The 57671-nt window shown below is 63.4% G+C and carries 41 protein-coding genes and 4 pseudogenes (2 of these 45 running past the window's edge); 24 read left to right on the top strand and 21 right to left on the bottom strand.

The genetic code is table 11. From position 1 onward, the window contains the following. Together NDY25_RS22075 and NDY25_RS22070 are read left to right on the top strand one after the other, a co-directional pair. Positions 1-645, top strand: partial view of a TFIIB-type zinc ribbon-containing protein gene (locus NDY25_RS22075; protein WP_256627682.1) — the final stretch only. The gene continues 711 nt to the left of window position 1, outside the view; only the last 645 of its 1356 coding nucleotides appear in the window; its start codon lies off the left edge, out of view; its stop codon occupies positions 643-645. After that, positions 642-893, top strand: coding sequence for a hypothetical protein (locus tag NDY25_RS22070; protein WP_168957626.1), 252 nt, complete (start codon positions 642-644; stop codon positions 891-893). The genes NDY25_RS22075 and NDY25_RS22070 overlap by 4 nt, the downstream gene beginning before the upstream one ends. Positions 894-911: 18 nt before the next feature. Here NDY25_RS22070 and NDY25_RS22065 read toward each other — a convergent pair whose 3' ends face one another. From NDY25_RS22065 to NDY25_RS22055, 3 genes are all read right to left on the bottom strand, one after another. Continuing rightward, on the bottom strand, positions 912-1955 hold the full coding sequence (locus NDY25_RS22065; RefSeq protein ID WP_168957625.1) for a Gfo/Idh/MocA family protein: 1044 nt from the start codon (positions 1953-1955) through the stop codon (positions 912-914). 69 nt (positions 1956-2024) lie between these two features. Next, the gene (locus NDY25_RS22060) at positions 2025-2669 is read right to left on the bottom strand and encodes a LuxR C-terminal-related transcriptional regulator (RefSeq protein ID WP_006448782.1); all 645 of its coding nucleotides are present in this window, start codon (positions 2667-2669) and stop codon (positions 2025-2027) included. Further along, entirely contained in the window at positions 2662-4101 is a 1440-nt protein-coding gene (locus NDY25_RS22055) for an ATP-binding protein (RefSeq protein WP_168957624.1), read from the bottom strand. The genes NDY25_RS22060 and NDY25_RS22055 overlap by 8 nt, the downstream gene beginning before the upstream one ends. Positions 4102-4301: 200 nt before the next feature. Here NDY25_RS22055 and NDY25_RS22050 point away from each other — a divergent pair, with 200 nt between their 5' ends. Together NDY25_RS22050 and NDY25_RS22045 are read left to right on the top strand one after the other, a co-directional pair. Beyond that, positions 4302-5210 carry a bestrophin family protein gene (locus NDY25_RS22050; protein ID WP_115040020.1) on the top strand — a complete coding sequence of 303 codons (909 nt, stop codon included), beginning with the start codon at positions 4302-4304 and terminating at the stop codon, positions 5208-5210. 14 nt (positions 5211-5224) lie between these two features. Next, the gene (locus NDY25_RS22045; RefSeq protein ID WP_168957622.1) at positions 5225-6163 is read left to right on the top strand and encodes a universal stress protein; all 939 of its coding nucleotides are present in this window, start codon (positions 5225-5227) and stop codon (positions 6161-6163) included. A 98-nt stretch (positions 6164-6261) separates the two neighbouring features. On the opposite strand, the gene NDY25_RS22040 is transcribed toward NDY25_RS22045, so the two are convergent. The 3 genes from NDY25_RS22040 to NDY25_RS22030 form a co-directional block, all read right to left on the bottom strand. Further along, entirely contained in the window at positions 6262-7611 is a 1350-nt protein-coding gene (locus NDY25_RS22040) for a PQQ-dependent sugar dehydrogenase (RefSeq protein ID WP_168957621.1), read from the bottom strand. After that, a complete protein-coding gene (locus tag NDY25_RS22035; protein ID WP_168957620.1) occupies positions 7608-8024 on the bottom strand; it encodes a hypothetical protein in 417 nt (138 codons plus the stop codon). Before NDY25_RS22035 ends, NDY25_RS22040 begins: the two co-directional genes overlap by 4 nt. Before the next feature lie 78 nt (positions 8025-8102). Then, positions 8103-8414: a hypothetical protein gene (locus NDY25_RS22030; protein WP_023904038.1), complete on the bottom strand. Its 312-nt coding sequence runs from the start codon at positions 8412-8414 to the stop codon at positions 8103-8105. Between the two features lie 476 nt (positions 8415-8890). On the opposite strand from NDY25_RS22030, the gene NDY25_RS22025 reads away from it, so the two are divergent. Continuing rightward, the gene (locus NDY25_RS22025) at positions 8891-9178 is read left to right on the top strand and encodes a hypothetical protein (RefSeq protein ID WP_043907281.1); all 288 of its coding nucleotides are present in this window, start codon (positions 8891-8893) and stop codon (positions 9176-9178) included. 113 nt (positions 9179-9291) lie between these two features. On the opposite strand, the gene NDY25_RS22020 is transcribed toward NDY25_RS22025, so the two are convergent. Then, positions 9292-10560 carry a two-component system sensor histidine kinase NtrB gene (locus NDY25_RS22020; protein ID WP_168957619.1) on the bottom strand — a complete coding sequence of 423 codons (1269 nt, stop codon included), beginning with the start codon at positions 10558-10560 and terminating at the stop codon, positions 9292-9294. A gap of 74 nt (positions 10561-10634) precedes the next feature. Here NDY25_RS22020 and NDY25_RS22015 point away from each other — a divergent pair, with 74 nt between their 5' ends. From NDY25_RS22015 to NDY25_RS21990, 6 genes are all read left to right on the top strand, one after another. Then, positions 10635-11003: a response regulator gene (locus NDY25_RS22015; RefSeq protein WP_168957618.1), complete on the top strand. Its 369-nt coding sequence runs from the start codon at positions 10635-10637 to the stop codon at positions 11001-11003. 109 nt (positions 11004-11112) lie between these two features. Further along, complete coding sequence (locus tag NDY25_RS22010; RefSeq protein WP_168957617.1) at positions 11113-12108, top strand: acyl-CoA dehydrogenase; 996 nt, start codon at positions 11113-11115, stop codon at positions 12106-12108. Next, positions 12096-12857: a PIG-L deacetylase family protein gene (locus NDY25_RS22005; RefSeq protein ID WP_168957616.1), complete on the top strand. Its 762-nt coding sequence runs from the start codon at positions 12096-12098 to the stop codon at positions 12855-12857. The genes NDY25_RS22010 and NDY25_RS22005 overlap by 13 nt, the downstream gene beginning before the upstream one ends. After that, entirely contained in the window at positions 12854-13450 is a 597-nt protein-coding gene (locus NDY25_RS22000) for a class I SAM-dependent DNA methyltransferase (RefSeq protein ID WP_168957615.1), read from the top strand. The genes NDY25_RS22005 and NDY25_RS22000 overlap by 4 nt, the downstream gene beginning before the upstream one ends. Beyond that, entirely contained in the window at positions 13447-14133 is a 687-nt protein-coding gene (locus NDY25_RS21995) for a glycosyltransferase family 2 protein (protein ID WP_043889218.1), read from the top strand. Before NDY25_RS22000 ends, NDY25_RS21995 begins: the two co-directional genes overlap by 4 nt. A 54-nt stretch (positions 14134-14187) precedes the next feature. Continuing rightward, positions 14188-14763, top strand: a complete 576-nt coding sequence (locus NDY25_RS21990) for a MarR family winged helix-turn-helix transcriptional regulator (RefSeq protein WP_256627681.1) — start codon at positions 14188-14190, stop codon at positions 14761-14763. Between the two features lie 68 nt (positions 14764-14831). On the opposite strand, the gene NDY25_RS21985 is transcribed toward NDY25_RS21990, so the two are convergent. Together NDY25_RS21985 and NDY25_RS21980 are read right to left on the bottom strand one after the other, a co-directional pair. Further along, positions 14832-16349: an FAD-dependent oxidoreductase gene (locus NDY25_RS21985; protein ID WP_233366373.1), complete on the bottom strand. Its 1518-nt coding sequence runs from the start codon at positions 16347-16349 to the stop codon at positions 14832-14834. A 139-nt stretch (positions 16350-16488) separates the two neighbouring features. Continuing rightward, positions 16489-16650, bottom strand: a complete 162-nt coding sequence (locus NDY25_RS21980; RefSeq protein ID WP_229015252.1) for a hypothetical protein — start codon at positions 16648-16650, stop codon at positions 16489-16491. 305 nt (positions 16651-16955) lie between these two features. Between NDY25_RS21980 and NDY25_RS21975 the strand changes: the two genes are divergently transcribed. The 5 genes and pseudogenes from NDY25_RS21975 to NDY25_RS21950 all read left to right on the top strand — a co-directional run bounded on the left by NDY25_RS21975 (position 16956) and on the right by NDY25_RS21950 (position 25729). Beyond that, positions 16956-17762, top strand: a complete 807-nt coding sequence (locus NDY25_RS21975; RefSeq protein ID WP_168957611.1) for a MipA/OmpV family protein — start codon at positions 16956-16958, stop codon at positions 17760-17762. Positions 17763-17826: 64 nt separating this feature from the next. After that, complete coding sequence (locus NDY25_RS21970) at positions 17827-18798, top strand: aspartyl/asparaginyl beta-hydroxylase domain-containing protein (RefSeq protein WP_168957690.1); 972 nt, start codon at positions 17827-17829, stop codon at positions 18796-18798. Continuing rightward, positions 18791-21052 (top strand): ATP-binding response regulator, encoded by a 2262-nt coding sequence (locus tag NDY25_RS23055; RefSeq protein ID WP_343243415.1) that lies wholly within the window; start codon positions 18791-18793, stop codon positions 21050-21052. Before NDY25_RS21970 ends, NDY25_RS23055 begins: the two co-directional genes overlap by 8 nt. A gap of 361 nt (positions 21053-21413) precedes the next feature. Then, the gene (locus NDY25_RS21955; protein WP_168957609.1) at positions 21414-22088 is read left to right on the top strand and encodes a hypothetical protein; all 675 of its coding nucleotides are present in this window, start codon (positions 21414-21416) and stop codon (positions 22086-22088) included. Positions 22089-22875: 787 nt separating this feature from the next. Then, positions 22876-25729: pseudogene (locus NDY25_RS21950) on the top strand (S8 family serine peptidase). A gap of 1775 nt (positions 25730-27504) precedes the next feature. Here the strand turns inward: NDY25_RS21950 and NDY25_RS23255 are convergent. Together NDY25_RS23255 and NDY25_RS21945 are read right to left on the bottom strand one after the other, a co-directional pair. After that, positions 27505-28095, bottom strand: a pseudogene (locus NDY25_RS23255) (autotransporter-associated beta strand repeat-containing protein); the annotation flags it as partial. A 48-nt stretch (positions 28096-28143) separates the two neighbouring features. Next, a pseudogene (locus NDY25_RS21945) lies at positions 28144-36996 on the bottom strand (autotransporter-associated beta strand repeat-containing protein); the annotation flags it as partial. Positions 36997-37749: 753 nt separating this feature from the next. Here NDY25_RS21945 and NDY25_RS21940 point away from each other — a divergent pair. Further along, a complete protein-coding gene (locus tag NDY25_RS21940) occupies positions 37750-39561 on the top strand; it encodes an EAL domain-containing protein (protein WP_168957606.1) in 1812 nt (603 codons plus the stop codon). A gap of 9 nt (positions 39562-39570) precedes the next feature. On the opposite strand, the gene NDY25_RS21935 is transcribed toward NDY25_RS21940, so the two are convergent. From NDY25_RS21935 to NDY25_RS21915, 5 genes and pseudogenes are all read right to left on the bottom strand, one after another. After that, on the bottom strand, positions 39571-40161 hold the full coding sequence (locus NDY25_RS21935) for a DUF1349 domain-containing protein (protein WP_168957605.1): 591 nt from the start codon (positions 40159-40161) through the stop codon (positions 39571-39573). Between the two features lie 47 nt (positions 40162-40208). Further along, positions 40209-41129: a M14 family metallopeptidase gene (locus NDY25_RS21930; protein ID WP_168957604.1), complete on the bottom strand. Its 921-nt coding sequence runs from the start codon at positions 41127-41129 to the stop codon at positions 40209-40211. 174 nt (positions 41130-41303) lie between these two features. Beyond that, on the bottom strand, positions 41304-41813 hold the full coding sequence (locus NDY25_RS21925) for a ferritin-like domain-containing protein (protein WP_104551946.1): 510 nt from the start codon (positions 41811-41813) through the stop codon (positions 41304-41306). A gap of 483 nt (positions 41814-42296) precedes the next feature. Then, positions 42297-42554, bottom strand: a complete 258-nt coding sequence (locus NDY25_RS21920; protein ID WP_023904015.1) for a KGG domain-containing protein — start codon at positions 42552-42554, stop codon at positions 42297-42299. A 149-nt stretch (positions 42555-42703) separates the two neighbouring features. Beyond that, positions 42704-43246 (bottom strand): annotated as a pseudogene (locus tag NDY25_RS21915) (NAD(P)/FAD-dependent oxidoreductase); the annotation flags it as partial. Positions 43247-43309: 63 nt separating this feature from the next. Between NDY25_RS21915 and NDY25_RS21910 the strand changes: the two are divergent. Next, positions 43310-44289 (top strand): IS5 family transposase gene (locus NDY25_RS21910; protein ID WP_256627476.1). Its coding sequence is split into 2 segments (ribosomal slippage): positions 43310-44021 and positions 44021-44289, totalling 981 coding nucleotides; the frame shifts between segments, so codons are not numbered across the junction. A gap of 103 nt (positions 44290-44392) precedes the next feature. Here NDY25_RS21910 and NDY25_RS21905 read toward each other — a convergent pair. Continuing rightward, positions 44393-45040 (bottom strand): NAD(P)/FAD-dependent oxidoreductase, encoded by a 648-nt coding sequence (locus NDY25_RS21905; protein ID WP_233366661.1) that lies wholly within the window; start codon positions 45038-45040, stop codon positions 44393-44395. Between the two features lie 241 nt (positions 45041-45281). On the opposite strand from NDY25_RS21905, the gene NDY25_RS21900 reads away from it, so the two are divergent. The 6 genes from NDY25_RS21900 to NDY25_RS21875 are packed head-to-tail and all read left to right on the top strand — an operon-like array spanning position 45282 to position 51314. Continuing rightward, positions 45282-46466, top strand: a complete 1185-nt coding sequence (locus NDY25_RS21900; protein ID WP_168960068.1) for a glycosyltransferase family protein — start codon at positions 45282-45284, stop codon at positions 46464-46466. Between the two features lie 56 nt (positions 46467-46522). Beyond that, entirely contained in the window at positions 46523-47296 is a 774-nt protein-coding gene (gene rfbF / locus NDY25_RS21895; protein WP_256627680.1) for a glucose-1-phosphate cytidylyltransferase, read from the top strand. Between the two features lie 4 nt (positions 47297-47300). Further along, positions 47301-48350 carry an NAD-dependent epimerase/dehydratase family protein gene (locus tag NDY25_RS21890; protein WP_168960067.1) on the top strand — a complete coding sequence of 350 codons (1050 nt, stop codon included), beginning with the start codon at positions 47301-47303 and terminating at the stop codon, positions 48348-48350. Further along, a complete protein-coding gene (gene rfbC, locus NDY25_RS21885; protein ID WP_168960066.1) occupies positions 48347-48928 on the top strand; it encodes a dTDP-4-dehydrorhamnose 3,5-epimerase in 582 nt (193 codons plus the stop codon). Before NDY25_RS21890 ends, rfbC begins: the two co-directional genes overlap by 4 nt. Next, positions 48925-50226 (top strand): NAD(P)H-dependent oxidoreductase, encoded by a 1302-nt coding sequence (locus NDY25_RS21880; RefSeq protein WP_168960065.1) that lies wholly within the window; start codon positions 48925-48927, stop codon positions 50224-50226. Before rfbC ends, NDY25_RS21880 begins: the two co-directional genes overlap by 4 nt. A gap of 44 nt (positions 50227-50270) precedes the next feature. Then, a complete protein-coding gene (locus tag NDY25_RS21875; protein WP_168960064.1) occupies positions 50271-51314 on the top strand; it encodes an acyltransferase family protein in 1044 nt (347 codons plus the stop codon). 61 nt (positions 51315-51375) lie between these two features. Here NDY25_RS21875 and cobA read toward each other — a convergent pair whose 3' ends face one another. The 4 genes from cobA to nirB form a co-directional block, all read right to left on the bottom strand. Continuing rightward, complete coding sequence (gene cobA / locus NDY25_RS21870) at positions 51376-52122, bottom strand: uroporphyrinogen-III C-methyltransferase (RefSeq protein ID WP_176340965.1); 747 nt, start codon at positions 52120-52122, stop codon at positions 51376-51378. Between the two features lie 69 nt (positions 52123-52191). Continuing rightward, a complete protein-coding gene (locus tag NDY25_RS21865) occupies positions 52192-54990 on the bottom strand; it encodes a nitrate reductase (RefSeq protein WP_256627679.1) in 2799 nt (932 codons plus the stop codon). Then, entirely contained in the window at positions 54987-55352 is a 366-nt protein-coding gene (nirD, locus tag NDY25_RS21860) for a nitrite reductase small subunit NirD (protein ID WP_168960062.1), read from the bottom strand. The genes NDY25_RS21865 and nirD overlap by 4 nt, the downstream gene beginning before the upstream one ends. Next, positions 55349-57671 carry the 3' portion of a nitrite reductase large subunit NirB gene (gene nirB / locus NDY25_RS21855; protein ID WP_233366662.1) on the bottom strand. Its footprint extends 95 nt past the window's final position, so 2323 of the gene's 2418 nt are visible here — the last part of the coding sequence; its start codon lies beyond the right edge, outside the window; its stop codon occupies positions 55349-55351. Before nirB ends, nirD begins: the two co-directional genes overlap by 4 nt.

Below are 57671 nucleotides of genomic sequence, written 5' to 3'. Positions count from 1 at the left end.
GTGGACGGCAGCGTTAGCACCAGCGTGAGCGGCATAGGCGAGATCAAGACGCGGCAGTACACGCAAGGCACCGAGAAGAACAAGCGCACCTATTACGACGCCGACGTGTACCAGGTGCAGCGGCAGGTGGAATTCACGGTGGACGATCTGCCGCTGGAATCGTCTGCCGAGCGCGGCAACCTGGATAGCCGGGTCAACACCAACAACATCATCAATACGATCCTGCCGTTCGACACCAAGAATGCAGTGAAGTGGAACGCGTCGTATCTGGCGGGGTTCACCTCGGAAAAGCGCGACCGCGATGTCGAGCAGCTAAGGCCACGACTGGAAGACCAGCTGCTGTCGATCGCCCGCGTACAAGTGGAAAGCTCGGTGCGCCGCTACGACCGCGGCGTGCGCTGGGAGGTGGAGCGGCTGGATGTCCATGGCACGCGCTGGGTCTCGATGTATCTGCCGGTGTGGCTGTACTCGTACCACCAGCCCGGACGTAGCGGCGGCATGCTGCACTACATCGCGGTGAACGGCCGTACCGGCGAGACCATGGGCAGCGTGCCGGTGCAGCAGTGGAAACTGTTGCTGGCCGCACTCACCGCCGGCACCGTCATCGAAGCAATTGCCCTATGGATCGTGGCGGTGACCGCATGAGCGACAACAACGGACTGTGGTTACTGCTGGCCGGCCCGGTCGGTGCGTCTGCCCTGTATTGGGTGCTGTACCAGTACTACCGCAATACCGACCAGTCGCATGCCTTCGAGCGGGAAACGACGGTCGATGCCAAGCCAGTGACCGGCTCGGACCGCAAGATCGATACGATCACCGGCACGCAAGCCAAGCACATCGACGGCGCCAATGTGGCGGCCTACCGAACGCGCGTACGCCGGGATACAGATTAAGAGCGGCTGTTTGAGGTCCTAAGCTGCGGTGCCAACGCCCAACTGCGCGCGCGCCACATCCAGGGTGGTCATGATCTGGACCACTTCGTCGAGTGGATGAAGCGGAGACTCCGTGCGCCCTTCGCCGATATAGCGTGCGGCAGCAGTGGCTTGCCAGGACAGCCCGTCGTAGCCGTTGACGCCGGTCGGATCTGCCCATAGCGCCGGTTGGCTGGCGTAATCGTTGCCGACCAGACGCAGGGTTGTGGGGTTATGGAAGTCGCCTGCAAGGTCGATGCGGCCTTCGCTGCCTGTGACATAGGCGACCGAGCTGCTGCGGGCCACGATGGAGCTGATCAGGGTGGATTGCGCGATTCCTGCATGCGAGAGCACAACGGTCGAAAACGCATCCACGCCGGTGTCGGTCAGCGCACCGGCTGCGGTGATGGCGGTGGGTGCAGCCAGGATCATCGACGAGAACTGCACGGTATACACACCCAGATCCAGCAATGCTCCGCCGCCGAGTTCCGGTCGGCGTTGCCGATGCATCGGATCATTGGGGCCGATTTGACTGAGGTCTGCAAAGACATGCCGCACCTCGCCGATCGCGCCATCGGCCAGCAGTTTACGCAGCACCGAGGTGTGCGGCAGATACCGGCTCCACATGGCTTCCATCAGGAATAGGCCGCGCGCGCGTGCTTCCTGCACCAGCACGCGTGCATCGTCCGCGCAGGTGGTGATGGGTTTTTCGATCAACACATGTTTGCCGGCGCGCAACGCCAACAAGCCATGCTCCAGATGCTCGCTGTGGGGCGTGGCAACGTAGACGATGTCGATCTCGGGGTCGTCGACCAGCGCCTGGTAGCTGTCGTACGCACGCTCCATCGCCCAGGTTTTTGCGAAGGTGTCGGCACGCGCGGGATTGCGTGAGGCGACCGCGAACGGCCGCTGCCTGGTGTGCTTGCGTAGCGCGCTGACGAATGCCGAAGCGATCAGCCCTGGACCCAAGATGCCCCATCGCAGCGATGGCTCGCCCTGCCCTGGCAAGAACAGCTCGGGCTCGGGAAATGTGATTGGCGCCATGCTGTTGCCTTCGCAGTTTCAGGTGACTGCATGCTAGCAAACGGCGCATGTCCATCAGGGTGGCAAGGCTCAAACCAGGTCGCGATAGTCCTGCAGGATCACCATCACCAGTTGACTGCGCGAGCGCACGTCCAGTTTGTTGAACAATTGCTGGAACGTGGCCTTGATGGCGCTTTCCGAGCTGCCGAGTTGGCGGGCGATCAACTTGTTGGATTGGCCCCGCAACAGGCCGCGCAGTACTTCGCGCTCGCGTTCGGTAAAGCTGGGGCGGCTTTCCTGGGTGTCCTGGGCGACCAGCGATTGCAGGTAGCGTTGGTCGATCAATACACGGCCCATCGCAACCGCGTGGATGCTGTCGATCAGCTCGTCGGTGGAGACGTCCTTGCGGCAGATGCCCGAGACGCCCAGGCGTATCAACGCCAATGCATCGCGCTCGGGGAGCCCGGCGGTGACCACCAGGGTGGCCGGGCGCTTGGCCTGGTCGGCCTGCCGCCGCATATAGTCCAGCGCGTTGTATTCGCCGATGTCGTAATCGAGGATGACCACGTCCGGTGCCAGCGATGCGATCTGCACGATCGCCTGTGCCAGGTTGCCGGACTGCCCGACCACATCGAACCGCGCGTCGGCGCCGAGCAGGCGCAGCAGGCCTTCTCGGAACAGCGTGTGGTCATCGAGCAGATACAGACGCACCGGATTACGCCGCGACTCATCCATCCAGCGTCTCCGCCAGTGGTGCATGCGCCAGCGGCATGTGCAGCTCGAAGCAGGCGCCCTCGCCTCCCGGTGCGTAGCGCAGCGCGCCCTCCTGATTGCTCATCAAGGCGCGCGAGATGTAGAGCCCCAATCCGGACCCATCGCTATCGCTGCGAAACGGCTGAAACAAGCGGCCGGGCTCGGCGATGCCCGGGCCGGCGTCACGCACGCTCAACACCGCACTGCCCTGCTCCACGCGGGCGCTGACGATCAGCTGGCGCCGCTGCTGCGGCAACGGCTGCACCGCACGCAGCGCGTTGCGTGCCAGATTGAGCAGCACCTGTAACAGCGCATGACGGTCGCCGTGCACCGCCGGGAAGTCCGCCGGGATCTGGATGAGCAGCTGGCCATCGATGTCGTCCCAGTCCGAGCGGATGATCACGTCCAACTCGCTGCACAGGGTCTGCAGGCGGGTCTCGTGCGCCGCATGCGGGGTCTGCCGGCGCAGGTTGAACGAAGCCAGTTCCATCAATGCGGCGACCAGGCTTTGCAATGCGGCCAGGTCCGGATCGGCGCGGATGGCCGGATGACGGGCAAGATTGGAGGTCACCACGCCGGCGGCCGAGCACAGGTTGCGGATCTCATGCGAGACCGCGCCGGCGAGCAGCCGATTGTTCTTGAGCAGGTCGTCGAAGTGCGCCGATTCGCGCGCGCGCACTTCTTCGCTGGTGTCGACCAGGATCGCGGCCACATGGCGCTCCTCGCTGTCTTCGTAGACGGAGAACCAGGTGGTTGCAGGAAAGGTGCTGCCATCGTCGCGCCGGCCCCAGGTGCTGGCCGAGGTGCGCATGCCGTCGAGGTTGGCGCTCATGCTGAGCGCATCGTCGAGCAGGGGCAGGAAATCGCGCACGGCGCGCCCTTGCAGCCAGCCCTCCTCGGCCATGTCGAGAATTTCGTGGGCGGCTCGGTTTGCCGCCACGATACGGCCATCGCCGGCCACGGTCAGCAATGCGGCGGGGCTGCTCTCGGCAAGCAGGCGCAGTTGCCGTTCCAGCCGCCGGCGTAGGCGTTGTTCGGCACGCAACTGCACGTAGTGCGAGAGGATCACCCGGCGGGTGCGGCTGATCTCGGCCACCAGCAGGCCGCAGCCGGCGTAGGCAATGGTCGCCATGAAGAAGCGCAAGGCCTGCTCGACCAACGATTCTTCGGTGACGAACAGACCGCGTAGCGCCGCACAGGCGACGGCGGCAATCACAATATTTCGCCGCGACAGCACGGTGGCTGCCAGCACCACCGGCAGGATGTACAGCAGCCCGAGCGACACGCCCAGGTGTGAGTACCACTCGGCCAGCACCAGCAGCGCGAGCATGGCCAGCGACGCCCACAGCGTGGGAGCGCGATTGAGCCTGACCACCTGCCCGCGCCATTTGAACGGCAATCTCAGTCTGTCCATCGCTTCACCACGTTCCCAATCATCGACCAGCGTTGCGCATGTCACAGCATTGCGGCGGCGCCCGCTTATTGCATCCTATCGAAAGATAGCTGGACGGCATCGTTTGACGGCGCAGTGACCGTCCAACGCTGGCGCAAGGATGGCAGACACATCCGTGGAGGCTGGGTGTAATGGCGGCACCCACGTCGATACCGCCTCCCATGATTCTTCGCGATACGTTTCCGCTGCGCCGTATCTGGCCAAAGACCTACAAGCGCTTGCTGGTGCTGCTGGCCTTCGATTGCGCGGTGGCCGGGCTCTACACCTTTGTCGATTGGCATTGGTTGTCGATCGAAGCACTACCGCTTGCGCAGCTGGGATCGGCGCTGACGATCTTTTTGGCGTTCCGCGCCAATGCCGCGTATGGCCGTTGGTGGGAGGCGCGTCAGCTGTGGGGGTCGCTGGTGAACACCTCGCGTGCGATCGCCCGGCAGGCGCTCACCGCACTGGATGTGGATCCAGCCGATCCAGATCAGGTCACACTGCGCGACGACATCGTGGTGCATCAGGTGGCCTTCGTCCATGCGCTGCGCTGCCATCTGCGCAAGCAGAATCCGTTTCCGGAGCTGGCCGGGCTGCTCGGCGCAGAGCGCGCCGACGCACTGCGCGTCTATGCCAACATCCCAAATGCCCTGACCTTGCGCCTGGGGCAACAGCTGCAGCAGGCCCGTGCCCTGGGCATGCTCGACAGCCTGCGCTGGTCGTCGCTGGATGCGAACCTGACCACGCTTGCCAATATCCAGGGTGCCTGCGAGCGCATCAAGAACACGCCGTTGCCACGCCAGTTTTCGTCGCTGCCGCGCGCCTTGGTGAACCTGTATTGCTGGCTGGTGCCGCTTGGCCTGATCGCCGGCATGGGCCTGGCGATGCCGATCGCCTCGGTGCTGATCAGCTTCACGTTGATCGCGATCGACAGCGCCAGCAGCGCGATCGAGGACCCGTTCGAAAACACCGTGCACGACACCCCGATGACCGCGTTGTCACGCGGGATCGAATTGACCTTGCGCGAAATGCTCGGCCAGCGCGTGCCGCTGCGCGAGGTGCGCGCCATCGACGGTTTCATCTACTGACCAGGGACACAGCCATGCAAACCACGCCCACCCAGCTGATCTTTGCCACCAACTTTTCCGAGACCTGCCATGCCGCGATCCCGACGGTGGCGCAATTGGTCGACCGCCTGCGTGCACGCCTGACCATCCTGCACGTGCATGCCAAGGGCAAGCGTGCGCAGGCGCAACAATCGCTGGACTCCTTCTTTGCCGAAGCGTCCAACTACCCAGGCTGCGAACGTGCGCTCAGCAGCGGCCCGGCGGCGGCCGGTATCGTCTCGTTCTGCCGCAGCCGCAACGATGCGCTGCTGATCATGCCGCCCTCCGAACGCACCGGCCTGCCGCGGCCGCTGCATGTCTCCCTGCGTGCACGGGTGCTGCAGCGCGTGGCCACGCCGATGCTGACCCTGCCCTACGCCGAGGCGCTGCCGCGCGATGGCGCAGTGGGTGGGCATGTCGCCTGCTGGATCACCGGCCGCGAAACCAGCCTGGACTCCTTGCGCGATGCGGCGGCGCTGGCACGTCGTCGCGGCGCAGACCTGCATCTGCTGCATGTGATGCCAGACATCAGCGAGGGCTTGCTGATGGACAGCCTGTTCAACGACCAACCCTTGACCGAATCGGCAGCCAGCCATTGGCTGAGCGAGCTTGCCGCGCAGTTGCAGGACGACGACTTACGCGTGCGCATCCACGTGGCGGTCGGCAACCCACGGCGCGAAATCGCCAGCTTGCTTAAACGTGCCCGCGCCGATGTGCTGGTGGTCGAACACGATGCCGTGGTGCGTCGCGGTGTCTGGCGCTCCTCGCTGCATGCCGCATTGGCGAAGACGCCGTGCGTGTTGATCTGCCTGCCACCCGGCCGGCTGCGCGCTCCGGCATTGCGGGTCCCGATGGGGCCGTCGCTTGAGGGGCAAGAGCCTGGTCTGGCGAGCCGGCTGCTTGCACGCGTGCAGCGTCTTCAGCTGCATGGGTGAGGATCGCAACAGGCCAGCTGTTTTTGTGGTTTCAGACACGTCAATGCCCGGCTCCTTGCGGAACCGGGCATTGGCAGTGAAGTGAGTCGCTGCGCCGCTTAGTTTGGTGAAGCGGGCGCCGCCTCAGGTGCGGGATTCGGCACGGCGTTGGGCGCGGCATCAGGCGTGACCCGCCAGATGGTATTGGCCAGGTCGTCAGCAACGATCAGCGCACCACGTGGGTCGACAGTGACGCCGACCGGACGGCCGCGAGTCAGGCCATCGTCGCCATGGAAGCCGGAGACGAAGTCGATCGCATCGCCTGCCGGGCGACCATCGCGGAACGGCACGAACACCACTTTGTATCCGACCGGTGGGTCGCGGTTCCAGCTGCCGTGTTCGCCAACGAACACACCGTCGGCAAACTGCGTCCCCATCGCTGCAGATGAAAATGCAACGCCGAGTGCAGCGACATGCGAGCCCAACGCGTAGTCAGGAACGATGGCCGATGCGACCTTTTGCGGATCCTGCGGCATCACCCGTGTGTCCACATGCTTGCCCCAATAGCTGTAAGGCCAGCCGTAGAAGCCGCCTTCGCGCACCGAGGTCAGATAATCGGGAACCAGGTTCGGGCCGATTTCATCGCGCTCGTTCACCACGGCCCACAACGCACCGCTGCCAGGCTGGATCGCCAGTGCGGTGGGGTTGCGGATGCCGGTCGCGTAGGGCTTGTGCGCACCGGTTGCCGGATCCACCTGCCAGATCTGCGCGCGATCGATCTCCACCGCCATGCCGCGCTCGGTGATGTTGCTGTTGGAGCCGATCGCCACATACAGGTAGCGCCCGTCGGCACTGGCCGTCAGCGCCTTGGTCCAGTGATGGTTGATGGCCGAGGGCAAGTCGGTGACCTTGGCCGGCGCGCCGCTCGCCTTGGTCTGCCCTTCGCGATAGTCGAAGCGCACCAACGCATCCTGGTTGGCGACATAGAGCGCATTGCCGATCAGTGCGAGCCCGTAAGGTGCGTTAAGTTTGTCGGCGAACACGGTCTTCAGTTCATAGGTGCCGTCGCCATTGGCATCGCGCAACAAGGTCAGCCGGTTGCCGCTCTTGACCGACGTATTGCCCTTGGCCTTGATCGCGCCGGCAATCACGTCCTTGGGCTTGAGATTGGGCGCGCCGCCACCGCGACCCTCGGCCACCAGAATGTCGCCATTGGGCAACACCAGGGTCTGGCGCGGAATGCCCAGGTCGGTGGCGATCGCAGCGATGCGGTAGCCGGCTGGCACGGTCGGACGCCGGTCGCCCCACGCGGTGGGCTTGGCGATGGTCATGTCGGGCATCAGCCCGCGGTCCGGTTCCGGCAGCTCCGGAGTAGCGCCACGCTGATTGAGCTCGGGCGCCTTGTTGCAGGCGGCCAGTGCTGCAGCGAGCACGGACACTGCAATGATCGTGATGGTTTGACGCTTCATCGTGCACCTCCTACGCGCAGGCCGGACAATCCCGCCCAGGTTGCGACCAACGCAAACGCGGCTGCGATCGCCGAAAACACCAGTGCCGCCGGCATCACTGCCCAGGCGTCACGCGCATGATGCAAGGCATCGAAAAAGCCCACGATCCATGCCGCGCCGAGCGCGATGATGTAGATGACGTTGCGGCTTCCACGCGCGAATCCAACGATCGCGCACACCAGCGCAATGCTGGTCAGCACCATCGCCGCGACCAGCAGCCAGGAGGCAAAGTTGCTCCACTGGATCTGGTAAGTGCTCCAGTAAGCGTAGTCGCTCAGTAGCGCGCCGAGAAACAGTGGCCACACGCCACCGAGCACGGCGGCATGGAATGGGTGGATTGCCCAGGACCGGGCGGGAAGCGCAGTTGAATTCATGGCGGACTCATTGGGGGCGAGGTCTGGACGTGGCTTGATGCTGCCAGCGGGCATGTGATGAGAAGCGCAATGTGGATGCTAGCGGCTGGCGTCTTTGTTGGTCTGGGCACGCGCAAGCGCGCTTGCCGCTGCGATGAGCTCTGGCAGTTCCTGCCGGAAGGAATCCGCGTATCCGGGCAACAGCGTGGCCTTGAAGCTCGCGTGGTCGAACACCGGCTTGTCCTGCAGGTACGCGATCTCCCGGCCTTGCAGGACAAAGTTGAAGCAGGCACGCCAGCGCGGATCCGGGCTGCTGGACAGATGCACTTCGATGAGACTGCTGGCATCGCTCGCGGTGTTCTTGGGTGCAGCGGAAAATGCGCGCACCGAGATCTGGCTACTGCTGTTCATGCGCGCAATGATCGTCTGTGGACCGTCGCGGTGTTGTGAGTCGATGGCAGCTCACGCTTTGCGTGCCGGTTGGGTGGCGTCAAGCTTGCACCTAGCTGGCTCTGCAAGTTTCAAGGATTTGATGTCAGCCATCTCACACAACGTGCACACGCCTCGAGTCCGGATTCACGTCAGCAATGATGCGTGGTGAGTAGTTTTTGTTGATCGAGGTCCGCTGTGTGTTGCGATTTTATTTGCGGTGGATTGCTTTCGGAACACCATTTGGTTGATCAATTTCTAATCGCCACCGCTGGCTGTATCGAGTAACAAGCCCGGCAATGAAATCGTTCCGCTGCTTTATGAATCCTTTTATCTAAGAGCGACCTGTGCAGTATGCGATCTGCCGTGTTTAAAGCTTCATTGCAAACAGCAGCAATGAAGCTCGTTGATTCCTTGCAAGTTGCAAAATTAGCGCCCAATCTGGAATCGACAACTTCTTGCTGGGCAAGCCTTACTGGTTCAAGCCGCTCAATGCAGGCACTGAGGTGTGTATGGGGCTCACCATGATCCGGAACATCGGTCACTACCGATTGACGGCGCACACGGCGCCGGCAGGTGCCTTGTACGCTCCGGAAATTCTTGTCTCTTTCGAAGATGGCATCACCCTGCGCGGTTACAAACCGCCGGATGTCAGATTCGATACCCAACTTGCTGCGAGGCATTACGCTAGGCAATGGATGGGCAGATGCAAGCTCTCGGCGTTGGGCATTCTTGAAGACAGCTGACATGGGTGCGCCGTTCGAGGCATCGTGTCGATCGATGAAGACCCACCCAAGCTCGATTCTGTAGATGTACGGGAGTCTTGCCCGGTGGCGATGCCTCAACCTGGCCAGAGCAGTCAAACTGCAGGGAACCCCAACGTGAAGCACGCGCCCTGCCCGGGCTCGGATGTCACATCGATGAACCCATTGGCCTGCCTCACTGCGCCGTCGACTTGCGCCAAGCCCAAGCCGGTGCCCTTCCCCGCCGGCTTCGTTGTGAAGTAGGCGTCGAACAAATGCTCACGTACCTCGGGCGTAATACCGCTGCCGTTGTCGCTGACAGCAATGGTGACGTAGTCGCCACTGCGGCGAGCGCTTACCTCGTCGGTATCGGCAAGCGTGCACTGTGCCACGGCGATACCGACCTTGCCGTGCTCGCCACAGACATCGCGTGCATTGATCACCAGATTCAAAAGCGCGCGTTCCAATGTGTGCGGATCGACCAACACCACGCTCCTGATCGCTGCCGGTGTCCACTCGATAGACACCTTGTTACCCGCTGCCTGTTGCAGCAAGGGCAGCAGCCGTGCGACCAGCTCGTTCAGATCCACCTCTTCGGGTGCGTACGGGTGATTGCGCGCGAACCCCAGCAGCCGCTGCGCCATGATCGAGCCCTGCTGCAAAGCGCCCTCGGCCATGCGCAGAATCTTCCTGTCTTCGGCGATGACAGCGCCGCGAGACTGAACCACTTCGATGGCAGCGCCCGCGGTTTGCAGCACGTTATTGAGGTCGTGGACCACCCCTGCCAGCAATTGCCCAACGGCCTCTCCCTCCTGCGCCCGCTCGGCCACGGTCTCGGCCAGTCGCTGGGCTGCACGTGCGATGTCCAGCTCGTCCTCGACGGCACGCTCGTCGCCCATGTCGCCGTGAAGTTCGTGGCCTATCGCGTCTGCCAGTTCGCTTTGTCTGATCAGCGGGTCGTTGTGGGCGCTCAGCGTCTGGTTGAGCGTGCGTAGCGCTTGCTGCGATTGCCGGCGCTCGGTGATGTCGCGATTGACCGCAAGCACGCCCTCGATACCACCGTGCGCATCGCGCAGTGGGCTGGTGGATACCAGCCAGAACTGGTGTTGGCCATCTGCGCTGGTGCATTCGATCTCGAATTGACGAATCATTCCTTGACCAGCAGCCGCAAGCGCATCTTCCACGCGTGGCCTGAATTCTTCAGGCCACAACGACGACCAAAGCTCGCCCACAATGGACCTGGCATGCTCTGCCGCCACGCGTGCCAGACCATGCGCGTTGACGAATTTGACACGCCCATCCAGCGAAATCTCCTTGATGGAATCCAGCGAGAGTTCGACCACTTGCCGGTAGCGATGATCGGGGAAATCCTGCGTTGTGTTCATCGTGCTCAAATCGATCACATGCCTTTCGCGTCGGGACCGTAATGTGGTGCGGGCATCCTTAGAACACCTGCTTTATGGAATTCAAGAACGAAAAACTGATCCTCGTGGTCGACGACGATGTTGACACCCTTGAGATCGCTTCGCTGTTGCTGTCGGATGTTGGATATGCGGTTGTGACTGCTGTAGACGCCCAGGAAGCGCTCGAACATATCGACAACCATCCGGGCATCGACCTGCTCTTTACCGACCTTCAAATGCCGGGCCTGCTGGACGGCTATGGTCTCATCTCTTACCTGCGCTCCAATGGCAACAATGTGCCAGCCATCCTCACCTCCGGTCTGGGCCGCTCGCCCAACGGGCTGCCCGAGCGCACCATCTTCCTGAGCAAACCCTACACGCGCCGTGGTCTGGTGCAACAGATTGAGGCGTTCGTGGGGCACTAGAAACAGGGCGGCTGCAGCGCGGCCCCCAATTGCATGGTCCGCTTCGCAGCGATGTCATCGGTTGAGCGCCTCACACGCTTTGCACCACTCGCTGCTTAGCTTCCTTGCGATGAGCGCACGCATTACATCCAACGATCCAGCTTTTTTATCGCCTGACAACCACGATGCAAAGAACGGGCTCAACCAATCAATGCTGCAACGTTGGTTGCGCGATCACCCTGTGCTCCCTTTACCAGGGCGCGGCCGAACTACCGAACGCTGGCAGCTGCTCGCCGATATCGCTGCGGAAGACTTGTGTGTCGCCAAATTTCTGGAAGCGCATTACGACGCGCAGGCCATCTGCGCCGATCTGGCTGTCGATGTCATCGAACCTGGGCAACGCTGGGCTGTGTGGGCAGCGGAGCCACCGGGTTCGGATATGCGATTTACCGGCAGCACGCTCGAAGGAACCAAGGCGTGGTGCTCTGGCGCGGCCCAGGTCACGCACGCGTTGGTGACCACGCAGCACGCCGGTGCCAGCTGTCTGTTTGCGGTGGCGTTGAATCAACCCGGTGTGCAGATCGATGCAAGTGGCTGGCAGGCGATCGGCATGCGCGACATCGAGACCGCCAATGTCACCTTCACCAGGGTTCCCGCGCAGCGGGTTGGAGCGAGCGATGCGTATCTGACACGGCCAGGGTTCTGGCATGGTGGTGCAGGCATCGCCGCATGCTGGTTTGGCGCAACCAACGCCGTTGCCAATGTGCTGCGCACAGCGTCTCGGGTACGCCGCGATCCGCACGCCGCCGCGCACCTGGGCGCCATCGACGCAGGCCTGGCCGCTGCTGGTGCGTTGTTGCGTCAGCTCGCGCAACAGATTGACGCACAACCGCAGGATCCGCAGATGCGCGGCGTGCTGCAGGTACGCAGTGTTGTCGAGGCAGTGGCGCGCGACACGCTCGATCGGGTTGGTCGTGCACTGGGCCCCGGCCCGCTTTGCGGCGACCGCGTGCATGCACAGCGCTGCGCCGACTTGTCGGTCTTCATCCGACAACACCATGGCGAACGCGATCTGCAAGCCTTGGGTGAGCTCTGCCATCAACAGGATCTCGCATGGAAGATTTGACCGGCCAGGCAATCGAAGGTGCAGGCACACCCGAGTCGGTGTGGCGCGATGCAGCGTGTCTGAGTGGCATGCCGCGCAGCTCGCTATCGCAACTGCTGCAAGGCAGCCGTCGGCTGGTCGTGGTCGCGCCGCACCCCGACGATGAAGTGCTTGGCTGCGGTGGGCTCATCGCAGCTGCACGCGCGGCTGGTGTACCTGTGCTGATTATTGCGCTCACCGATGGCGAGCTGGCGTATCCCGACGAACCGGGCTGGGCGCCGCATGTGCTTGGCCCTGCGCGTCGGCTGGAGCTGGACGCAGCCGTTCGACATCTGGGTCTGTTGCCAGGCGCGTTGATCCATCTTGCATTGGGTGACGGCGCACTGGCTGCGTGCGAGGCGCGCATTGCAGAGGCCGTGGGCGGCTTGCTGGATGCAAACGATACTGTGCTGGTGACCTGGCAACGCGACGGCCATCCCGATCACGAAGCCGCGTCGCGCGCCACCAAGGCTGCCTGCGACACCCACGGTGCACGCTTGCTGCAATACCCGGTCTGGGCCTGGCATTGGTCGCAACCGGACGACGGCGTCTTTACCGACGAACGTGCGACCCGATTCGATCTGGCTCCCGCAGTGATGGAGGCGAAGCGGCAGGCCATCCAGTGTTTCGCAACGCAGATCGGTCAGTGCACGCCGGCTGTTGCGGCGCCGATCCTGCCATTGCACGTGTTGGAACGGTTCGATCGCTCTTTTGAGGTGTTCATCCGATGACGGCCTTGAGCGTCGCGCATTTCGAGCAGCTGTATGCCGACGACGACCCGTTCGGCTATCGCTCGCGTTGGTACGAGCAGCGCAAACGCGAGATCCTGCTCGGCACCCTGCCCTATCGGCGCTTTGCAAAAGGCTGGGAATTTGGCTGTTCCAACGGAGAACTCACTGCAGCACTCGGGCAACGCTGCGACGCGTTGCTGGCCACCGATCTCTCTCAGCAGGCGGTCGATCTGGCGAGTGCGCGCGTCGACCAGATGCGCCATGTGACCCTGCAACGAGCGGCGCATCCTGCGGATTGGCCGGATGGCAGCTTCGATCTGATCGTGTTCAGTGAGGTCGGTTACTACCTGGAAGATGCCGCATTCGAAAAAACCGCTGCACTGTTTGCGCAATCGCTCAGCGAGCGCGGTTGCCTTGTCGCCTGTCATTGGCGTCACGACTTCCAGGGCGCGCTGCGCAGTGCAGAGCGGGTGCATCAAGGATTGAACGATGCATTGGCGCTGCAGACGCTGTGCACGTATGAAGACCCTGATTTCGTGCTGCAGGCATGGATGGCCGGACCGTCGATTGCGCAACAAGAGCGCCTGCGATGATTGCGGTGACCATTCCGGCGCATAACGAAGCAGCGCTGATTGGGCAGTGTCTACAATCCATCCTGGTGGCGGCCCGGCATCCGCAGTTGTATGGCGAGCGCGTGGAAATCCATGTCGCGCTCGACCGCTGCACCGACCTCACTGGTAGCATTGCCCGTTCGCATGGCGCCATGACGCTCAAGACCAGCGGCGGCGTCGGCATTGCGCGTGCGGCAGCGGCTTCTGCGGCAATCTCCCGCGGTGCGCGCTGGCTTGCCTTCACCGACGCCGACACCCGCGTGCCACCGGACTGGCTGTCGGCACAGCTTGGCTGTGCGGCCGATGTGTTCTGCGGTGTCGTGGAGGTCGGCGATTGGCGCGACTTTCGGCCGGAGACGCGCAAAGCCTTCATGGACACGGAAATCCGCTGTGACGGCCATCCGCATGTGCACGGCGCCAACCTGGGCATGAGCGCAGCCGCCTATCTGGCCGCCGGCGGTTTTTCCACGCGCACCTCCAGCGAAGACGTCGCCCTGGTCTGCGCACTGGAAGACGCCGGCATGCACATCGCGCGCCTGGTCACCCCGGTCGTCAACACCAGCGCCCGCCGCGACGCCCGCGCCACCGGCGGATTCAGCGATTACCTGATCCGTCTGGAAGCCGCCGTCATGGCGATGAGTCCTGTGCCCAGCAAGAACGCGTAGCAAAACAGCCATCGGTTTAACGGCGACACGTGATCAAGCTACGACAGATCGGACATGCACGCGCATGTCCTGCAGTCTGCACGATCGTCATGTATGACAGGCTGCTGCCAGTCATCAGTGAGTGTAAAATGCACCCATTGGACGCAAGGCACTGCCCTGATGAAGAAAACCGAAGACACGCCTGAAGGTGCACGACTGCGTGAGCTGCATGGCGCGCTGCTTGAGATCGTTGGCGTCATGAACCAACCGCAGCGCGATGCAGCGATGATTCTGGAGGCCGGGATCTCCCTGGAGCGCGCGCAATTTCCGCTGCTGGTATTGGTGGAACGGTTCGGGCCGATCGGCGTGGTCGAACTTGCCGATCGCGTGGGGCGCGACTACACCACCGTCAGCCGGCAGATTGCAAAGCTGGAAGAACAAGGCCTGGTCAGCCGGCGCGAGAGCGCTGCCGATCATCGCGTGCGCGAAGCGGTGATCACCAGGAAGGGAAAGACGATGACCGATAAGGTCGATGAAGCGCGCAAGAAGATCGGGTTCGCCATCTTTTCCGAATGGAAAGAGCGCGATCTCGATGCACTGGTGCGGCTCATGCGCAAGTTTGCGGACGATCTCAAACGCGGCGTTCCATAAGAGGCCCAGTCATCTCTGCGACTTGAAGGACAAGTGCGCGGGAGCTTCACACTTGTCGATTCGAATGATCACATCAACTCGAATTCGGCATGCTCTGTCGCAACAACACCTGCCGTGTGCAGGTAGTCGGTGATGCGCTGCGTTGCCTCGATGCGGCCGGTGAGGGCAACGTAGCCGTCCGGTCGCACCAGCACCAGATCGCCCGCTGCTAGCCCATAGGCACGTTCGATCTGCTGGCCCGGATCCTGCAGATCGCCGTCGCTACCGATCGCATAGCTGCGAACACCCGGATAACACGGCAGTACGTGTGCAGCGATCTGGTAAGCCAACAACGTCCAGTGCGGTCCCTTGAACAGCTCGAACAGGCGCGTTGCCTGCCCTGCTGCGCCCAACAAGGGTGCATCCGGTGCGCGCGAACCGGATGCGATTGCGGTCGCAGACAGTGTCGGCCACACCAATGCAGAGGCGTCGTAGTGCAGGTCCAGTTGCTGCGTCTGCCGACCGCGGTGCAAGTCGCCCTGTTTGGCTGCGTCGAGCAGCTTGACCGACAGTCCCAGCATTGCGGCAGCGATTGGCCGGCGTTCCTGCTCGTAGCTGTCGAGCAGGCTCTCGGACGCACCGCGCACTACCGCAGCCAGTTTCCAACCCAGGTTGTAGGCATCCTGCACGCTGGTATTGAGCCCTTGCCCGCCAGTCGGTGGATGGATATGGGCGGCGTCGCCAGCCAGCAAAATACGTCCAACGCGGTAACGGTCGGCCAGTCGCGCGTTCATCGCATATGCCGATGCCCAAAACACCTGCTCGACGCGGATGGCGGTGTCGCCGATGCGCGCGGCGATCATCGCGTTGAGGCCGCCGACCGACAGATCGATGTCGCCTTCCAGCGGCACCGGTGCCTGGATCTGGAACCAATCGGTCCCCGCCAGCGGGCAAAACGAAATCTGGGTTTGCATCGACGCCTGGTTGAAGCGGTGCCAATACGCGCGATCCAGACCACGGATGACCACGTCGGCCACGATTGCGCGCACGCCCAGCGTCTTGCCGGGGAAATCGATCGCGAGTGCCTGCCGCACAAAGCTGCGGCCGCCATCGGTTGCCACCAGGTAGCGGCTGCGGATCACCTGCGGCCCGCTGCCATCGCTTACCTGCACGCTCACGCCGGTTGCGTCCTGCTCCAGGCCGACCAGTTCGCATCCATAGTGCGGGGCATGCCCGAACTCGGCGAGACGCTCGCGTAACACGCGCTCGGTCAGGAATTGCGGGGCCATCAATGGCTGTGCAAACGGCTCGGTCATGGTCTGCTCCGCACGATCGGGTGCGGCGTCCGTGTAGCTGCCGTCCTGAGCATAAGTGCGCTCAGGCGGATACGGGCCGCCCACGGCTGCCAGGCGGTTTGCGATGCCCAGGTCTTCGAAAATCTCCAGCGTTCTCGGTTGGATGCCCTTGCCGCGCGAGCCACCGAACGGCTCGCTGATCTTGTCGATCAAGCGGAACTTCACGCCCCGGCGCGCCAGCTCCAGCGCCAGGGTCAGGCCGGCGGCACCGGCGCCGCAGATCAGCACATCGAGGTCTTTGTCGTCGTTCATGGCCATCCACATATGTGCAATATGCACTTAATTTGGCGGCAGCTTAGGCCCATCGAAAAAAGAGTGCAAGTAGCACATATTCAGCCGGCACTGCCGGCTTGGCCCGGCCGGTGCGCAAGACCCGTGCTCTCCATCCTTTTCAGTCGCGTTCGCCGCGCAGAACCGACTGCAGAAACCTGACGACCTGGGCGGAATGGCCCCGCGCGGCGAGTTCGGCTGCCGTCTTACCTCCCAGCTCGCGAATCGGGTCGTGATGAAACCAGGCGGCCGCTTCGGCAACAGGAACAATCTTCAGCGCCAACGTCAGGATCGTCGCCTCATCTCGCATACGGCGGTATCGGCGATGAAGACGACAGGCAACTACAGAAAGCGGTCATGGCGAACTCCATAGGCGAAGCATCGGGGTGGCAAGCAAGACGGCGTAGGACGCAGTGCGATTGCGCTGCACGTTGCCACGCCGATGTCGGTGGAACGTCGCAAGCGCCGCTGCTGCACTGCCGACATTTGGCCGACATGCATGACGCACGCTGCTGCCGCGCCATCGCTCCCTGCTCGACCGCGGGTCGGCACAGCGGCGGCGCTGCCCTCTCCCAGTGAAGCCTCCCCATGACGCATTCCCGTTTCTTCCTCGCCACCCTGTTGGCACTCCCCTCTCTCGCCGCAGCGCAGACCACACCGCAAGCGGACCCATCGCTGGCCGAACAATCGCCTTATCGCTGGGGCCTGGGCCTGGGCGCGATTGCCTCGGATAGCCCGTTCGCCGGTGAGGGCACGCGGATCAACCCGGTGCCATTGATCCTGTTCGAGGGCGAGCGGGTGTTCTTGCGCGGTATCACCGGCGGATACCACATCGTCAAAGGCGAGACCTTCAGCCTGGATGCGATTGCGGCGCTACGCATGGACGGCGTGGCGGCAGACGATCTGGGTAGCGAGGAATTGGCGCGCAACGGCATCGATCGCGCGTTGCTGGAAGATCGCGATGACAGTCTGGACCTGGGTCTGGTCGGTACATGGGAAGACGCGGCAGGCGAATTCGAATTCACGGCCAAAGCCGACGTGACCGGCACCAGCGAAGGCTACGAATTGACTGCGCGTTACGGCTACCCCATCAGCGTGGGACGCGGCCGATTGACGCCCAGCGTTAGCATCAGCCATCTCTCCAAGGACATGGCCAATTACTACTACGGCACGCTGGACGAGGAAGTCGCGCGCGGTGTGGTGGATTACAAGCCGGATTCGGCCACCGTGCCGACCGTGGGTGTCACTTACGTACGACCGATCGGCAAGCGCTGGCAGTTCATGACGCGCCTGCAATACAGCGTGTTGCCCAGCAAGCTCAGCGACAGCCCGCTGCTCGAACCCGATACCGACGGCGTCGGCACGCTGTTGATCGGTTTTTCCAGGGGCTTTTGATGACACCGGGCCATGCCGCCGCCATGCAGCGGCAATGTAAGCGATGCCTGCGCGCGAGCGCAGCATGATCGCCTGGACCTTGCTGTGCCTGGTGGCGAGCTGGATCGCAGCGATGACCTACGTCTACCGGTATCGCGGTCGAGCGCGCTATGCCAGCTTGAAGCAATACCTGCGCAAGAGCTGGCCGGTGTTCGCCTTGCCCAACGTGATTCTCTACACGTTCACCAAACGCGCAGCGCGTGGCCCGTTCGTCGCGCTGGACGCCTATCCAACGCTGGCATCGCTTGCACAACACTGGGAAGTCATGCGCGACGAGGCATTGGCCATCCAGGCCGGTGGCAGTTTTGAGGAGGCGCGCCGGGAAGGCTCGGTGGCGTCGTTCGATGTGGGATTTCGCACGTTCTACAAATATGGCTGGAGCCGCTACTACCTGCGCTGGTATGGCTACACGCATGCATCGGCGCGTGCCAGCTGCCCGCAGACGCTGCGGATCCTGGCGCAGTATCCGCAGGTCAAGGCCGCCATGTTCGCGATCCTGCCGCCGCATTCGGGGCTCACACCGCATGCCGATCCGCTGGGCTGCTCGTTGCGCTACCACCTGGGCCTGGCTACGCCCAATGCCGCGCAATGCTTCATCGACGTCGATGGCCAGACGCGTGCCTGGCACGACGGCCAGGCGTTCATCTTCGATGAAACCTATCTGCATTTCGTCCGCAACGACACCGATGCTGCGCGCCTGATCCTCATGTGCGACGTCGTCAGGCCGATGTGCTGGCCGGGCAGGCTGTTCAACCTGCTGTACTGCCAGCTCGCACGTGCCGCGATGACGCCCAACGACACGCGCGACAAGCGCGGCCCGGCGAGCGCCTTGTTCACCTGGATCAGCCCGCTGATGGCGCGCGGAAAGCAGCTGCGTGCGCGGCACCGGCCGACCTACAACGCCATCAAGTGGGCGATCAATCTGCTGTTGCTCAGCGTTGCGCTGGCAAGCCTTGCCGGCGTGATCGGTGCCGGGCGCTGGCTACTGCATGTTTGAGCATTCCCCTGCCCTGCTGGCATCGATCGGCCGCCTGTTGCGCGAGCTGGTCGAGTGCATGGAGACGATGCTGCGTATGATGTTTCCCACCCTGAAAAGCACCGATGCGATGACCTCCAGCTCGATCCAGCCTGCGCAGGTATTGCAGGTGCTCATCATCGAAGACAACCGTGCTCTGGCGGCCAATATCTTCGATTATCTGGAGGCATGCGGACATCAACCCGACGCCGCGCCCGACGGCAACTCCGGCCTGAATCTGGCGATCAGCAATCGCTACGACGCCATCATTCTGGATTGGATGCTGCCGCGCATGGATGGCATGAGCGTGCTGCGCACGTTGCGCGAAGACCATGGCTGCCGCACGCCGATCATCATGCTCACCGCCAAGGATCAACTGGAGGGCAAGCTGCTCGGGTTCGAAAACGGCGCCGACGATTATCTGGTCAAACCGGTCGCGCTGCCGGAGCTGGAAATGCGCTTGCGCGTGATGGTGGGCAGAGCCAGCGCGAATGCAGCAACAGCGGGTCACTTGCTGCAGGTCGGCGATTTGCGCTTCGACCTGGACAGTCTGAAGGTCTCGCGCGGCGAGCGCAGCGTGGTGCTCTCCAGCACCTTGCGCAACGTGCTGGAATTGCTGATGCGCGAATCCCCGAGAATCGTGCGTCGCGATCGACTGGAAAGCCTGATCTGGGGCGACGCATTGCCCGAAGGCGATCTGCTGCGTTCCCACATGCATGTGTTGCGGCGTGCCCTGGATCAGAGCGGCGAACACAAACTGCTGCACACCGTCACCGGTGTCGGCTATCCGCCTGGGTGGTGGGACGCGATGAGATTGGGCGGGCGCCTGGGAAGTCTGCAGTGGTTGATCAGCAGCAGCCTGATCGTGTCCGGCGCGATGCTTGCCTTGGGGTTGGCGGTTCAAGGTTTCTTGAGCCAGGAGTTGATCGAAGCTCCGATCTGGAAACAGCTGCTCACCTCGAGCACGCAAAGCATTGCGCACCTGCCTGCGGCCGAGTTGCAAAGCGCGCTTCCCACCGATGGCCCGGTGCAGGGCTGGCTGGTGTCAGACCCTGCGCGACTCCCCGCAGGAATGCCGGCCTTCTTCGCTGCGCTGACGCCTGGCTACTACGGCGAAGGTGATCTTGAAGCCGCCAAGGGAGCCCCCTTCCTGACCAGGAAGTTCATCAACATCCTGCAACCGCATTGGGGGCCGTTCGCCGAACCCCCGGGCCAGACACGGCCCGATCGCAGTTACTCGGTGTTGATCACCACGCTGCCACAAGGGCGATTGGTCATGAGCATCGACATGACCGAGCTCGAAGACAAGCAAAACGAAAGCGTTCAAGTGAGCGTGCTGTTCATGCTGTTGAATCTGGCGATGATCGCGTTGGTGATCTGGTGGCTCTTCATCAGTCTGACCCGGCCGGTCACCGACCTGGCACGGCGCATGCGGCAGCTGGACCCGCTGCAACCCGCGCAACGGCTGCCCACCGACTACCGCAAGAGCGAGCTCAATACGATTGCGCGTGAGGTGAACGCGCACCTGGAACGTGTAGCGCGCGCGATCGAACGCGAGCGCAGTCTGCTGGACCAGGCCAGCCACGAATTCCGCACGCCGCTAGCGGTCATCTCCGGCGCGGCCGATGTGCTGCACAAGCAGCAGTTGCCGGAGCGCGCGCAGCGGCCGTTGCATCGCATCGACGAGGCCGTGGGCAACCTCAAGCAGATCATGGAAGCGCTGCTGTATCTCTCGCGCGAACCAACCCCTGCCGAGCGCGAGGAGATCACCGTCCTGCACGGCCTGCTTCCCGATCTGGTCCAGGACCATCTGTATCTGGTTTCGGCAAAGCCGGTGCAGTTCCACATCGATGCGCTAGAGCCGCTGATCTTGCATGCATCCGAATCGATGGTGCGTATTGCCGTGGGCAACCTGCTGCGCAATGCGGCCGACCATACCTATGCTGGCGACATCCGCGTCTCGCTGGTCGAGCACACGCTCTGCATCCGCGACTCGGGCGAAGGCTTCGATACCGCGCTGGCGGCAGCGTTACACCGCCTCATTGAAACACTCGGTCAAGCAAGGCGGCGGTTCGGGTCTGGGCCTGTTCCTGACCCAGCGTATCTGCGAGCGCTTCGGCTGGCGCCTGCATCTGGAGTCAACCATCGCCGAGGGAACCCTGGCGATGATCGATTTCAATCCGTAACCGAGAGCCGCTGCAGACCTCGCGTTCGTGCGCTGTCAGCGACGCACTGAACTGATGGTCTGCCAGTCGGTGGTGCTACCGCAATTCCCCGATAGCCGGGAAGCCGGTGCAGGCGCTTACCAGAGCGCCACGCGGTCCTTGTCCGATGCGCTCCACCGATTGCGCTCGTCACGGCCTTGCAGGCATCATGCGCCACGTTTTTCGTCCCCCACCCCAGAGGCCTGCTCCTTGGACAGTCATAGTCGATTGCGTCGCGGCACCTGCGCCGACGGATCCTGACCCAAGGTCGGCTCCGTCCGCACAGGGCGGGGCTCATCGCGTGCGCTTGCGCCCACGCATTGCCTGCATTACCCACACAATCCAGCTAGACCCAAAGCGCGGTCTTTGGCGCTCCGACCCAGGAGAGTGCCGATGTCCCTGAAGCTGTTCCCTGCCCTGCTGCTGGCAGCTGCGTCCGTGCTTGCGTTCCGTGCGCAGGCCGCCGCCAGCCTGACTACCGACGATGCCGCCCTGACCCCTGAAGGACGCTGCCAGGTGGAAACCTGGCTACGTGGCTCCCGCCCGGGGCGCGAACTGACCGCCGTGCCTGCCTGCACCTGGGCCGGCAACGAAGTCAGCCTGGGGCTGTCGACATTCAGCGACCAACCCCGGGCCGGTATCGCCGCTCTGGGCGCGAAGCGGCTGTTTCGCGACCTGGACCAGCAGCGCTGGGGCGTGGGTGCCTCGCTGGGGGCGAATTGGGACCTGCGCCGGCAGCGGCTGGATGGGCTGATCCTCAATGTGCCGGTGAGCATCGCGCTGGATGCGGACCGGCGCAGCCTGCTGCATCTGAACGTGGGCGCAAACACGCCCTGCGGCTCGGCGATGGCGCTGACGGCAAGTGTGGGCGTGGAGCACACGCTCGGCCCCGCCTGGACGGTGCTGGCCGAGGCGTTTGGCGACGACCGTGGCGGTTTCGGCCAGCAGGCTGGACTGCGGCGCCTGTTTGGCGACCGTGCCAGCGTGGATCTGCTGGCCGGATATCAGCATGGTGCAGACCACACGCCGTGGGTGACGCTGGGCTTCAACCTTTTATTGCCCGATTGATCGCTGGACTAAAAAAGCGCCTATTTGCTAGCAGCAACGGCGTTTTTCCTGCCTGAAGAGACTCGGCTTTTATCGAGCAACTACTCGAATCACGCTAGTAGCCCATACAGAAATCTAGGCTGATTGGCATGCCAAAACCATTGAATTTTGCACAATCGATTCCATTTGTTGTGGCTGCTTAGTATAAATTCAGATGGATATACTAATTTAAACATTGACCGACGATAAAGATCCCACTGCTTTTATATCGCGGGAAAAATCATTCGCCGCTCATACGGCAGAGTCCGTTAGATTCGCTAACTTACGGTCGAATCCGCTACAGCATGTGAGGGATTCACCGACAGCTTGAGGTATATCCCTGATTCACTGCGATAGCAATCGCATTTAGGATTGCCGCCCCTTGAGAAATGTGATGTTTTACGGTCGCGTTCGCTACGGCTTTCCTCTGTACTAGAGCTCGCTAGTGGCCTTCTAATCCTTTCTCGCTATGGATTAAATTGCAAATGTCTATTGGCTCGGTTTTTCTCTGAATTGCAACTGACCATTCAGGTTTTAGAGTTTCTGGATAGCGCCGTTAAACAATCTCGCAAGCACACGATTGGATGCATCACTGCATTCCCCGTGTTCTAAGCGGCGCTTATCCGAAGGGACGGATCGGCGACGAATAAAGTGAATAACCCGTGAAATTAAATGCCTCCGTCGGCATCAGTGCTGACGTGGGAAACCTTTGCGCCAAATTCAGATATTCAGCAGTAGCGGCGCGCCAAATGACCGGATTAAACAAACTATGAATCGCTCGCTACTCGCAACGACCATCGCATCCTGCCTCGTCCTGACCGCCTGTGGCGGCGGTGGCGGTGGCGGCAACGTCCGCAGTGACCCGCCACAGACCACGGTTGTGGCCCCGACGCCGTCCACGCCTGCACCTGCGACTCCGACGACACCGGCGCCGGCCGGCTCCGACGCCCATGCCGACGGCGCCTGCCACCCCGACGCCCCCCACAACGCCGGCGCCGCCGGAAACCTCCACGGCCGACCCGCTGCCCAAGACCGCTCCCGCTCCGACACCGGTGCCCTCGCCTGCTCCTGCACCGGCCCGTTACCAGGGCCTGGGCAGCAACCTGCTGGTGCCGACCAATGCGGATCTGGCACAGCAGGCCGGTGCCCGCGGCCAGGGCGTGAAGTTGGCCGTGCTGGACGACAACCTGGTGCCGAGCTACGCGCCGATCAGCGGCAAGGTCGACAGCTTCAATGACTACACCGCCAGCCCCGGCACGCCGGAGTCGTCTGCGAACGCGTTGCGCGGCCACGGCACGGTCATCTCGGCGCTGGTGCTGGGGTCGGCGCAGGACGGCTTTGCCGGCGGTATCGCGCCGGATGCAGACCTGTTCTATGCGCGCATCTGCGCCGAAAATTCCTGCGGCACCCAGCAGGCTCGCCGCGCCGCGGTGGATCTGGCGGCTGCCGGCGTGCGGATTGCCAACCTTTCGATCGGTGCCTCGTATGCAGATGCTGCCAGCAGCGCGAACGCCGCGCTGGCCTGGAAGTTCGCACTGGCTCCGCTGGTGCAGGCCGATGCGCTGATCGTGGCATCGACCGGCAACGAAGGTGCGTCCGAAGCGTCCTACCCGGCCGCTACCCCGGTGCAGGAAGCCAGCCTGCGCAACAACTGGCTGGCAGTGGGCGCAATCAATATCGACAGCGCCGGCAATGCCGCCGGCCTGACCAGCTATTCCAACCATTGCGGCGCCGCTGCGCAGTGGTGCCTGGTGGCGCCGGGCAGCTACTTCGCCCCGGCCCTGGCCGGCACCGAGTTGCAGGGCCAGATCGCCGGCACCTCGTTCTCCACCGCTGCCGTCACCGGCGTCGCCGCGCAGGTGCTGGGCGTGTATCCGTGGATGAGCGCCTCCAACCTGCAGCAGACCTTGTTGACCACTGCCACCGATCTGGGCGACCCGGGCGTGGATGCGTTGTACGGCTATGGCCTGGTCAATGCGGCCAAGGCGATCAACGGCCCGGCGCAGTTCGTCAACAACTGGTCCGCGAACGTGACCTCCGGCTACGACAGCACCTTCAGCAACGACATTTCCGGCGCGGGCAACCTGACCAAGAACGGCGCCGGCAAGCTCACGCTCAGCGGCAACAACACCTACACCGGCGGCACCAGCATCAGCGACGGCGTGCTCGCACTGTCCGGCAGCCTGCGCTCGGATGTGATCGTGCTCAACTCGGCCACCTTCGAATCGCACGGCGGTGTGATCAACGGTAACTACAGCCTGGTCAACAACACCGGCACCACCGCACTCGAATTGGGCAAGGGCTTGACCGTCACCGGCCAGGCCAGCCTGAAGGGCAATCTGCTGTTGCTGCCGGAAGCGGCTGGCTACAACGTCGGCAGCAGCGAAAAGATAGTCCAGGCGGGCAACCTGCAGGGCACCTTCGATCGCGTGCAGTACGCCAACAATTTCTTCTGGACCGCCTCACTCGCCTACGACCCCACCACCGTCACCGCCACGCTGACACGGAATGCCTCCGCTGCCAGCGCGCAAGCGGCCGGTGCGCCGCAATCGGTGGTCAACGGTGCTGCGCAAGCCGATACGCTGGTCAAGGTGCTGGATACGCGTGTGGCTTCGGGTGATACCGACAATCTGGGTGGTTTGATCAGCGCTACCGGCTCGCTGCTGGCGGCGACCGATGCGCAGGTTGCCGCATCGCTGCCGACCCTGGCTGGCCAGGTCCACGGCATCGAGCGCACGCTGGGCTTCCAGTCCGCACTCAACGATGCGCGCGTGGCTGCCGATCGCCTTCCCTACCTGGCCGACACCACCACGCTGACCACCTGGATGCAGGGCAGCTATCTGGACGGCAATCTGGGCGGCAACGGTTTCGACTCGGCCGATTACACCCAGCAGTCCACCACCTTCGGTGTGGATCTGCCGATGGGTAGCAACGGCATGGTCGTGGGTGCGGCGGTGAGCTCGGGTCAGGACCGTGCAAACATCGATGCCTCGGCCAGCCGTCTGCGCTCGGACCGTTATGCGATGACGGCGTATCTGTATCAGCCGATCGGCCAGGCCTACCTCTCGGGCATCGGTTCGTATGGCATGAGCAATGTGGAAACCGAGCGTACCGTGCAGGCCGGCAGCATCGGCGAGCGTCTGCAGGATCGTCGCCACGACACCAACTGGTCGCTGCGCGCCGAACTCGGCCTGCTGCCGCACGCGGGTTTGTCGCCGTTCGTCGCCGTCGGTGTGGTCAGCCAGAAGCAGGATGCCTTCAGCGAAGCATCGGCCACCGGCCTGGGCTTGAGTGCCAATAGCGACACGCTGCGCGCGGGCTACGGCGAAGTGGGCGTGCGTGGCCATCTGACGCGCGGCAAGTGGGGCTTCGATGGTCTGGTTGCCTACCGCTCGCTGTTCGGCAACCCGAACTCCGACTTCACCGCATGGTTCACCGATTTGCCGGAAGCGCGTTTCAACGTCGCCGGCGAGCCGGTGTCCAAGCAAGCGCTGCGTGCCTCGGTCGGTGTGCGTTACCAGGTGAACGATGCGTTCTCCATCTACGGCAACGTGGGTGCCGAGCGTGGTCGTTCGGATGCCAACAGCATCAACGCCAATGTCGGCCTGCGCTGGCAGTTCTAAGCGCCGGCTGCAGACCGGCAGTGTGGCCGCAAGGCTGCGTGGCCGGTGTGCGGAGTCGGCCTGCGCTATGCCCACGCAGCGGCTGCTGACGCAGCTGACCAGTGAGTGCGGGTGCGCTGCAAGTGCAAGTGCAAGTGCAAGTGCAAGTGCAAGCATGACGCTGTATGTGCGTGCCTTTGTATCGGCCAAAAAAGCCCCGGCAGTGCCGGGGCTTTTTCGTCTGCAGTGAATCAGAAGTTCCAACCCCAGGTGACCTGGCCGCCGTACGCGGTCTGGCCATCGCCGTTGAGTCCTTGCAACGACAACGACAGGCGACTGGCAGGCGAGGTAATCAGGCTCACGCCCAACTCGCCGACCACCGCATTCTTCGCCAGGGTGACGCTCTGCACCGAGAACTGCGAGCCGGTGCCGATGAAACCGGCCGAACGTTCCACAGTGCGGTCGCCGAACGCGTGCCGCCAACCCACCGACGCATACAACCCGGCCGCCTGGCCCAGCTGCCAACGCCCACGCACACCCACCGTGCTGGTGGTGTACTCGTCCTTGGCGCTGTCCACCGACAGCCCGGCAATGCCGCCGCGCTCGTTGAAACCATCGGTCTTCAGATGCGTGTAGTCGGCTGCGATGAAGGGGCTGTACACCGCGTTGCCGGTGCGCAGATTCCATGCTGCTTCCAGCGACACGGTAATGGCCTTCGCATCGTAATTGCTGCTCAGCCGCTCTTCGAGCACACCGGGCAGCATCACCCGACGCGTGCTGTCCACGCTGTAATCGGCATAGTCGACCGAGGCTTGCAGCGCGAACGCGGACCAATCGGCCTGGCCGTAGATGCCGGCATGTGTGCCATCGATATCGGAGCGATCGAAGGACTCGCGCGAGCGGGTTTCGATGTCCTGATTACCGACCGCGATACCGAGCACGCTGCGCTCGCCGATGCGCCGTTCTGCACCGGCCATGATGCCGTTGTCCTCGCGCCGTACCGAGGCCGCATTGGCATTGCCATCGACACGATTGGGCAGGCTGCGACCGGTGATCCATACCGTGGTGTCTCCCACACGCGCGTCCTGGCTATCGCCACGCAGATGGTTGCCGACGCCACTCAGCAGGAAGCGGCTATCCAGCAACGCTGTGGCCGTGCTGGCATGGCTTTCGCCAGACAGCGAGGCAAACGCGGTGCTGATCGCCTGCGGATCGTCGGGCAAGCGCACCACAGCTTGATAGACCGGGTTGGTGGTCGGCAATCCGTCCACAGCAGCTGCGGCAGCCTGCTGATTTGGCACGGTGACCGCATCGACCATGGCCACGGTGTTGCGACCCAACGAGACCGACAACGCCGTGGCGCTGGTGCTGACGTTCGGCTCGACAAAGGCGTAGTCGGAAACAACGTTGCTGAACTGCCCGCTGAGCCCGCCAGCGGCGTTGATGACCGGAATTTCGGTAAACAACGGCAGATCCGTCGCACGCACCAGTTGCAAAGTGCTGCCAGGTGCCAGCGTGGCCGCACCGCCCACGCTGATGGGTGTGACCGCGCCACCTGCGCCAGGCGTGACCTGCAAGGTGGAGCCATTGCCGAGCGTGGCATTGCCGCCGACACTGATCGTGCCGGCGGTGCCGCCGATAACCACGGTGCCGCCCGAGCTCAGGCTACCGACGCTGCCGCTACCGGTAAGCGTGCCGCCCGGACCTACCGTGACCGGCCCGCCCAACGCAGCGCCCGGATTGGCCGGGTTGCCTACACTCAGGGTGCCGGCAGCGACCGTGGTCGGCCCGGTGAAGCCACTGCTGTTTGCGGTGACCAGCAAGGTACCCACACCATCCTTGAGCAGGCTGCCAGTGCCCGACAACGTCCCTGCGTAGGTGCCATTGCTGGTCTGCTGGAACACCAGCGCGCTGTTATTGGCGATGTTGCCCTGCAGGCTGTCGGTATCGCCGACCAGCGTGCCAGCAGCGATGGTGGTGCCACCGAGATAGGCGTTGACGCCATCCAGCGTGAGTGCACCGGCCCCGGTCTTGATCAACGCACCGCTACCGGTGATGTTGCCGGCAAACGTACCGGCGCCAGCCTGATCGAACACCAGCACCGCGTTGTCGAGGATGTTGCCTTGCAGACTGGTGGTGTTGCCGATCAGGCTGCCGCTGGCAATCGTCGTACCACCGCTATAGGTGTTGGGAGCGACCAGCGTCAACGCGCCCGTACCTTGCTTGATCACGCTCCCGGTGCCACTGACGGCGCCAGCAAACACGCCATCGGTGGCCTGATCGAACACCAGCGTGCCGTTGTCCACCACGTTGCCCTGCAGGCTGGTGGTGTTGCCGATCAACGTGCCGGCACTGACCACCGTGCCACCGGTGTAGCTATTGGGACCGATCAACTGCAACACGCCTGTGCCGGCCTTTTCCAGCGAACCAGTGCCGCTGACCGTGCCTGCATACACGCCGCCGGTGGCCTGGTTGAAGACCAGGGCCGCGTTGTTGGCGATGTCGCCCTGCAGGCTGGTGGTGTCGCCGATCAACGTCCCTGCAGCGATCGTGGTGCCACCGCTGTAACCATTCGCACCATTGAGCAACAGAGCGCCGGCGCCATCCTTGATCACAGTGCCAGTGCCGGTGATCGAGCCGGTGAACACACCATCGGCGACCTGGTTGAATGCCAGGGTCGCGTTGTCGACGATCGCGCCTTGCAAGCTTGCGCTATCGCCTACCAGCGTGCCGGCGTTGAGCGTGGTGCCACCGGTGTAGCTGTTGTTGCCATCGAGCGTCAGCGTGGATGCACCGTTCTTGATCAAACCACCAGCGCCCGTGATCGGGCCGGTCAGCGCGAGATCGTTGCTGCCTGCCAGCGCAAGTGCACCTGCACCTGTCAGATTGACTGCATTGCTCACCGTCAATACCTGATCGGTATCCAAGGTGGTGCCTGCTGCCGCAGTCAAGCTGCCGGTACCCAATGCCTGCGCATCGCCAAGCACCAGCGTGCCGCTGGCAAGCGTGGTGCCACCGGCATGGCTGTTGGCGACGTCGAGCGTCAGCGCCCCAGCACCTTGCTTGATCACGCTCCCGGTGCCGCTGACGGCGCCGGCAAACACGCCATCTGTGGCCTGATCGAACACCAGCGTGCCGTTGTCCACCACGTTGCCCTGCAGGCTGGTGGTGTTGCCGATCAACGTGCCGGCACTGACCACCGTGCCGCCGGTGTAGCTGTTGGGACCGATCAACTGCAACACACCAGTGCCGGTCTTTTCCAGCGAACCAGTGCCGCTGACCGTGCCTGCATACACGCCGCTGGTGGCCTGATTGAAGACCAGGGCCGCGTTGTTGGCGATGTCGCCCTGCAGGCTGGTGGTATCGCCGATCAACGTCCCTGCAACGATCGTGGTGCCACCGCTGTAACCATTCGCACCATTGAGCAACAGAGCGCCGGCGCCATCCTTGATCACAGTGCCAGTGCCGGTGATCGAGCCGGTGAACACACCATCGGCCACCTGGTTGAATGCCAGGGTCGCGTTGTCGACGATCGCGCCTTGCAAGCTTGCGCTATCGCCTACCAGCGTGCCGGCGTTGAGCGTGGTGCCACCGGTATAGCTGTTGCTGCCATCGAGCGTCAGCGTGCCGGTGTTGGTCTTGATCAGTGCACCGCTGCCGTTGATGTCGCCGGCCAGGGTCAGATCCGCAGGATTATCGACAGTGAGCGCAGCGCCCAGCGTGACCGCGTTGCCGAGTGTTGCGGCAACTGCATTGCTCAGCACCGCATCGCCGACCACCGACAAACCGCCGCTACCCAGCGCGGTGTTGCTGCCGACCGCCAGGGTGCCATCGCTGAGCACGGTGCCGCCGGCATAGCTGTTGTTGCCGCTGAGCGTCAGCGTGGTCGCACCGTTCTTGATCAAGCCACCGGCACCGCCAATCGCACCGGTCAGGGTGAGATCGTTGCTGCCCGCCAGCGTGAGTGCACCGCTCAGATCCAGCGCATTGGCGACCGTCAGTGCCTGATCGGTATCCAGCGCGGTGCCCGCTGCCGCAGTCAGCGTACCGGTACCCAATGCCTGTGCATCGCCCAACACCAGCGTGCCGCCACCGAGTGCGGTGCCGCCGGTGTAGGTATTGGCGGCGCCCAGGATCAGCGTGCCGGTATCGAGTTTCTGCAGCGTGCCGGTGCCACCGATGCTCACATCGATGGTGCCGGTGGCGCCCGGATCGACGCGCACGATGGTGGTGGCCGCATTGGCGCTCAGCGCACCGGCGCCGGCATCGCTCAGCACATAACCGTCGCTGGCGAACTGGATCCCGGTGATGCCTTGTGTGCCCTGCACGCCCACGTTGCCCGCAGGGCCGGCGAAGACGGCGAAGCTGTTTTGCCAGTCGCTGTTGAGCAAGCCATCGGCCGTGGTCCAGTTGGTCGTACCCGCTGCCCACACGCCTGCGCCGCCATCGATGCTGCCGTTGGCCAGCGTCTGCGCACCATCCCAGAACTGCACGTTGGTGCCGGGTGCGGAGACCACCACGTTGACCTGCTGCGACAACCCGGTTTGCAGCGTCAACTGGGTGAGATCGATCGTGCCCGGAATGGTGCCGAAGCCCAGCCCGTTATTGGTCAGTGCGCCGGTGTAATCGATCAGGCGATACACGCCATTTCCGAAACCACCGATGTCGGTGATGTTGAGCGTGCCGTCCAGGGTGAGATCGCCGTTGACCGCCAACACACCCGTGGTGCTGGGCGTACCGAGGAACGCATCGATGCTGGCATTTGGCGCCAGATTCAACGTGCCCGTGGTCAACACCGCACCGCTGGTCACCACCAGACGGCCGCCATCGTTGACGGTGACCGGTGCAGCGACCTCGCCGCTACCGCTCAGCGTGCCGCCCGTTGCGACGGTCACACCGCCAGTGCTGGCCAGAACGCCATCCACATCCAGCGTGCCTGCAGTGATCTGCGTGGCGCCGCCGAGCGTGCTGGTGCCGGTGAGCTGCACCGTGCCTGCGCCCACCTTCTCCAGATTGCCGGCATCGCTCAGGCTACCTGCAAAGGTGCTGCTGACGTTGTTGACGCCCAGCTGCAGCGTATTGCCGCCAAGAATCGCGACATTGCCCTGCCCGGTCACTGCACCCAACGCCGTGTTGCTGCCCAACGAGAGCCCGGCGCCTGCCGCGACATCCACTGCGCTGGCATTTCCCAACGCACCAGGTGCAGCAGTTGCCAGCACGCCGGCCTGCACCGCCACCGGGCCGGTGAAGCTGTTGGGGCCGGACAAGGTCAGTGTGCCCAACCCGTTCTTGGTCAACGCACCGGCACCGCTGATGGCGCCGGTCAGTGCCAGATCGTCTGCACTGGCAATGGTCAGATCGGCACCCAGATTGACTGCATTGCCCAAGGCCAGCGCAATCGCGTTGCTCAAGGTGGAATTGCCCAGCACAGACAGGCTGCCGACACCCAACGCGCTGTTGCTGCCAACCGCCAACGTGCCTGCGTTCAACACGCTGCCGCCGACATAGCTGTTGGCGCCATCCAGCGTCAGCGTGGACGCACCGTTCTTGATCAGACTTCCCGCACCGCTGATCGCACCGGACAAGGTCAGATCGTTACTGCCAACCAGATTGAGCGCACCGCCGAGCACTACCGCATTGCCCACTGCCAATGCTTGATTGCTATCGAGGTTGGTGCCGGCTGCCGCAGTCAACGTGCCGGTGCCGAGTGCCTGCGCGTCGCCGAGCACCAGGGTGCCGCCGCTGAGTGCCGTACCGCCGGTGTAGCTGTTGGCCGCGTCGAGCACCAGCGTGCCGGTGTCGAGTTTCTCCACGCCACCAACGCCGGAAATCGCGACGTCGATCGTGGCAGTTGCACCCGGGTCCACACGCACTGCGGTCAACGGTGCGACCACGTCCAGCGCACCGGCGCCGGCATCGGTCAACTGATACCCGTCGGTGACGAACTGCAGGCCACCGATGCTCTGCGTGCCCTGCACGCCCACCGCACCTGCGGTACCGGCAAACACCGCAAAATCGCCCTGCCAGGTGCTGTTGACGCTGCCGTCCTGGCTGGTCCAGTTGGTGGCCGCGCCCCAGGTGCCGGCGCCGCCATCGACCGTGCCATTGGCCGTGGTCTGCACGCCGTCCCAGAACTGCACGATGCTGCCCGGCGCGGTGACCACCAGATTGAGCTGCTGGCCGATGGCGGTCTGCAAGGCGAGCTGGCTCAGATCCACGCTGCCGGGAATCACGCCGAAGGCCAACCCGTTATTGGTGAGCAGGCCGGTGTAATCGATCAAGCGATACACGCCGGTGCCGAAGCCACCGATGTCGGTGATGTTGAGCGTGCCGTCCAGGGTGAGATCGCCGTTGACTGCGAGCAGACGCGTGTTGCTCGGCGCTGCCAGTGCGACATCGAGAAACGCGCCCGGTGCCAGCGACAAACCACCCACGCTGAGCGAGGAGCCACTGGTCAATACAAGCCGGCCGCCATCGCCGATAGTGACGCCACTGGCCACGCTGCCGTTGGTGCCGGTGCCCGTCAGCGTGCCGCCGAGCGCCACGTTCAACGCGCTGGTGCCGAGGCTGCCGATCATATCCAAGGTGCCGCCGCTGACTTGGGTGGTACCACCGATCACGCTGGTGCCGAGCAAGCGCACCGTGTCTACGCCGACCTTGTCCAGATTGCCGCCACCGCCCAGGCTGCCGGCAAAATCGCCGCCGCCTAATTGCAGTGTGCCGCCTGCATCGGTGTCGACATTGCCGGCACCGCTGAGCGCGGTGATCAGGCCGCCGTTGGTCAGGTTCAACACTGCGCCCGCAGCGACATCGACGTTGCTGGCATTGCCCAGCGCCGCGCCGGTGCTGGCCACCAGCGTGCCGGCCTGAATCGCCAACGGGCCGGTGTAGGTATTGTTGCCCGTCAAGGTCAACGTGCCGATGCCGGTCTTGATCAAGTCGCCGGCACCGCTGATGTTGCCGCTGGCCAGCATGTCCGCACCGTTGTCCACGGTGAGCGCTGCGCCAAGTGCGATGTCGTTGCCCAATGCCACCGCGATCGCATTGCTCAACGCCGCGTTGCCGACGACCGACAGACTGCCGGTACCAAGCGCATCGTTCGCACCGACCGCAATGGTGCCAGCAGCCAATGTGGTGCCGCCTGCGTACGTGTTGCCTGCATTGAGCGACAACGTGGTGGCGCCATTCTTGATCAGGCTACCGGTGCCGCTGATGGCACCGTTCAACGTCAGATCGTTGCTGCCGATCAGGGTGAGCTGATCATTCAACTGCACCGTGTTGCCCAGCGTCAGCGCTGCATTGGTATCCAGTTCCGCAGCACCGCCGACCAGCAGACCACCCACTCCCAACGCAGTGTCGTTACCCAACACCACACGCCCTGCATCCAGCGCAACGCCGCCGCTGAAGGTGTTGGCGTTGTTCAAGGTCAGCGTGGCCGCGCCTTGTTTATCCAGACTGCCGACGCCGCTGATCACGCCATTGAGCGTGGTGTCCTGCGTGCTGGGCAGCGTCAACGCGCCGTTCAATGCGAGCGCATTGCCCAGTGTCACTGCGGTGGTGGCATCCAGCGTGGTGCCAGCTGCCGCAGTCAGCGTGCCTAATCCCAGTGCGGTATCGCTGCCGACCAGCAACGCGCCGCCCTGCAATTGCAGGCCGCCCACCCAGGTATTGTTGCCAGTAAGGGTGAGCGTCTGGGGGCCGTTCTTGATCAAGCTGCCGGCGCCATCGATCACACCATCGAGCGTGAGGTCCTGGCCATCGATGCCGAGTTGGCCGGTAACGTTGAGCGCGTTCTGCAACGTCACTGCAGTGCTGGCAGTGAGTTGCGTCCCATCGGCAGCGGTGAGTGCGCCGGTGCCCAGTGCAGTGTTGCTGCCGACCACCAAGGTGCCGGTGTCCAGCACGGTGCCACCGGTGTAGAGGTTGTTGCCGGAGAGCGTGAGCGCACCAGCGCCCTGCTTGATCAGGCTACCTGCGCCACTGACGATACCGGTCACGCCAAGATCGTTGTTGCCGGTAAGCGAGAGCGCGCCGTTCAGGGCGACATCGTTGCCGATCGTGGTTGCGGTGGTGGCTTGCAGTTGCGTGCCATCGGCTGCTGTCAGCACGCCGCTGCCCAGTGCAGTGGCGTTGCCGATCAGCAACGCGCCTGCATTGAGATCCACGCCGCCGGCAAAGGTGTTTGGTCCACCCAGGGTGAGTGTGGCGCCGCCGTCCTTGATCACCCCACCCACGCCGCTGACAACGCCGTTGAGCGCAAGATCCTGGCTGCCGCCGAGTTGCAGATCCGCTTCCAGTGCCACGTTGTTATCGACGATGCGTGCTGCGGTGCTGTCGAGCAGACCGCCGCCGATGGTCAGGGTGCCTGTGCCCAACGCCGTATCGCTGCCCAATACCAGACTGCCTGCAGACAATCGCGTACCACCGGCATAGGTGTTGTTGCCGGCCAATGTCAGACTGGCAGGACCGAGCTTGTCGAGACTGCCGGCGCCGGTGATCGCACCATTGAGCGTCAGCGCATTGCTGCCACCCACATTGACCAGGCCAGCCAGTGCGATGGCATTGGCGAGCGTGCTCACTGCCGCCGTGTCCAAGGTCGTACCGGCGGCTGCATTGAGTGCGCCAACACCCAGCGCGGTGTCGCTGCCGACGATGAGCCGGCCCGTGTTGAGCACGGTGCCACCGCTGTAAAAACTGTTGCCGCTCAACGTCAGGTCGCCGCTGCCGGATTTGATCAGGCTGCCCGCACCGCTGATATCGCCGCTCAGGGTCAGTGCCTGCGTGCCATCGAGGCTGAGCGCGCCGGTGGTCAGCGCAATATCGTTGGCCACCGTGGTAGGCACCGTGCCCTGCAGACTGGCATTACCGGTGACGGTCAATGCACCGCTGCCGAGTGATCCGTCATTGGTCACCTGCAGGACGCCGGCATTGAGCAACGTGCCGCCGGCATAGGTGTTGAGCCCACCGAGCGTGAGTGTGCCGGTGCCGAGTTTGTTCAACGTACCGCTGCCGCCAATCGTGCCCGTCAAGTTCAAGGCGGTGCCGTTGCTGCCCACGCCCATGGTGTCGGTCAGCGTAATGGCATTGCCTAGCGTTGCCGCTGTGGCCGCATCGAGCACGCCGCCACTGGCAGTCAGCGTGCCGGTGCCCAGCGCCGCGTTGGAGCCGACCACCAGCCGCCCGGTGCTCAGCGTGGTACCGCCGGTATAGGCATTACTGTTGGTCAGCGTGAGGTCGCCCGCACCGCTCTTGATCAAACTGCCGCCGCCAGTGATGGCACCGCTGAGGGTCAGCGCCTGCGCGCCGGTCCAGTTCAACGGACCGGCGAGGCTGATGCCGTTGGCCACCGTCAACGCAGCGCCGGTGCTCAGGTTGGCCGGGCCGGTGACATTCAATGCGCCCGTTCCCAGTGCGGAGGCCGTGCCGAGCTGCAACGCGCCCGACGCCAGCGTGGTTCCGCCGGTATACGTGTTGGTGCCGTTGAGCGCGAGCGTGCCGGTGCCGGTCTTGTTGATGCCACCGGCACCGGCAAGCGTGCCGTTCAAGGTCAGCGCATTGCTGCTGGCACCCAGGCCCAGGGTGTTGGTCAGCGCAAATGCATTGTTCAGTGTCAGCGGAGCAGTGGTATCCAGTAGCCCGCCCGCTGCGGTCACCGTGCCGGTGCCGAGCGCACCGGAGGTTTCCAGCAGCACGGTGCCAGCACCCAGCGAGGTACCACCGGCGTAGGTATTGGTGCCGCCAAGGGTCAGCGTGCCGGTGCCGATCTTGTTCAGCGCCCCAGCACCGCTGATACCGCCGCCAAGCCGCAGGTTGCTGGCACCGCCGATGCCGATGAAATCGTTGAGTACGAACGCGTTCGGCAAGTTGACTGCAGCACTTGAAAGTAGGCTGCCAGCAGATGCGTTGACGGTGCCGGTTCCCAGCGCGCCGTTGTTGCCGACGGTCAGCGCGCCACCGAGCAGGTTCACGCCGCCGCTAAAGGTATTGGCACCGGTCAAACCCAAGGCACCGGTGCCGGTCTTGGTCACCGCACCGGTGCCGGTGATTGGGCTGGCGACGGTCAAGCCGTTGGCACCTTGCAAGGTCAACCCACCTGCACCCAGCGCGATGCCGCCGGTGGGATTCAGCGTCAACCCTGCGGCAGTGGCTTCCAGTGCACCGCCATTGGCAGCGATACTGGTGCCGAGCTGGGCAGGGTTTGCGAACTGCAGCACGCCGCCATTGAGCGCGCTGCTGCCAAAGTTGCTGCCGCCACCGACCGACCAGGTACCGCTGTTGACGCGCAGGCTGCCGAAATTGATGTACTGCGCCGTGCTGAGCGATCCAACACCGGTACTGCCAGTGCCGGTGCCGGTTGCCGAATTCTGCAGGATCAATGTATTGGTGCCGCCTGCACCGCCATCCACCACGCCGGTCTGCGCGAAGCTCAGCAAGCCGCCGGGACCCAGCAGTTCAAGCGCCAGTCCACCGCTGCTGTTGACGCTGCCGCCCGTCACTGCAGTGAAGCTGTTGGTGCTGCCCGCCCCCAGCGACACGCTGCCGTTGATGGTGCCCGAGTTGACGAAGGTATTGCCGGTGGCCGAACTCTGGAAGCCCACACGTCCGTTGATGGTGCCGGTATTGACCGCATTGACGGTACCGCCGCCGCTGACCGCAATCACCGGCGTATCGGAACTCAGGACTGACAGATTCAACAATGCACGGCTATCGATCAGGCCTGCGTTGTTGATCTGCACAACGCCATTGCTGGCCGAGGTAATGCCCAGCGCCATGCCGTCGAGATTGAGCAGGTTGGCACCGAGCAGGCCGCCGGTGCCGTAGATCGTGCCGGTGCTTAGGTTATTGGCAGTGACCAACGTGGAACTGGCATTGCCCATGGTGACACCGGTGCTCAACACCGACAACAGACCCAGCACCGACGGATCGACGGTGCCGCTGTTGTTGAGCGTGGCATTGGTACCACTGAGCGCGATGGCGGTGCCACCGAGCAACCCGGCAGTCATTTGCGTGCCGGCTGCGACATTGACCGTCAAGTTGTTTGCGCCGCTGGCAAAACTGTTGCTGGTGATCGGCAATCCGGTGCAGGTGACGGTTGCGCCCGCCGCAGGTAGCGCCGGTGTACATGCTCCCCAGGCCAAAGCGGGTGCGGCGGCCCCCACCGCCAACACAACCAGGCTCGACAAACAACGACGGGTTGCCCCGGACTTGCGCCGCCGACGCACCAACTCATGCGTTACGACCCAATTGCCAATCGCCGCGTTCCAGACCAGCGCAAATGCACGATTCATTTCATTTTCCCCTGATTGCCGTACAGAGACCGGCGTGTGCCCATGCACGCGCCTTCAAAGACGAGAGTTGACCAATGGTTGAGTCGGTTTAAAAAAGGACGTACTGCTTCAGACCTGGGTAGTTCAAGCGTGACGGAGATTAATACCAATCCCGATAAAGAACATGCTGCGATTAATAGGCGAAGCGGCACGGCTGAAACTGTGCGGAATATCACTAACCATAAACTCATCCGTTACACAAACAAAATCTGTCGACTGGTTTGCTCGGGCTCGCTAGAGGTGGTGACGTGCCTCATCCGCAATAGCGCACGCTCCATGCACCACCAGATTAACCGTGAAAATGCGAATTTATCCACGATCTATGCGGAATATGATTGGATGAGGCTGGTAGTTAAAAGAAGACAGATGCGCGCGCAAAGCCTTGCTAGCGAACCGAACAATAGGCGCGGAATGTTATTAAAGGATGCTGCGATGCAAAAATTCGTATATTCAGCCGGCAACCCAGAGACTTGTATTGCAATCGTTTGGAGAATCACTGCAATCGTTTTCTAGATTAATACCAATGAACATTTCCCTCAGAACTCAGCCGACCGCGTATCTGCGGTGAGCGAAACTTATTGAAACAACGCTTGCAGAGCCTGCTGATGTGATACCGTTTTTTCGTGCATTACATCGGGCATGGGATGTGGATCAGATCCCAGATGGTCGTCACCTGCCGATGACTCCGGTTTGTTTCTAGTAGCCATGCAGTGTGTGATCTTCAACACGGACTCTGATGGCATGACGCTTGCTCTGGACAACAAAACGCAGGAACGGCATGCCGACTGGTCAGGAGTGCCGATCGATCTGGGCGGGATGGAGCCGCTCGATCAGATCGCACGCCTGATCTGCCATGCATTGGTAGCGCCCGCTGCTGCGCTGACCATTACCGAAGGCGGCCGCTTACGTGTGCTGGCGGCGCGCGGCATCAGCATCGGCCATGTCGAACAAGCCATCGCGTCGTGTTGTCAGGTCAATGCCGCCGCCAACGGCGTTTCGGAGCTGATCGGCCACTCCGCGCTGGCACCGATTCAGCTCGGCGATGCAGCCTTCCCGGGATTGCCTGCGCGCTTCATCGCCTGTGTGCCGGTCGGCACACAGCAAACCGGCGTCTCCGGCACGCTGTGCGTGATCGATACGCGTGAGCGCCATCTGGCCAGCCAGGAGCATCAGCAACTGTTGATGTTCGCCAACGTGGCCGCCGCGCAACTTGAATTGCAGTTCGGCGCCGGCCGTCGCGAACCGCATAGCGGCCTGCTCAATGCGCGTCAGCTGCAATCGGATCTGGATGCCCTCGCCTTTGGCAGCCACTGCGTGCCGACCATCGCCTCGTTCATCGAGGTCTACGACACCCAGGCCGCCAACGAAGCACGCCAGGCGCTGGGCATGCAACCGTTGGAAGAGTTGATACGGCACGCCAGCTACGTGCTGACCCGCGCACTGCGTGGCAAGGCCACCGTGTATCACGTGGCACCGATGCGGTTTGCGTTCTTTCTGTTGAACTCTGCGCCCGACGAGATGGAAGACCTGTTGCTCGATCTGCGGGACATGTTGCATCAGCCGATGGATGCGGCCGGCGTGCCGATGTCGTTGACCTTTCACGCCGGTGTTGTGCGCTTTGCGCCGCAGCAACCCGACACCAACGACGTCATGCGCAAGGGGCTGGTGGCGTTGGGCGATGCGATCAACAACCACGCCATCGTGTGCTGGTACAGCGCCCTGCACGACGATGCGATTCAACGCTCTTACCGCCTGGCATTGGACGCAGAACGTGCATTGGACGCCGGCGATTTCCGGCTGGTGTTTCAGCCGCGCATCGACCTTGCCGACCTGTCGGTGACCGGTTTTGAAGCGCTGCTGCGCTGGCACCACGCCAGTCTTGGCCCGATCGGCCCGGACGAATTCATTCCGCTGTTCGAAAAGACCGCCCTGATGTGCACCGTCACCAACTGGGTGATCGAAACTGCGCTGGTGCAGCTGGCCAAGTGGCGGGCGCAGGGGCTGGATTTCTCGATCTCGATCAATCTGTCTTCACGCGATTTCGGCAACCTCAATCTGGCTGCGGATGTCATCAATCGCTGCAGGGAACTGGCGATCCCCACCTCGCGGATCGAATTGGAAATCACCGAAGGCCGCTGGTTGCGCAGCAATGTGGAAGCAGTTCCTCGGCTACGCGCACTGCGCGATGCCGGCGTCAGCGTGGCCATCGACGATTTCGGCACCGGCTACAGCAACTTCGGTTACCTCACCGAGTTGCCGGTCAACGTGCTCAAGCTCGATCGCTCGCTGGTCACCGGCATTGCCACCAAGGCCGGCATGCAGATGCGCGCCGAGGCGGTGGTGCGGCTGGCCAATGCGCTGGGCTATCGCACCGTGGCCGAAGGCGTCGAACATGCCGACGAAATTGCGCTGTTGCGTAGCTGGGGATGCGACGAAGCGCAGGGCTATCTGCTCTCCCGCCCGATGGAAGCGCACCTGGTGGCCGCTTACGTTGCGCAGGCGCTGGCCGCGCAGCGACTGCCGTGAGCGCAGCGTTCAACTCAGATCGTGCAGCGCCTTGCCCAATGGTGGGCCCAGCGTCCAGTCGGAGAAGCGCACCGTCAACCCCGCGCGCTCCGGCGTGCAGCACATCGGCCCGACCCGATAGGCATCGGCCACCGGGAACGGGCAGAGCCTGATCAGTGGCCAGCTGCGTCCATCGGCAGAGACCTGTAGGCGCAACACACCCTCGGCAACGGTGGCGCGGATCCAGAAATCCTTTGGATCGGCTTCGTAGGGACCGGTCGCCCAGTCCGACACCGGATTGGTCAGCACGCTGCTGAGCATAGCGCGCCCGTCGCTGAGTTCGATGCCCGCCTTGACCCAGCGCTGCTCGTCCAGGCGCACCATGATGCCAGCCTGGTCGTAGAGCGATGCGTATTGGGTGCGCACGCGCAGCTGCGCAGTGAAACCCGCTGCAGCCGTGACACCCAGAAAATGCCCGCTATCGCGGGTAAATCCGTAATGGGTCTGGCGCCAGAAGTCGGTGGCCTGGTCGGTCACCACCTCCAAGGTGTCGCCATCGATCTCCACTGTCTTCGGCCGGTTGAGCCAGATACCATCGTGCCAGGCCGTGTCGTGCGGCATGCTGATCTCCGAATTCGTTATGACCTGCTTTTCCCGGCTGCGCGTCTTCACGCATGTGCCAGCGCGTAATCCAGTGCCGCACAGATCGCCGCTACCTGCGCCGCATTGCATTGCGCGGGCGTTGCACGCGGGCTGTCCGGATACACCTCGGTGGTGGTGCGATAGCGCGCCTGCGTCACGCCGGCGCACAAGCCCAGACGCCGCACCGGATAGTTGATGACACCATGGCCCACCACAGGTGCGCCGATGAGTTGGCCCTGCGCGTCGGCAGGCGCGATGTGTAGGATCTGCGCCACCGCCGCAATCACGGCCTGCTGAAATTCCGGCTGCGGATCTTCACTGTCGCCGACCAGATAGAAGCCGTCCGGAATAGTGCCCGGCACGTACGCAACACCGTCGCGCGCGGCCAACGCCGGGCGGAATTCGGTTTCGTCGCTGTCGGTGGTTTCGTGCAGATCGATATGCACGTGCATCTGCCCAGGCAGTGCGGCGAGCAGCTGCATCAATGCGGCCGATTCTGCTGCAGGACTGTCCTCGCGAAAGGAACGGTTCGGATCGATTGCATCGGCATTCCAGCGCTGGATGCGCTCATACCCCCAGGGATTGATGCAGGGCGCCACCAGCAGATTGATCCGGCCCGCGTAATGGGCGGCGTGTTGCTGCAAGAACTGCAGTGCGCCCTGCACGCCACTGGTCTCATAACCATGCACACCGCCGGTGACCAGTGCACACGGCAGCGCAGGGTCCCAGTCGGCAGTGCGCAGTGCGATCAGCCGATACTGTTCGGTTGCCGCGCTGATCGTTGCGTAGTGCACGCGTTCAAAGCGCGCATCCATGCGCTCGACGGGCTGCACGACATCGTCGGCATAACTGCGCTGGCGCAGCTGGCGTGCACGCCATGCACTGCGCTCTGCCTCACCCCAGGGGTGCCCTGCACTGCCGATCGGATAAGCCGTGTGCGCTGTCATCACTGCAACCGTTTGTCGAAAGACCGACAAGGGTAAGCGTTGCGAACAAGCCGGTCCATGGCAGTGCCAGATCGCGCATGCTGCCGCGCCCAGGCCTGTCTCGGAATCAGAAAGGCCCTGCATCGCAGGACCTTTTTGTCTACCAATCCACAGCGTGGTGCCCCGCGTTGCGGCTCACTTCTTCGCAATGACGCCCGGGGTTGCATCCCGCACCAGAAATTCTTCGGTCAGTTGCGGCAAATAGTCCAGCAACCAGTCGGCCATTGCATGTTCCTGCTCCAGTATCTGCTCGCACACGCGCTGGGTTTGCACATCGCCCACCGTCCTGGCTGCACCGAGCAACGCGGTATAGGTGGCGATCTCTAGATTCTCGAACACATAGCCGGCCATCGCACCCTTGACGATTTCGTCGGAGGTAGTCATGCCGCCCATGGCCTGGCCGAACGCGGCCATCTTGCCCATGGTGTCCTTGATCACCGACGGCGCACCGCCAAGGCGCTCGATACAGGAATCGACCAGGCGCTGCTGGCCCAGCGTCTCTTCCAGGTGCTGCTCGAGACGTGCCTTGAGCTGGGGATAATGCTCAATGCGCGCTGCCTGGGCCTTGAGCATCTGCTCGGCCTGCTGCTCCATGGCATGCGCATCGCGCAACCAGTCCATCAAATTTTCTTGGGGTTCGGCCATGCGACATCTCCTGTTGTGTGCGAGGACTCCAGCGTGGCGCGCGCCGCATGAAAGACACGGCTGCACCAGGTGAGCGCGCAGTGGGACATCCACATGTAATTGACATCACGACCCAGCGAATTGGCCGATACGAGAGAATTAGGGTCTGGCCAGCTCTGCAAATCCTGCAGACACTGTCAGCGGTGCGACATGGAGGGTGAAGAATTTCCCTGCAATCGATGGCAGCGCCGCACAAGGTGTGCAAAATTTTCCTCACCCCTGCCGGTGCGTTGCGCACCAACAGGTTCAAGACCACACCTTTGCAATCCAATCGCCATCAGGCGACCTCAAGCGATGGGGTGCTGCAATCGTTTGTGCCTGCAGACCTCGAATAACATCGCGAAGTGCCTTCCCAAAAACGTAACAGGCCCTGCATCCAGCTGACGCAGAGCCTGTCGTGCTGCAATCCGCACCGGCACGCCATCGGCGCGCCGAACGGCGGATTTAGACTGCTTCTTCCTGCGGCTTGGCCTGCTTGGAACGGCCACCTTTGCTGCCGATACGCGACATATGATCGCGATCGCGGCTGACTGCCTGGCCACCCTTGCGACCTGCTTCACGTGCTTCGTCGCTGGTGAATTCATGTGCATTGCCGCTGGCGTGGGCGGCTTTTCCACCGCTGCTGGCCAACACGCGGCGCTTTTCAGGATCCAATGCGGCAAAGCCGCGCCGGCTACGAGTAACGTTCTGTCCGTCTTCCACTGTGCCTCCTCTCGATGCTTCGTTGGTACGCCATTGGTAATGGGGTCAACGCAACAATCGTGCCAACCCGCAAACGCAGGCCACACGGTGCACGTACATGGGGTGTCGGAAAAAACGGCTGCGCTCGCTGTGCAAATCTTGCACTCCTGTCAGCAGGACGTGGCTGCCGCTTGCGGCGATGCGTGGGTAGCGCTACCAGTGCTGGCCTGCAATGGGCGATCTTCCAGCAACGCGGCAACGTGCGCGGCGATGCTCAGGCAGCAGGTCAACCCCGGCGATTCGATGCCGAACAGATTCACCAGCCCGCCGATGCCGTGCAGGCCTGGCCCATCGATGCGGAAATCGGCGGCCGCCTCGCCTGGCCCACTGATCTTCGGCCGTACGCCGCAATAGCCAGGCTGCAATGCGCCCTCCGGCAAGCCAGGCCAGTAACGCCGTATCGCTGCAACAAAACTGTCCGCCCGCGTAGGCTCACAGTAGTAATCGGGCGCACTTACCCACTCCACATCAGGGCCGAAGCGTGCACGCCCGTGCAGGTCCAGGGTGAGATGCACGCCCAGGCCGCCAGGTTCGGGCAACGGATAGATTAGTTGATCAAACGGCGAGCGGCCGGCCAAGCTGAAATAGCTGCCTTTGGCGAAATGCGCCTGCACCTGCGCATGGGCAGGCAGGCCATCGATGCGTACAGCTAAGGAACCTCTGAACAACGCACCATAGATACGCGACACTACCCGCCTCATGTTGAGGAGTAATCCATGCAACTGACGTTCGGCGACGCTGAAGGCCTGGGCAAGCGCAAGCAGACCCGCCGGGAGATCTTCCTGGCCGAGATGGAGCAGGTCGTTCCGTGGCAGCACTTGCTCGGTCTGATCGCACCGCACTATCCGGTGTCGGGACGCCCTGGTCGACAGCCATACGCACTGGCGACGATGTTGCGGATTCATTTGCTGCAGCAGTGGTATGCGTTGAGCGATCCGGCGATGGAAGAAGCGCTGCACGAGATCCCGATCTTGCGGAGGTTTGCCCAGCTCGGTGGCTTGGACAACGTTCCGGACGAGACCACGATTCTCAACTTTCGGCGCCTGCTGGAGACCCATGGCCTTGCCGCGCGGATGCTGGACGCGGTCAACGCGCATCTGGCACGCAAGGGGCAGAGCCTGCGGTCGGGCACGATCGTCGATGCGACGCTGATCGCTGCACCCAGTTCGACCAAGAACGCCGATCACGCGCGCGACCCTGAAATGCATCAGACCAGGAAGGGCAATCAGTGGTATTTCGGGATGAAGGCGCACATCGGCGTGGATGAATTTTCCGGGCTGGTGCACCACGTCCATTGCACAGCCGCCAATGTCGCCGACGTCACGGTGACGCACGCATTACTGCATGGCAAAGAAGACAGCGTGTTCGGCGACAGCGGCTACACCGGTGCGGACAAACGCGAAGAACTGCAGACCTGCAAGGCTGCATTTTCATTGCCGCCAAGCGTTCGACGCTGCAAGCCATCGGCAACAAACGCGAGCGTGCTCGGGAACAGCGTTGGGAACACTTCAAGGCCAGCGTGCGCGCGAAGGTGGAGCATCCGTTCCGGGTGATCAAGCGCCAGTTCGGTTACACCAAGGTCCGCTATCGCGGCCTGGCCAAGAACACCGCACACGTGCTGACCTTGTTTGCGCTCTCCAATCTGTGGATGAAGCGAAAGCAGTTACTGCCTGCCATGGGGAGCGTGCGCCTGTAACCCGGGAATTCCCAAGGAAAGTGCCAGAAATAGCGGAAGATCCGAAGATCCAAACGCGACTCTCCGGACCGACGCGACATCCCGCACTCTCAGGCCTCGTTATTCAGACCTTCCCTAACGGCGGCGCGCCATGGCCGGCCGCATTCACCAGCCAGTTGCAGGTGAGCGACACCGGCGCATGGCCGTCACCTGCAATCGAAAGACGGAATCCGGCTGCATTTGGCTCGACGTGTTCCACCGTCGTGCGCAGCGCCACGGTGGCGCCGTGCGCTTCGGCATCGCCCTGCAATGCCAGCATCAATGCATGGCTGTCGATGATGCCGGTGGCGGTGGACTCCAGAGCGGCAACGCAACGCAGCTGCGGCGCGCGCTCCCGCACCTGCGCCTGACTGAGCGGCACAACACCGTGCGCACCACTGGCCACCGCGTTGTGATGCAGCCGGTCGAGTTGTTCGCGTTGCGCGTGGTCGCACGCGATGATCAATTTGCCGCAACGCCGATACGGCACGTTACGTTGCTCGCAGTAGGCATACAACACGCTGTTGCCGCTGACGCACAACTGCGCCTTCAACGACCCGGCCGGGTAGTAGAGACCTGCGTGGATCACCTCACTATTGCGTGCACTGCTGCCAGTGCCGATCGCGGCCTGCGATTCCAGCACCAACACCGCATGCCCCTGCAGCGCGAGGTGACGCGCAATCGCCAGCCCCACCACGCCTGCGCCCACCACCACACATTCAACGTCGTGCATGTTCGGCCTCAAACCATCGGCAACCCGCATAGCGGTACACCATAACGCACAGGATTGTCGCGACCGATATCACCCTTTTCTCACTATCCGCTCTTATATTTAGGCCGGGTTATGTTGACCTCACGGTTATGCGAGGCGACAAACGTTTTCCTGACCCTGGCTTGCGGCGTGCGTTGTTTCACCCCACCCGAGTAAAAGCAGTCGCGGCCGGTTAGAAGGTGCGATCACCGAAGGAGTATCGATGGACGCAACGCGCTCGGTCCTGCTGGCCTCCAATTACCAGGCCTGGCCAGAGGCTTTCAACGGGCAGGCCTATGCCTTGCTCAATGTCATCCGCAGCCTGGAACATGCAGACCTGCTGTGCCCGCCCGCAGCGGAGTACACCAGCGGGCGCGGAGTCAATCCGGGTGTGCCGTATCTGCTCAACGAATTGAAGCATCGCGGCGCCTCTGCGCTGCACCGGTTGAGCGGGCGGCCTGCCCTCTCCAATGCACAGCCACGCAAAGTCGAGCAGGACTACGACCTGTTTTTCTACGTGTGCCAGTTCCCCAGAGAGCTGAGCGCGCTCGGACGCATGGACGGCTGGCGCAAGCGCTGCCGCACGCGTGTGGTGTACCTGCTGGAAACCTGGCCTGAGCTGCTGGAATCGCAAAAGACCGAATTGAAACTGCTCGATCAGTTCGATCATGTCTTCGTGCTCAATGCCAGCTGCGTGGATGCGCTGCGTGGCTACACCAGCACACCGGTGTCGTTTTTGGCCAGCGCGTGCGACACCTTGTTGGCAACCCCACTGCCGCGTGCGCCACAGCGCTGCATCGATGTGGTCAGCATCGGCCGGCGCGTGCCGCAGGTGCATGCGCAATTGCTGGCGCATGCACAGGCCAACCCAGGATTTTTCTATCTGCACGACGTGCTACGCGGCGGTGCGGTGCAGGACTGGGCTGCACACCGCCTGCAATCGAGCGCAATGATCAAGCGCGCCAAGTTCTTCATGGCCCACGACTTTACTGTCGACACTGCAGGCTTCTTCAAGGGTGTGAAAAAACAGGCCTTGGCCACGCGCTATTTCGAAGGTGCCGCAGGCGGCGCGATCGTGCTGGGTTCTGCGCAGGGCTGCCCCGAATTCCGGCAGTTCTTCGATTGGGACGATGCGGTCATCGATCTGCCGTCAGACGTCCGCGATATCGGCCAGTTTCTGCACGATCTGGAACAGCAGAGCGAGCGGCTGGATCGCGCACGCCTGCACAACACCGTGCAATCGCTACGCCGGCACGACTGGGCGCACCGGTGGGCGCAGATTCTGCAGACGCTGCAGCTGCCTCGCCCGGCGTTGATGGCCGAGCGTTTTTCCATGCTCGACAACCTGGCGGCCATGGCCGAACACGCTGCCTGCTCCCCGGCACCCGTGCTGAGCATGACCGCATAACGTTGCATCGCAGTGCTCCGGCATCACGCAAGGCTCCAGCCCCAAAGGACGTATCAATGAAAGCAGTCATTCTGGCTGGCGGACTGGGAACGCGCATTTCCGAAGAAACTGCCATCCGCCCCAAGCCCATGGTGGAAATCGGCGGCAAACCGATCCTGTGGCACATCATGAAAATCTACGCGCACCACGGCATCCAGGATTTCGTCGTGTGTCTGGGGTACCGCGGCGAAGTGATCAAGGATTTTTTCATGAACTATCACATGCGCGAATCGGATGTGACCTGTGACCTCGGCAGCAATACGACCACCTTGCATAACACCCGCGCCGAACCCTGGCGGGTGACGCTGGTGGACACCGGTGCGCAGACCATGACCGGCGGCCGGCTGCGCCGCGTGCGCGAGCATCTGCGCGGCGAATCGGCGTTTTGCATGACCTACGGCGATGGCGTGGCCGATGTGGATATCGGTGCAGCCATCGCGCTGCATCAACGCGAAGGCCGGCTTGCCACGGTCACTGCCGTGCAACCGCCCGGCCGCTTCGGCGCGTTGCGGGTGGAAGGCGAACACGTCACCGGTTTCCGCGAAAAACCGCTGGATGGCGACGGTTTGATCAACGGCGGTTTTTTCGTGCTGGACCCACGCGTGATCGACGTGATCGAAGACGACGCCACCGTGTGGGAGAACAGCCCGCTGGAAACGCTGGTCGACCGCGATGAGTTGAGCGTCTATCGCCACGACGGGTTCTGGCAACCGATGGACACACTGCGCGACCGCAATCATCTCGAAACCCTCTGGTCGTTCAATCGCGCGCCGTGGCGCGTGTGGGAGTAACAGCATGCGCATTCTGATCACCGGCAACATGGGCTATATCGGGCCAGTAGTGGCCGCCCATTTGCGGCAACGCTATCCGCAGGCCTGGTTGGTGGGGCTGGATCGCGGCTGGTTCGCGCATTGCCTGTCCGACCCGCGGCGCCTGCCGGAAGTGGTGCTGGACCAGCAATGGTTCGGCGATGTGCGCGACCTCACCGCGCAGCAACTACAGGGTTTCGACGCGGTGGTGCACCTGGCGGCGATCTCCAACGATGCGATGGGCAAGCGCTTCGAGCTGGTCACCGACGCGATCAACTGCAAGGCGAGCGTTGCCGTGGCACATGCCGCTGCGCAGGCCGGCGTGCGCCACTTCGTGTTCGCTTCCAGCTGCAGCGTGTATGGGGCAGCCGCCGATGGCACGCCGCGCTCGGAAACCAGCCCCATCGCCCCGCTCACCGCCTATGCGCATTCCAAGATCGATACCGAACGTGCGCTTGCGCAGCTGGACACCGACATGGTGATCACCTGCCTGCGTTTTGCCACTGCTTGCGGCGCCTCGCCACGCTTGCGGCTGGATCTGGTGCTCAACGATTTCGTCGCCAGCGCCGTGGCCAACGGCACCGTGGAGGTACTGTCGGATGGCTCGCCATGGCGGCCGTTGATCCATGTGCGCGATATGGCGCGCGCCATCGACTGGGCATTGAGCCGCACACCGCTGGCTGGTGGGCAGTTCCTGTTCGTCAATGCGGGCTCGGCGCGCTGGAATGTGCAGGTGCGCGATCTAGCGCAGGCGGTCGGTGTGGCGATTCCCACCGCGAAGGTGTCGATCTCCAGCAACGCGCCGGCCGACAGCCGCTCGTATCGTGTGGATTTTTCCCTGTTCGAACGTCTGGCTCCCGAGCATCAACCGCAGGAAACCCTGCGCTCCACCATCACTGAACTCCGCAACGATCTGCAGCGCGCCGGCTTCACCGATGGCGACTTCCGCCAGAGCTCGGACTTCATCCGGCTGCGCATCCTGCAGCAGTTGGTCGATGCCGGCACCCTCGCAGCGGATCTGAGGGTGGCTGCATGATCTTTCACCCTACCCCGTTGGCAGGCGCGTTTGTGATCGAGCCGCAGCAACGTGGCGATGCGCGCGGTTGGTTTGCAAGGGTGTTTTGCACGCAGGAAATGGCACAGGCCGGCCTGGTCGATCAGTTCGTGCAGGTCAATAATTCGTTCAATGCGCAGGCCGGCACCTTGCGCGGCATGCACTACCAATTGCCGCCTGCCGCCGAGGTCAAGATCGTGCGCTGCATTCGCGGTGGGCTATGGGATGCGATCGTGGATCTGCGCCCGGATTCGCGCACCTACCTGCAATGGTACGGCACCGAATTGACTGCGGAAAATCGCCTGGCGCTATACGTGCCGCGCGGCTTTGCGCATGGCTTCATCACCCTGCAGCCGCAGACCGAAGCCTTCTACTTCGCCAGTGCGATGTACACGCCGCAGGCCGAGCGCGGCTTGCGCTGGAACGATCCACGTCTGGGCCTGCAGTGGCCGCTCGAGCCGCAGCTGGTGTCCGACAAGGATGCCGCCTGGCCAGACTTCAACGAACACCAGCAAGGCATTGCGCAGCTTGCCGGGCTTACCCAGAAGGAGCGCGCATGAATATCGATCGTCTCTTGCAGGCACGCGCCGATGCAGGTCGCCCATTGCGGGTTGGCCTGTACGGGGCAGGCTTCATGGCACGCGGCATCGTCAACCAGATCGCGCACTCGGTGCCGGGCATGCGGGTGTCGGTGATCTGCAACCGCAGCGTGGACAAGGCGCTGGAGGCGTACCGCCAGGCCGGCCAGCATGCACGTGTGGTGGATGGCGCCACCGAACTGAAGCGCCAGATGGCTGCCGGCATTCCTGCCGTGACCGATGACCCTGCATTGGTCTACGAATGCGACGCACTGGATTGCCTGATCGATGCCACCGGCGCCATCGAGTACGGCGCGCACATCAGCCTGGGCGCCATCGCCCATGGCCGCCACATGGTCACGATGAATGCAGAGCTCGACGGCACCGTCGGCCCGCTGCTCAAGTGCAAGGCCGATGCGGCCGGCGTGATCTTCAGCGCCTGCGATGGCGACCAGCCCGGCGTGCAGATGAACCTGTATCGGTTCGTGCGCTCGATCGGCTTGACGCCGCTGCTGTGCGGCAACATCAAAGGCTTGCAGGACCCGTATCGCACACCGGCCACACAGGCCGGTTTTGCCGCGAAGTGGGGCCAGGACCCGCATATGGTCACCAGTTTTGCCGATGGCACCAAGATCAGCTTCGAACAGGCGATCGTGGCCAACGGCACCGGCATGTCGATCCTGCAGCGCGGCATGACCGGCTATGAGCATCGCGGGCATGTGGACGCATTGACCAAGCGTTACGACATTGAGGCGTTACGTGCAGTGGGCGGCGCGGTGGATTACGTGGTGGGCGCCCTGCCCTCGCCCGGCGTGTTCGTGCTGGCCAGTCACGAGGATGCCAAACAGCAGCATTACCTCAATCTCTACAAGCTCGGCGAAGGCCCGCTGTACAGCTTCTACACGCCGTATCACCTTTGCCATTTCGAAGTGCCGTTGTCGGTGGCGCGCGTGGTGCTGCTCGGCGATGCGGTGCTGCAGCCGCTCGGTGCGCCGCTGGTGGAAGTGATCGCCACCGCCAAACGCGACCTGGCCACCGGCGAAACCATCGACGGGCTCGGCGGCTACATGAGCTACGGCCAATGCGAGCGCGCCGATAGCACCGCAAACGCACGGCTGCTGCCGATGGGCGTGGCCGAAGGCTGCGTGCTGCGGCATGCGGTGGCCAAGGACCAGGTGCTGACTTACGACGACGTGCAGTTGCCGGCCAACCGCCTGATCGACCGCCTACGTGCGGAACAGGCCAGCGTCTTTGCCGACGCTGCGGAAATGGCTGCCTGAGCGCAGAGACATCGGCCTGCGTCCGCGTGCCGATATCGCAGCCGATGGCAGCGCTGCCTGCCCGTCCCACCATCCGCATCCTGCAGGCCGGGCGTGCACTGGCCGCGATGATGGTGGTACTCAGCCACAGCGTACTGCCCACCACGCACCTGGTGCAGCCGTTACCCGCATGGCTGGCTGCGGCACTGGCGCATGGCTATCTGGGCGTGGATTTTTTCTTCGTGCTGTCGGTCTTCATCATCTACTACGTCAACCACGCCAGCGCGGGCACGCCAGGCTGGAGCCGCGACTATGCCGGCAGCCGCATCAGCCGCATCTATCTGCCCTACTGGCCGGTGAGGGTTGCGTTGGCGCTGGCGTACACGCTGCGGCCCAGCCTGGATGATGGCGACATGGGTTGGTCGTGGTTTGCCACGCTGACCCTGCTGCCGGTCGATGGAGCATCCGCCCTGGGCGTGGCGTGGACGCTGAGTTACGAGCTCATGTTCTACGCGCTGGCGTGGTTGTTCTTTCGCAGCGGGCATCCGTTGCGGTGCGCAGTGCTCTGGGCAAGCGTGACGCTGCTTTACGCGGCAGTTGGCGCGCCGTTTGCACAGCCGGTCGATCTGTCCTGGCGTGCGCTGCTGCTGCATCCCATCACCCTGGAATTCGTCTTCGGCATGCTGGCCGCACGCGCGGTGCTGAGCACTGCACCATGGACTGTCTGGGTCAGCAGTGCTGTCGCGGTCGTCGCGTTGATGTGCTTCGTGCTCGATGGCATGCAACGCGTGCATTCGCCGCTGCTCGGCCTGGCGATCGCCGGCGCATTGGTCGGCCTGGTGCGGGCCGAATGGCGCGGCTGGCTGCGCATCGGCCCGACCCTGCTGTTGCTGGGCAATGCCTCGTACGCCATCTACCTGGTGCATATGCCGCTGATGTCGCTGGTGGCGCGCACCACACGCCGACTCGGGCCGCTGGCCACCTGGCCGCTGAACCTGCTGCTCAGCGTGAGCGCCGCACTGCTGCTCGGCGTGGTCTATCACCTGTGTTACGAGCGCATCGCCTTGCGGCATGCGCGTCGCCTGTTGGCACGTCGCATTGTGCAGTGAGCATCTTTTCCGCGATGAAGCGGCGCGCACCACGTTGCAGGCCACTGTTTTGAAATCGCGCTCAACCCACCGCCTGCTCCAACATCACGCCGAAACGATCATCGCACTGCACTGCCGCCTCGGATAACGCAGCGCCCACCAGCAGCAAGGTCGGCAAACCAGGCAGCAGTGCCGCAGCGGTGCTTCCAAGCTCGCCCAATGTGGTGAGCCGGCGTTGCTGCTCGGGACGTGTGGCGGCCTGCACGATCGCGGCCGGCGTGCTTGCGGGCAGATGCGCGAGCAAGGCACTGGCCAATGCATCGGCGCGCCGCAGCCCCATGTAGATCCCCAGCGTCGTGCCGCTGGCAGCAAGTGCGCCCCAATTCGGCTCGCCGTGATCGTGCGTATGCGCGGTGACGAAGGTGATGCCGTGGCAATGGCTGCGGTGGGTCAACGACACTTCCAGCGCGGAGGCGGCGGCGAATGCGGCACTGACGCCGTTGATGATCTGCACACCCACCCCGGCGCGGCGCAGGAAGCTGATTTCCTCCCCTGCTCGCCCGAACAGGAGTGCATCGCCGCCTTTGACGCGCACCACGCGCAAGCCCTGCAAGGCGTAGCGCCGCATCAGCCGGCAGATGAAGTCCTGCGGCGTCGATCTGCAACCACCGCGCTTGCCGACCCGGATCACCCGCGCCTGCGGTGCGAGTTCGACGATCTGCGGGTTGGCCAGATCGTCGAGCAATACCACTTGCGCGGCAGCAAGTGCCTTGACCGCCTTGATCGTGAGCAGTTCCAGATCGCCGGGGCCGGCAGACAACAACACCACATCGCGCGCGCAGGAAACAATGACGGACATGAGAAAGATCTCGCAGTGTGTGGAGGTAAGGACGTGCGCTCAGGCGAGCCGTGGTTGCCGGCATAGCCGGGTGAGTTGCGGAACACAGGAGCCGCAAACGCTGCCGCAGCCCAGGCGTTGTTTGAGCTGATCCAGATCCGCGCCGTCGTCGATGGCGGCATGAATCGCAGACGTCGACACCTGCATACAGGTGCACACGATCGGGTCGCTCGGCGTGCGTTGCGTCTGCGCGAACACCGCCAGCCGCGGACCACGCCACGCCTGGCCTGCCAATGCGGTAGCAAGCAAGGCGTGATTGGCCTCGCTGGGCTGCGCAGCAGTGAGCAGCAAGCCATCGATATGGCTGTGACCGTCCTGCATGCGCCAGCCGACGCGGCGCATCAGGCCGCGGCGCAGGTCGCGGTATTCCAGGACGTCCGCGCCGGACGGCAGCTGCAAGGCGGCCACCAGGCGATCGATCCATTGCGCATCCGGTGCGCGTTCGCAGGCAGCATGCAACACCGCCCAGTGCCCGCCCGCCTCCGCCAGCGGCTCGGCATGCAGCCGCAGCGATGCATAGCCGCACGCGCGCAACAGCGGCTGCAGCGCTTGTTGCAAGGCCAACGCATCACCGCGCCGGGCCGCGAGCAGATGCCAGCCGAAACTGGCATTCTCTACACGCACCGCTGCGTGCTTGAGCTCGGGCTGCTGCGAGCGCGCATCCACCGCCGGGCTGCTCACTTCATTGATGCCGCCACTGGACAGGCTCTGCCCACTCCAATGCATCGCGGCGAACACAGTGCCCGAGCGCAGTTCGTCGGAGAGTTCCAGCGGCAACACCAGCGCGCCGCGCTTGCTCGCAATCTGCACCAGTTCGCCCGCGACCAGACCGCGTCGCGTCGCGTCGTCCGGATGCATGCGCAACGCCGGTTCCGGGCTATGCGCAAACGCCGCAGGCACACGCCCACTGCGCGACATGCCATGCCACTGATCGCGCAGGCGGCCGGTCAGCAGCCGCATCGGAAACCGCGCCGAGGTCGGCTCTGCAACCTTGCGATACGGCGTGGCGTGGAAGCGCGCGCGTCCGTTGCTGGTGGCGAACACGCCATCGGTATAGCGCCGCACCTGCCCGTGCGCGGCACCGGCAGGAAACGGCCATTGCTGCGGCCCGCAATCCAGCATCGCGTAATCCAGCCCGCCGATATCCAGATCGCGGCCCACCGTCAGCGCACGATGCTCGTCGAAGATCTGCGCGGTGCTGTCGAACGCGAACAATCCCTTGCCCTCGGCTGGCGCCAAGCGCGCTTCCAGGCGGCGTGCGACTTCGCGCGCGATCCACCAATCCGCACGCGCCTGGCCCGGCGCGTCCACCGCCTTGCGCACGCGGGTGATGCGGCGCTCGGAGTTGGTCACCGTGCCGTCCTTCTCGCCCCAACTGGCCGCCGGCAGCAGCACATCGGCATACGGCACGGTGTCGGTGCCGGAAAACGCGTCCTGCACGATCACCAGCTCGGCCTGCTCCAGTGCGGCGCGGATGCCCTCCACCTCCGGCATCGAATGCACGGGGTTGGTACAGACAATCCATACCGCCTTCAGCGTGCCGGCACGCAGGCGCTCGAACAACTGCACCGCCGGCATGCCTGCAGTGGCGCTCAAGCGGCCGGCAGGCAAGTTCCACAAGCGTTCCAGTTCCGCACGGTCGCCGACATTGCCGATCTCGCGATGCGCCGCCAGCATCGTCGCCATGCCACCGACTTCGCGCCCACCCATCGCATTGGGCTGGCCGGTCAACGAAAACGGCCCGGCGCCGGGCTTGCCGATCTGCCCCGTCGCCAGATGCAGGTTGATCAAGGCCAGATTCTTGTCGGTGCCATGCGCGGATTGATTCAAGCCCATGCAATACAGCGACAACGCCGCCGGGCTGCGCCCGAACCACTCAGCCGCCTGCACCAGGTCCTCATGCGAGATACCGCAGATCTCGGCGCTCATGCGCGGGGTGTATTCGCGCAGCATGTGCTTGAGGTCATCGAAATCCTCGGTATGCGCCGCAACGAAACGCGCATCCACCAGACCCTCCCAGATCAGGTGATGCAGCATGCCGTTGAACAGGGCGACGTCGGTGCCGGGTTCGATCGCCAGGTGCAGGTCGGCCATGGCCGCGGTGTCGGTGCGACGCGGATCGATCACGATCCAGCGAATCTCGGGGTTGCGTGCGCGCGCCTCTTCCAGCCGGCGAAACAACACCGGATGCGCATACGCCATGTTGCTGCCGGCAAACAGCACCGTCTGGGCCAGCTCCAGATCTTCGTAACAGGTCGGCGGGCCGTCGGCGCCCAGGGCGAGCTTGTAGCCGGTGACCGCGCTGGACATGCACAGGCGCGAATTGGTATCGATATTGTTGGTGCCAAGCAGGCCCTTGGCGAGCTTGTTGAAGACGTAATAATCCTCGGTCAACAACTGCCCGGAGAGATAGAACGCCACCGCATCCGGGCCGTGCTCCTCGACGATCGCCGCCAGCCTGTTGGTCACGTGATCGAGCGCCTGATCCCAGCTCACCGCCGCACGCGGCGCCTGCCGATGACGACGCAACTCGGGTTCCAGTACGCGCCCCTGCGTACTGGCAACCGTCTGCGGCAACGCCAGGCCCTTGCTGCATAACCGCCCATGATTGGCCGGATGCTGCGGGTCGCCTTCGATTCCGACGATGCGCTCGCCATTGGTGTCGTGCTCGCTGTGGATCAGCACGCCGCAGCCGACGCCGCAGTAGCAGCAGGTCGAACGTGTGATGCGATGCATCGGCGAGGACATGTGCGGCTGCACCGCCTCGCCGCTTGATGCGTGCTGCAGACCTTCGCTCATGCAACTGGCTCGGCGACTGCATCCGGTTGCGGCACCGGCTGCAACACGATCCACACCGCATCGGCTTCCACCTTGACCGGGTAACGCGGCGCGCAGCCCACGTCGGGTGCGCAGGCCTGCCCGCTCTGCAGCGCAATCGCCCAGCCATGCAATGGGCAAGTCACGGTTTCGCCGGCCACGATGCCTTGCGACAACGGCCCGCCCTTATGCGGGCAACGGTCGCGCAGCGCGAACACCCGATCGCTGGCGGTGCGGAACAAGGCAATCGGCGGAATGCCGTCAATATCGAGTACGCGCGCGCCCAATGCAGGCAGCTCCTGCAGCGCACACACGCGGATCCAGGCGGTCTCCTGCATGCTCATTCCTCCACCGTTGCGGCCGGCGCGGCGATGCGCAGCGGTTGGTATTCCTGCCGGCGTTCGCCAGCGATACGCGCCTTCCACGGGTCGACCAGGCCTTCCAGCGAATACAGCAGGCGCTCGTACAGCGCACGTCGGTTGGCCGCGTCATCGACCACTTGCGCGCGGATATAGTCCAGCCCCACGCGTGCGATGTAGTGCACGGTACGATCCAGGTAATAGGCCTGCTCGCGATACAGCTGCAAGAACGCACCGGTGTACTCGCGCACTTCATCGGCGGTGGTCACCTTGACCAGAAAGCGCGCCACTTCGGTCTTGATCCCGCCATTGCCGCCGATATGCAGCTCCCACCCCGAATCCACCGCGATGATGCCCACGTCCTTGATGCCGGATTCGGCGCAGTTGCGCGGGCAACCGGATACCGCCAGCTTCACCTTGTGCGGGCTCCACATATTGGCCAGCATGGTTTCCAGATCGATGCCCATCTGCGTGCTGTTTTGCGTGCCGAAGCGGCAGAACTCGCTGCCCACGCAGGTCTTCACCGTGCGGATCGACTTGCCGTACGCATGCCCGGACTGCATGCCCAGATCGCGCCACACATCCACCAGATCCTCTTTCTTGACCCCGAGCAGATCGATGCGCTGGCCGCCGGTCACCTTGACCATCGGCACCGCATATTTGTCGGCAACATCGGCAATGCGGCGCAACTCACTGGCATTGGTCACCCCGCCCTTCATCTGCGGAATCACCGAGAAGGTGCCGTCTTTCTGGATGTTGGCGTGCGCCCGCTCGTTGATGAACCGCGATTGCGGGTCGTCGATGGCCTCATGCGGCCAGGTCGAGAGCATGTAGTAGTTGATCGCCGGCCGGCAGGTGGCGCAGCCATTGGGTGTGCGCCATTCCATAAAGGCATAGGCCTGCGCGTGGGTCAGCAACTTGTGCTCGCGAATGGCGCGCCGCACCTCGCCGTGACTCAGGTCCGTACATGCGCAAACTGCCTTGGTTTTCGGGGTTTCCTGAAAATTTGAACCCAGGCAGTTCATCAGGATCTGCTCGACCAGCCCGGTACACGACCCGCACGAACTCGCCGCCTTGGTGTTCTTCTTGACGTCATCGACAGTGAACAGACCTTGCTCGCTGATCGCTTTCACGATCGTGCCCTTGCACACGCCATTGCAGCCGCAGACTTCGTCGCTATCAGCCATCGCACTGGCACGGTCCTGCCCGCCCGTACCGGCATCGCCCAACGCGCTTTCGCCGAAGATCAATTGATCGCGCTGCGCCTGGATCGGTGTGCCGTCCTTGAGCAACTTGAAATACCAGCCTCCATCGCTGGTGTCGCCATACAGGCAGGCGCCCACCAGCACGTCGTCGCGGATCACCAGCTTCTTGTAGACCCCGCCGGCCGGGTCGGACAGCACGATCTCCTCACAGCCATCGCCGCCCATGAAATCGCCGGCCGAAAACAGATCGATCCCGGTGACCTTGAGCTTGGTCGAGGCCACCGAACCGCGATAGATGCCGATACCGAACTGCGCCAGATGATTCGCGCACACCTTGGCCTGCTCGAACAACGGCGCCACCAGGCCGTACGCAATGCCCCGATGATTTGCGCACTCGCCCACCGCGTACACGCGTGGGTCGAAGCTCTGCAGACTGTCGTTGACCACGATGCCACGCGAGCAATGGATGCCGGCTTCTTCGGCCAGCCGCGTATTCGGGCAGATGCCCGCTGCCATCACCACCAGATCGGCCGGGATCTCGCTGCCATCGGTAAACCTCACCCCGATCACGTCGCCCTGCGCATTGCCCAGCAGCGCACTGGTCGCAGTACTCAGCTTGAACTCCAACCCGCGCGCACGCAGCGCCTGCTGCAGCAAACCACCGGCCACCGGGTCGAGCTGACGCTCCAGCAACCAACCGGCCAGATGCACCACGGTCACGTCCATCCCGCGCACTTTCAAGCCATTGGCCGCTTCCAGACCGAGCAAGCCGCCACCGATCACCACCGCGTGCTGCTTGCTGCGCGCGGTCTCGATCATCGTGCGCGTGTCCTGGATATCGCGGTATCCAATCACGCCCTTCAAGTCGTTACCGGGAATCGGCAACACGAACGGCACCGAGCCGGTGGCGATCAACAAGCGGTCGTATTCGGCCTCGGTGCCATCGGCAGCGATCACCCGACGGCGCACGCGATCGATGCGCGTGACTTCCTTGTTCAAGTGCAGGTGAATCCCGTTGTCCTGATACCACTGCAACGGGTTGAGCACGATATCGTCGAACTCCTGCTCGCCGGCCAACACCGGCGAGAGCAGGATGCGG

Origin of the sequence: Xanthomonas hortorum pv. pelargonii, from assembly GCF_024499015.1 — a bacterium.
Classification (GTDB): Bacteria; Pseudomonadota; Gammaproteobacteria; order Xanthomonadales; family Xanthomonadaceae; genus Xanthomonas; species Xanthomonas hortorum_B.
Note: the sequence above shows the minus strand (reverse complement) of the source record. Positions and strands in the feature narration are given on the sequence as shown.

What these genes read in the sequence shown, in the direction of transcription:
- NDY25_RS22035 (WP_168957620.1), bottom strand. Translation starts at nt 8,024, where the DNA reads ATGAATTCAACTGCGCTTCCCGCCCGGTCCTGGGCAATCCACCCATTC.
- NDY25_RS21990 (WP_256627681.1), top strand. Translation starts at nt 14,188, where the DNA reads ATGCACGCGCATGTCCTGCAGTCTGCACGATCGTCATGTATGACAGGC.
- NDY25_RS22015 (WP_168957618.1), top strand. Translation starts at nt 10,635, where the DNA reads ATGGAATTCAAGAACGAAAAACTGATCCTCGTGGTCGACGACGATGTT.
- rfbF (WP_256627680.1), top strand. Translation starts at nt 46,523, where the DNA reads ATGAAAGCAGTCATTCTGGCTGGCGGACTGGGAACGCGCATTTCCGAA.
- NDY25_RS22060 (WP_006448782.1), bottom strand. Translation starts at nt 2,669, where the DNA reads ATGGATGAGTCGCGGCGTAATCCGGTGCGTCTGTATCTGCTCGATGAC.
- rfbC (WP_168960066.1), top strand. Translation starts at nt 48,347, where the DNA reads ATGATCTTTCACCCTACCCCGTTGGCAGGCGCGTTTGTGATCGAGCCG.
- NDY25_RS21955 (WP_168957609.1), top strand. Translation starts at nt 21,414, where the DNA reads ATGTCCCTGAAGCTGTTCCCTGCCCTGCTGCTGGCAGCTGCGTCCGTG.
- NDY25_RS21995 (WP_043889218.1), top strand. Translation starts at nt 13,447, where the DNA reads ATGATTGCGGTGACCATTCCGGCGCATAACGAAGCAGCGCTGATTGGG.
- NDY25_RS21925 (WP_104551946.1), bottom strand. Translation starts at nt 41,813, where the DNA reads ATGGCCGAACCCCAAGAAAATTTGATGGACTGGTTGCGCGATGCGCAT.
- NDY25_RS21970 (WP_168957690.1), top strand. Translation starts at nt 17,827, where the DNA reads ATGATCGCCTGGACCTTGCTGTGCCTGGTGGCGAGCTGGATCGCAGCG.
- NDY25_RS21875 (WP_168960064.1), top strand. Translation starts at nt 50,271, where the DNA reads ATGGCAGCGCTGCCTGCCCGTCCCACCATCCGCATCCTGCAGGCCGGG.
- NDY25_RS21865 (WP_256627679.1), bottom strand. Translation starts at nt 54,990, where the DNA reads ATGAGCGAAGGTCTGCAGCACGCATCAAGCGGCGAGGCGGTGCAGCCG.
- NDY25_RS22065 (WP_168957625.1), bottom strand. Translation starts at nt 1,955, where the DNA reads ATGGCGCCAATCACATTTCCCGAGCCCGAGCTGTTCTTGCCAGGGCAG.
- NDY25_RS21880 (WP_168960065.1), top strand. Translation starts at nt 48,925, where the DNA reads ATGAATATCGATCGTCTCTTGCAGGCACGCGCCGATGCAGGTCGCCCA.
- NDY25_RS22030 (WP_023904038.1), bottom strand. Translation starts at nt 8,414, where the DNA reads ATGAACAGCAGTAGCCAGATCTCGGTGCGCGCATTTTCCGCTGCACCC.
- NDY25_RS22040 (WP_168957621.1), bottom strand. Translation starts at nt 7,611, where the DNA reads ATGAAGCGTCAAACCATCACGATCATTGCAGTGTCCGTGCTCGCTGCA.
- NDY25_RS22050 (WP_115040020.1), top strand. Translation starts at nt 4,302, where the DNA reads ATGATTCTTCGCGATACGTTTCCGCTGCGCCGTATCTGGCCAAAGACC.
- NDY25_RS22055 (WP_168957624.1), bottom strand. Translation starts at nt 4,101, where the DNA reads ATGGACAGACTGAGATTGCCGTTCAAATGGCGCGGGCAGGTGGTCAGG.
- NDY25_RS21905 (WP_233366661.1), bottom strand. Translation starts at nt 45,040, where the DNA reads ATGCACGACGTTGAATGTGTGGTGGTGGGCGCAGGCGTGGTGGGGCTG.
- NDY25_RS22005 (WP_168957616.1), top strand. Translation starts at nt 12,096, where the DNA reads ATGGAAGATTTGACCGGCCAGGCAATCGAAGGTGCAGGCACACCCGAG.
- NDY25_RS22045 (WP_168957622.1), top strand. Translation starts at nt 5,225, where the DNA reads ATGCAAACCACGCCCACCCAGCTGATCTTTGCCACCAACTTTTCCGAG.
- NDY25_RS22000 (WP_168957615.1), top strand. Translation starts at nt 12,854, where the DNA reads ATGACGGCCTTGAGCGTCGCGCATTTCGAGCAGCTGTATGCCGACGAC.
- NDY25_RS21985 (WP_233366373.1), bottom strand. Translation starts at nt 16,349, where the DNA reads ATGAACGACGACAAAGACCTCGATGTGCTGATCTGCGGCGCCGGTGCC.
- NDY25_RS22010 (WP_168957617.1), top strand. Translation starts at nt 11,113, where the DNA reads ATGAGCGCACGCATTACATCCAACGATCCAGCTTTTTTATCGCCTGAC.
- NDY25_RS23055 (WP_343243415.1), top strand. Translation starts at nt 18,791, where the DNA reads ATGTTTGAGCATTCCCCTGCCCTGCTGGCATCGATCGGCCGCCTGTTG.
- NDY25_RS22070 (WP_168957626.1), top strand. Translation starts at nt 642, where the DNA reads ATGAGCGACAACAACGGACTGTGGTTACTGCTGGCCGGCCCGGTCGGT.
- NDY25_RS21890 (WP_168960067.1), top strand. Translation starts at nt 47,301, where the DNA reads ATGCGCATTCTGATCACCGGCAACATGGGCTATATCGGGCCAGTAGTG.
- NDY25_RS21935 (WP_168957605.1), bottom strand. Translation starts at nt 40,161, where the DNA reads ATGCCGCACGACACGGCCTGGCACGATGGTATCTGGCTCAACCGGCCG.
- NDY25_RS21900 (WP_168960068.1), top strand. Translation starts at nt 45,282, where the DNA reads ATGGACGCAACGCGCTCGGTCCTGCTGGCCTCCAATTACCAGGCCTGG.
- nirD (WP_168960062.1), bottom strand. Translation starts at nt 55,352, where the DNA reads ATGAGCATGCAGGAGACCGCCTGGATCCGCGTGTGTGCGCTGCAGGAG.
- NDY25_RS21975 (WP_168957611.1), top strand. Translation starts at nt 16,956, where the DNA reads ATGACGCATTCCCGTTTCTTCCTCGCCACCCTGTTGGCACTCCCCTCT.
- NDY25_RS22020 (WP_168957619.1), bottom strand. Translation starts at nt 10,560, where the DNA reads ATGAACACAACGCAGGATTTCCCCGATCATCGCTACCGGCAAGTGGTC.
- NDY25_RS21930 (WP_168957604.1), bottom strand. Translation starts at nt 41,129, where the DNA reads ATGACAGCGCACACGGCTTATCCGATCGGCAGTGCAGGGCACCCCTGG.